Origin of the sequence: Aliivibrio sp. A6, assembly GCF_028765505.1 — a bacterium.
Lineage (GTDB): Bacteria > Pseudomonadota > Gammaproteobacteria > Enterobacterales > Vibrionaceae > Aliivibrio > Aliivibrio finisterrensis_A.
In genome coordinates, this window is sequence record NZ_JARACR010000011.1 from 1 (window position 1) to 57,671 (window position 57,671).

General features: G+C 38.7%; 50 protein-coding genes (1 of these 50 running past the window's edge). 19 read left to right on the forward strand and 31 right to left on the reverse strand.

The window, feature by feature from the left end; genetic code table 11:
• Positions 1–269, forward strand: a 269-nt coding sequence (locus tag PVK70_RS08385) for a GGDEF domain-containing protein (RefSeq protein WP_274441307.1), incomplete at its 5' end; no start/stop codon positions are given.
• 210 nt (positions 270–479) lie between these two features.
• Here PVK70_RS08385 and PVK70_RS08390 read toward each other — a convergent pair.
• Positions 480–1,316 (reverse strand): CvfB family protein, encoded by an 837-nt coding sequence (locus PVK70_RS08390; protein WP_165367224.1) that lies wholly within the window; start codon positions 1,314–1,316, stop codon positions 480–482.
• A gap of 89 nt (positions 1,317–1,405) precedes the next feature.
• Between PVK70_RS08390 and PVK70_RS08395 the strand changes: the two genes are divergently transcribed.
• The gene (locus PVK70_RS08395) at positions 1,406–2,761 is read left to right on the forward strand and encodes a hypothetical protein (protein ID WP_130047816.1); all 1,356 of its coding nucleotides are present in this window, start codon (positions 1,406–1,408) and stop codon (positions 2,759–2,761) included.
• 85 nt (positions 2,762–2,846) lie between these two features.
• Here the strand turns inward: PVK70_RS08395 and PVK70_RS08400 are convergent, their stop codons facing one another.
• Positions 2,847–3,731 carry a putative PEP-binding protein gene (locus PVK70_RS08400; RefSeq protein ID WP_130047817.1) on the reverse strand — a complete coding sequence of 295 codons (885 nt, stop codon included), beginning with the start codon at positions 3,729–3,731 and terminating at the stop codon, positions 2,847–2,849.
• 210 nt (positions 3,732–3,941) lie between these two features.
• On the opposite strand from PVK70_RS08400, the gene PVK70_RS08405 reads away from it, so the two are divergent.
• Together PVK70_RS08405 and PVK70_RS08410 are read left to right on the forward strand one after the other, a co-directional pair.
• Complete coding sequence (locus tag PVK70_RS08405) at positions 3,942–4,994, forward strand: 3-deoxy-7-phosphoheptulonate synthase (RefSeq protein ID WP_130047818.1); 1,053 nt, start codon at positions 3,942–3,944, stop codon at positions 4,992–4,994.
• Positions 4,995–5,010: 16 nt separating this feature from the next.
• Entirely contained in the window at positions 5,011–5,493 is a 483-nt protein-coding gene (locus PVK70_RS08410; RefSeq protein ID WP_130046274.1) for a YajQ family cyclic di-GMP-binding protein, read from the forward strand.
• Positions 5,494–5,616: 123 nt separating this feature from the next.
• Here PVK70_RS08410 and PVK70_RS08415 read toward each other — a convergent pair whose 3' ends face one another.
• The 5 genes from PVK70_RS08415 to pheS form a co-directional block, all read right to left on the reverse strand.
• Positions 5,617–7,398, reverse strand: coding sequence for a M3 family oligoendopeptidase (locus PVK70_RS08415; RefSeq protein ID WP_130047819.1), 1,782 nt, complete (start codon positions 7,396–7,398; stop codon positions 5,617–5,619).
• A 96-nt stretch (positions 7,399–7,494) separates the two neighbouring features.
• Complete coding sequence (locus PVK70_RS08420; protein WP_130047820.1) at positions 7,495–8,496, reverse strand: succinylglutamate desuccinylase; 1,002 nt, start codon at positions 8,494–8,496, stop codon at positions 7,495–7,497.
• A gap of 196 nt (positions 8,497–8,692) precedes the next feature.
• On the reverse strand, positions 8,693–8,989 hold the full coding sequence (gene ihfA / locus PVK70_RS08425; RefSeq protein WP_005419121.1) for an integration host factor subunit alpha: 297 nt from the start codon (positions 8,987–8,989) through the stop codon (positions 8,693–8,695).
• Positions 8,990–9,544: 555 nt separating this feature from the next.
• Positions 9,545–11,932, reverse strand: a complete 2,388-nt coding sequence (gene pheT, locus PVK70_RS08430; protein WP_130047821.1) for a phenylalanine--tRNA ligase subunit beta — start codon at positions 11,930–11,932, stop codon at positions 9,545–9,547.
• Positions 11,933–11,949: 17 nt separating this feature from the next.
• Positions 11,950–12,933: a phenylalanine--tRNA ligase subunit alpha gene (gene pheS, locus PVK70_RS08435; protein WP_045102137.1), complete on the reverse strand. Its 984-nt coding sequence runs from the start codon at positions 12,931–12,933 to the stop codon at positions 11,950–11,952.
• A 318-nt stretch (positions 12,934–13,251) separates the two neighbouring features.
• Here pheS and PVK70_RS08440 point away from each other — a divergent pair, with 318 nt between their 5' ends.
• Complete coding sequence (locus tag PVK70_RS08440) at positions 13,252–15,450, forward strand: TonB-dependent hemoglobin/transferrin/lactoferrin family receptor (RefSeq protein WP_274441310.1); 2,199 nt, start codon at positions 13,252–13,254, stop codon at positions 15,448–15,450.
• Between the two features lie 72 nt (positions 15,451–15,522).
• On the opposite strand, the gene PVK70_RS08445 is transcribed toward PVK70_RS08440, so the two are convergent.
• The 8 genes from PVK70_RS08445 to hutW all read right to left on the reverse strand — a co-directional run bounded on the left by PVK70_RS08445 (position 15,523) and on the right by hutW (position 25,900).
• Positions 15,523–16,233, reverse strand: a complete 711-nt coding sequence (locus PVK70_RS08445; protein ID WP_130047823.1) for a hypothetical protein — start codon at positions 16,231–16,233, stop codon at positions 15,523–15,525.
• A gap of 28 nt (positions 16,234–16,261) precedes the next feature.
• Positions 16,262–16,993 (reverse strand): hypothetical protein, encoded by a 732-nt coding sequence (locus tag PVK70_RS08450; protein WP_130047824.1) that lies wholly within the window; start codon positions 16,991–16,993, stop codon positions 16,262–16,264.
• Positions 16,980–20,240, reverse strand: coding sequence for a T6SS effector BTH_I2691 family protein (locus tag PVK70_RS08455; RefSeq protein WP_130047825.1), 3,261 nt, complete (start codon positions 20,238–20,240; stop codon positions 16,980–16,982). The genes PVK70_RS08450 and PVK70_RS08455 overlap by 14 nt, the downstream gene beginning before the upstream one ends.
• Positions 20,237–21,091 carry a DUF4123 domain-containing protein gene (locus PVK70_RS08460; protein ID WP_130047826.1) on the reverse strand — a complete coding sequence of 285 codons (855 nt, stop codon included), beginning with the start codon at positions 21,089–21,091 and terminating at the stop codon, positions 20,237–20,239. The genes PVK70_RS08455 and PVK70_RS08460 overlap by 4 nt, the downstream gene beginning before the upstream one ends.
• Positions 21,091–23,148: a type VI secretion system tip protein TssI/VgrG gene (gene tssI / locus PVK70_RS08465; protein ID WP_130047827.1), complete on the reverse strand. Its 2,058-nt coding sequence runs from the start codon at positions 23,146–23,148 to the stop codon at positions 21,091–21,093. Before tssI ends, PVK70_RS08460 begins: the two co-directional genes overlap by 1 nt.
• Before the next feature lie 275 nt (positions 23,149–23,423).
• The gene (hutZ, locus tag PVK70_RS08470; RefSeq protein ID WP_011261844.1) at positions 23,424–23,951 is read right to left on the reverse strand and encodes a heme utilization protein HutZ; all 528 of its coding nucleotides are present in this window, start codon (positions 23,949–23,951) and stop codon (positions 23,424–23,426) included.
• A 52-nt stretch (positions 23,952–24,003) separates the two neighbouring features.
• Positions 24,004–24,534 carry a heme utilization cystosolic carrier protein HutX gene (gene hutX, locus PVK70_RS08475; protein WP_207216402.1) on the reverse strand — a complete coding sequence of 177 codons (531 nt, stop codon included), beginning with the start codon at positions 24,532–24,534 and terminating at the stop codon, positions 24,004–24,006.
• Positions 24,524–25,900 carry a heme anaerobic degradation radical SAM methyltransferase ChuW/HutW gene (gene hutW / locus PVK70_RS08480; RefSeq protein WP_130047829.1) on the reverse strand — a complete coding sequence of 459 codons (1,377 nt, stop codon included), beginning with the start codon at positions 25,898–25,900 and terminating at the stop codon, positions 24,524–24,526. The genes hutX and hutW overlap by 11 nt, the downstream gene beginning before the upstream one ends.
• A 156-nt stretch (positions 25,901–26,056) precedes the next feature.
• Between hutW and PVK70_RS08485 the strand changes: the two genes are divergently transcribed.
• The 6 genes from PVK70_RS08485 to PVK70_RS08510 are packed head-to-tail and all read left to right on the forward strand — an operon-like array spanning position 26,057 to position 30,601.
• Positions 26,057–26,809, forward strand: a complete 753-nt coding sequence (locus PVK70_RS08485; protein ID WP_165367226.1) for an energy transducer TonB — start codon at positions 26,057–26,059, stop codon at positions 26,807–26,809.
• Positions 26,810–26,830: 21 nt separating this feature from the next.
• A complete protein-coding gene (locus tag PVK70_RS08490; RefSeq protein ID WP_130047831.1) occupies positions 26,831–27,514 on the forward strand; it encodes a MotA/TolQ/ExbB proton channel family protein in 684 nt (227 codons plus the stop codon).
• Positions 27,511–27,930, forward strand: a complete 420-nt coding sequence (locus PVK70_RS08495) for an ExbD/TolR family protein (protein ID WP_130047832.1) — start codon at positions 27,511–27,513, stop codon at positions 27,928–27,930. Before PVK70_RS08490 ends, PVK70_RS08495 begins: the two co-directional genes overlap by 4 nt.
• Positions 27,927–28,775, forward strand: coding sequence for a heme/hemin ABC transporter substrate-binding protein (locus PVK70_RS08500; protein ID WP_130047833.1), 849 nt, complete (start codon positions 27,927–27,929; stop codon positions 28,773–28,775). Before PVK70_RS08495 ends, PVK70_RS08500 begins: the two co-directional genes overlap by 4 nt.
• 9 nt (positions 28,776–28,784) lie before the next feature.
• A complete protein-coding gene (locus PVK70_RS08505) occupies positions 28,785–29,822 on the forward strand; it encodes a FecCD family ABC transporter permease (protein ID WP_130047834.1) in 1,038 nt (345 codons plus the stop codon).
• Positions 29,822–30,601 (forward strand): heme ABC transporter ATP-binding protein, encoded by a 780-nt coding sequence (locus PVK70_RS08510; RefSeq protein WP_130047835.1) that lies wholly within the window; start codon positions 29,822–29,824, stop codon positions 30,599–30,601. The genes PVK70_RS08505 and PVK70_RS08510 overlap by 1 nt, the downstream gene beginning before the upstream one ends.
• Before the next feature lie 74 nt (positions 30,602–30,675).
• Here the strand turns inward: PVK70_RS08510 and rplT are convergent, their stop codons facing one another.
• The 9 genes from rplT to PVK70_RS08555 form a co-directional block, all read right to left on the reverse strand.
• Positions 30,676–31,029, reverse strand: a complete 354-nt coding sequence (gene rplT / locus PVK70_RS08515) for a 50S ribosomal protein L20 (RefSeq protein ID WP_045102152.1) — start codon at positions 31,027–31,029, stop codon at positions 30,676–30,678.
• Between the two features lie 39 nt (positions 31,030–31,068).
• Complete coding sequence (gene rpmI, locus PVK70_RS08520; RefSeq protein ID WP_005419080.1) at positions 31,069–31,263, reverse strand: 50S ribosomal protein L35; 195 nt, start codon at positions 31,261–31,263, stop codon at positions 31,069–31,071.
• A 107-nt stretch (positions 31,264–31,370) separates the two neighbouring features.
• On the reverse strand, positions 31,371–31,922 hold the full coding sequence (infC, locus tag PVK70_RS08525; protein ID WP_130047836.1) for a translation initiation factor IF-3: 552 nt from the start codon (positions 31,920–31,922) through the stop codon (positions 31,371–31,373).
• A 3-nt stretch (positions 31,923–31,925) separates the two neighbouring features.
• Positions 31,926–33,854 carry a threonine--tRNA ligase gene (gene thrS, locus PVK70_RS08530; RefSeq protein WP_130045361.1) on the reverse strand — a complete coding sequence of 643 codons (1,929 nt, stop codon included), beginning with the start codon at positions 33,852–33,854 and terminating at the stop codon, positions 31,926–31,928.
• Between the two features lie 222 nt (positions 33,855–34,076).
• Complete coding sequence (locus PVK70_RS08535; protein ID WP_130047837.1) at positions 34,077–34,823, reverse strand: sporulation protein; 747 nt, start codon at positions 34,821–34,823, stop codon at positions 34,077–34,079.
• 83 nt (positions 34,824–34,906) lie between these two features.
• On the reverse strand, positions 34,907–35,989 hold the full coding sequence (locus PVK70_RS08540) for a site-2 protease family protein (protein ID WP_130045359.1): 1,083 nt from the start codon (positions 35,987–35,989) through the stop codon (positions 34,907–34,909).
• 17 nt (positions 35,990–36,006) lie between these two features.
• The gene (gene yqfB, locus PVK70_RS08545; protein WP_130045358.1) at positions 36,007–36,324 is read right to left on the reverse strand and encodes a N(4)-acetylcytidine aminohydrolase; all 318 of its coding nucleotides are present in this window, start codon (positions 36,322–36,324) and stop codon (positions 36,007–36,009) included.
• Between the two features lie 71 nt (positions 36,325–36,395).
• Entirely contained in the window at positions 36,396–37,748 is a 1,353-nt protein-coding gene (yegD, locus tag PVK70_RS08550) for a molecular chaperone (RefSeq protein WP_130047838.1), read from the reverse strand.
• A gap of 62 nt (positions 37,749–37,810) precedes the next feature.
• On the reverse strand, positions 37,811–38,359 hold the full coding sequence (locus PVK70_RS08555) for a phosphatase PAP2 family protein (RefSeq protein ID WP_130047839.1): 549 nt from the start codon (positions 38,357–38,359) through the stop codon (positions 37,811–37,813).
• A 210-nt stretch (positions 38,360–38,569) separates the two neighbouring features.
• Here PVK70_RS08555 and PVK70_RS08560 point away from each other — a divergent pair, with 210 nt between their 5' ends.
• Positions 38,570–39,277: a DUF3581 domain-containing protein gene (locus tag PVK70_RS08560; RefSeq protein ID WP_130047840.1), complete on the forward strand. Its 708-nt coding sequence runs from the start codon at positions 38,570–38,572 to the stop codon at positions 39,275–39,277.
• Positions 39,278–39,590: 313 nt separating this feature from the next.
• Here PVK70_RS08560 and gyrA read toward each other — a convergent pair whose 3' ends face one another.
• Positions 39,591–42,230 (reverse strand): DNA topoisomerase (ATP-hydrolyzing) subunit A, encoded by a 2,640-nt coding sequence (gene gyrA / locus PVK70_RS08565; protein WP_130047841.1) that lies wholly within the window; start codon positions 42,228–42,230, stop codon positions 39,591–39,593.
• 322 nt (positions 42,231–42,552) lie between these two features.
• Between gyrA and ubiG the strand changes: the two genes are divergently transcribed.
• The 5 genes from ubiG (at position 42,553) to yfaE (ending at position 49,960) form a co-directional block, all read left to right on the forward strand.
• Entirely contained in the window at positions 42,553–43,257 is a 705-nt protein-coding gene (gene ubiG / locus PVK70_RS08570; protein WP_130047842.1) for a bifunctional 2-polyprenyl-6-hydroxyphenol methylase/3-demethylubiquinol 3-O-methyltransferase UbiG, read from the forward strand.
• Between the two features lie 485 nt (positions 43,258–43,742).
• Positions 43,743–46,019: a class 1a ribonucleoside-diphosphate reductase subunit alpha gene (gene nrdA, locus PVK70_RS08575; RefSeq protein ID WP_130047843.1), complete on the forward strand. Its 2,277-nt coding sequence runs from the start codon at positions 43,743–43,745 to the stop codon at positions 46,017–46,019.
• A gap of 174 nt (positions 46,020–46,193) precedes the next feature.
• Positions 46,194–47,327, forward strand: a complete 1,134-nt coding sequence (gene nrdB / locus PVK70_RS08580; RefSeq protein ID WP_130047844.1) for a class Ia ribonucleoside-diphosphate reductase subunit beta — start codon at positions 46,194–46,196, stop codon at positions 47,325–47,327.
• A 208-nt stretch (positions 47,328–47,535) separates the two neighbouring features.
• Complete coding sequence (locus PVK70_RS08585) at positions 47,536–49,611, forward strand: tetratricopeptide repeat-containing diguanylate cyclase (RefSeq protein ID WP_130047845.1); 2,076 nt, start codon at positions 47,536–47,538, stop codon at positions 49,609–49,611.
• 70 nt (positions 49,612–49,681) lie between these two features.
• The gene (gene yfaE / locus PVK70_RS08590) at positions 49,682–49,960 is read left to right on the forward strand and encodes a class I ribonucleotide reductase maintenance protein YfaE (protein WP_130047846.1); all 279 of its coding nucleotides are present in this window, start codon (positions 49,682–49,684) and stop codon (positions 49,958–49,960) included.
• 41 nt (positions 49,961–50,001) lie between these two features.
• On the opposite strand, the gene PVK70_RS08595 is transcribed toward yfaE, so the two are convergent.
• Positions 50,002–51,237 carry a CinA family nicotinamide mononucleotide deamidase-related protein gene (locus PVK70_RS08595; protein WP_130047847.1) on the reverse strand — a complete coding sequence of 412 codons (1,236 nt, stop codon included), beginning with the start codon at positions 51,235–51,237 and terminating at the stop codon, positions 50,002–50,004.
• 227 nt (positions 51,238–51,464) lie between these two features.
• On the opposite strand from PVK70_RS08595, the gene PVK70_RS08600 reads away from it, so the two are divergent.
• Both PVK70_RS08600 and PVK70_RS08605 read left to right on the forward strand, forming a co-directional pair.
• A complete protein-coding gene (locus PVK70_RS08600) occupies positions 51,465–52,637 on the forward strand; it encodes an aromatic amino acid transport family protein (RefSeq protein WP_130047848.1) in 1,173 nt (390 codons plus the stop codon).
• A gap of 171 nt (positions 52,638–52,808) precedes the next feature.
• Positions 52,809–53,726, forward strand: coding sequence for a DUF3943 domain-containing protein (locus PVK70_RS08605; RefSeq protein ID WP_130047849.1), 918 nt, complete (start codon positions 52,809–52,811; stop codon positions 53,724–53,726).
• A 127-nt stretch (positions 53,727–53,853) separates the two neighbouring features.
• Here PVK70_RS08605 and PVK70_RS08610 read toward each other — a convergent pair whose 3' ends face one another.
• The 5 genes from PVK70_RS08610 to PVK70_RS08630 all read right to left on the reverse strand — a co-directional run.
• A complete protein-coding gene (locus tag PVK70_RS08610; protein WP_130047850.1) occupies positions 53,854–54,240 on the reverse strand; it encodes a hypothetical protein in 387 nt (128 codons plus the stop codon).
• A gap of 203 nt (positions 54,241–54,443) precedes the next feature.
• Complete coding sequence (locus PVK70_RS08615; protein WP_130047851.1) at positions 54,444–55,097, reverse strand: MBL fold metallo-hydrolase; 654 nt, start codon at positions 55,095–55,097, stop codon at positions 54,444–54,446.
• 134 nt (positions 55,098–55,231) lie between these two features.
• Positions 55,232–56,347: a DUF1513 domain-containing protein gene (locus tag PVK70_RS08620; protein WP_165367211.1), complete on the reverse strand. Its 1,116-nt coding sequence runs from the start codon at positions 56,345–56,347 to the stop codon at positions 55,232–55,234.
• Positions 56,337–57,356 (reverse strand): imelysin family protein, encoded by a 1,020-nt coding sequence (locus tag PVK70_RS08625; protein ID WP_130047853.1) that lies wholly within the window; start codon positions 57,354–57,356, stop codon positions 56,337–56,339. The genes PVK70_RS08620 and PVK70_RS08625 overlap by 11 nt, the downstream gene beginning before the upstream one ends.
• A 10-nt stretch (positions 57,357–57,366) precedes the next feature.
• A protein-coding gene (locus PVK70_RS08630) for a di-heme oxidoreductase family protein (protein WP_130047881.1) crosses the window boundary here: on the reverse strand, positions 57,367–57,671 show its end. It continues 1,129 nt past the right edge of the window; only the last 305 of its 1,434 coding nucleotides appear in the window; its start codon lies beyond the right edge, outside the window — the gene reads right to left on this strand; its stop codon occupies positions 57,367–57,369.

Below are 57,671 nucleotides of genomic sequence, written 5' to 3' on the forward strand. Positions count from 1 at the left end.
GTATTTTAGCGGCACGCTATGGCGGTGAAGAATTTGTTTTATTTACGACTGAGAGTGATCCAAAACAAGCGATTCGATTTACAGAACAAGTCCGAAAGAAAATCGATCAGTACAATACGCTGCACGAGAAAGTAACATTAAGTGCGGGAATAACCACAATCAGTAAACCAAATGTGCTATTAGATGATGTAATTGAACAGGCAGATAAAGCATTATATCACTCAAAAAATACGGGCCGAAATAAGGTTACTCATTATCGAGAGTTGTAAGCTGAATGGTTTTCATCGATATAAGAGAAATAAAAAAGGGAATAAATAATAGACAAGCTGAGAAGCTGTACTACGCTAAATAAAGTAAGTTCTCCATTTTATTAGCGCAAGGCTCAGTGATTTGAGCCATTTCCCTAAGCCCGTAACCAGGAATCGTTACGGGCTATTTTTTAGGGCAATATTGGTTCAACTCTCGGTTATTTAACGAGGTTATTTAACGAGGTTGATGCCTTCTTTTGTAATGGTGATTTTGCCTGCTTTATATAGGCCACCAATAGTCTTCTTGAACGTCCCTTTACTGGTTCTAAACTCAGCAAAAATATCTTCTGGAGATGACTTATCACTTAATGGTAAGAAACCGTCTTTTTTCTCTAAGGTCGCTAATACTTTTTCACTTAAATCATCCATACGTGCAACGCCTGGACGTTGTAATGACAATGAGATTTTACCATCTTCACGCATATCACTAATAAACGCTTTTAACTGCTTACCAATAAATAGCTTACCAAACACATCTGAATGGAAGATTAGTCCCCAGTGCTCGCCATTTACAACCGCTTTATAACCAAGATCGGTACGCTCTGCGATAATGATATCTACTTGTTGGCCTTTCTCGTAATTTGCAGGTGTTTTATCTAACCATTTATTAAAACGAGTTGTGCCTACGATGCGGCTAGATGCTTTATCAATATACACATAAACAAGGATTGATTGACCTTCGTTTAAACGACCGCGTTGTTCACTGAACGGAACTAATAAATCTTTCTTCGCAATACCCCAATCAACAAATGCACCAATGCTGTTAGTACCAATGACATTCATTAAACCAAATTGGCCTACTTGAGCTTTTGGTGTTTCAGTTGAGGCGACCACTTCATTTTCTGAATCAAGATAAATAAACACATCAAGCGCTTCGCCAACTTCAGTGCCTTCTGGAACAAAACGACTTGGAAGAAGAATTGAACCATAATCATCACCATCTAAAAAGACGCCAAAGTCTACGATTTTTGTTACTTCTAATTTGTTGATTTGACCAATTTTAATCATTACTTCAATTCCTAAATAAAATACTCTGTGATTATACCTGAACTCTGATATGCTTGCTTTATGAATTACCATTTTTATAGGCATTTCCTGTGATTACAGTTGGTAAGAAAGATGGCTTATCACTAAAAATCTCACATATTGTTGAAGAATCTAAGCAGCACGAACTAGAGATGTTTCTTTTTGTTCCCGGAGAGCTTGGTTTAAACAAGGACATGGTTTCTGAATCTGAGTTTTATTACAACTCAATCCAGAGCTATCGTACGTATTTCAGTGATAAAAACCACCTTCCCCTTGTGCACTCCCGTTTAGCACAGCGTGGACGCTTGTCTACTGAACAATACCGTTTAAGTTTGAGTTTATATGCTTATCAATATGCTTTGGCATTAGAGAAAGCCATACAGCAACTGAGCGATACTACTCGTGACGATATCACACATGATGAAGTTGAAGATGCGATTGAACTAGCGATTGATATCCTCAGAAAGTTACGACGTAACGTACCTTATGATGATGCATTAAAGCGTTACTACGCCAATATTGATAATTACCTTTCTTGGTATACCGAGCAAAAATTTCTTTCTCTCATTGCCCATATGCCACGCAATGAAGAATATAAAGAAATAAAAGAGAAGCTTATCGATTTTTGTGAAAAAGAAGATCTTCATCGTTTAGATAAGAGTTATAACTCTCGTAAAGCGCGTGAGGATATGACTCGTATGTCGAATAAAATGCGCTTACTTCGCCGTTTAATTGAGTTTCCTATCGTATTGAAAGAAAAAAACCTGGCGCTTGGTAAACACATTAAACGTATGGTGAAAGGTGGCGCAACGGCTGTTGTGATGATCTTTGTTTCATTAATGGTGATTCAAGCACGCGGCTTCTTGGGTGAAATTACCGCCTCTTTTATCTTTGCGGTTTCGTTTATTTATGCCATGCGTGAAGTCTTTAAAGATGATTTGCGTGATGTTATGTGGCGCTGGATACGTAAAGGTCAACCTAAATGGCGTAAGCGCTACCTTGATCCTACCACCAACACGTATGTTGGGCGTAAGTTAGAATGGCTAGATTACATGACGTTCTCTGAGTTGGATTCTGATATTCAAAAACTGCGTAAACATCGTGTGGTGCAGCGTGAAGAAGTGGTTCTTTCATACAAAAGCCAGACCAAAATGGCCATTACTAAATTCATGAGTGGTTATGAACAAACCCGTGAAACCATGTTGATTGATCTGCGCCCTATCGCTCGTTTAATGGAAAAAGGCTCTCAGAAGATTTATCAATTGAATGAGGGGCAAGTGAGTAAAGAATCAGTTGAAAAGCGCCACTTAATTAATTTAATCGTGCGTGAAACCATGGATGATTACAGTACTCAACTGCATCGTTGGAAGATTATTGTAAACCGCTCAAAAATTATCGATATTGAAAAAATTGCTATCGATAAGTAATACTAATTAAATCCAAACAATAAAAAACGCTTTTAGGTTTAATCCCCTAAAAGCGTTTTTGTATCTTAACGGTAGTACATTATCGTTACGCGGTAACTACAACCTCGGTTGCTGTCAGTTGCTCTAACAACTCTTGAATACGTAGATTTTGAGCCAATTCATCGATGGTAGTTAACACTGGCTTATTCGCTTTATTTGCCGCTTGAATCGCGTTACCTACAAGATGAAGAACGGCTTCGTTTTGTGGATCAAAGTGATGCTCTAGCGCTTCATTTTGTTTGTCTACGCCTAACGTAAATTGCGTCAATGTATCCACATTAATAATTAAACCATCAAAGTACTGCAGTAATTTATCTGCCATTAAAGCCGCGGCAGGTACATCACATACAAAGTGGACTTGTAAACCATTTAAACCACGTGGCAAACCTTGAATTGCTAAACGATCAATGATGGTTGCTGCATCACTTAAATTACGCACAAATGGCACCACAATTTGCACACTTGCTGTTGTCGCTGCGATGACTTTCTTTATCACTTCACACTCTAAAGCAAATTGCTCTGTACTCGCATCAGAGGCAAAACGAGTAACACCACGAACGCCCATTTTTGGGTTTTCTTCATGTGCTTCTAATTGGCCTCCCAGTAACCCTGCAAATGCAGCACTGTCAGCGTCTGAGAACGCAATTTTCACTTCTTTTGTTGATGCTTTGATATTCGCTAGGATCTCATTAGCTAAAGTATCTACAAAATGTGTTTTGCCATCTGCCGCCCCTTCAATAATAATGGCTAAACTTTGCGCATCAATATCGCTCATTTTTGGTGCTTTAATAACGGCTTTTGGGTGGTAAAACAAATGCTCTTGGATTAACCCTGCAATAGAAACATACAAAGTAGCTTCTGAATCGGTTTGAGACTGATATGAAGGTAAACTTGCCACACGAGTTAGCGTTGGTAAAATTGTATCTGTCATGCTTGCTCCAATGAACTCAATAAGTCGGTTTCATTATTTAATGTTATTTATGTTGAACATACCGATACATGAGCAACAACTCAAGTCTAAAAGATACAATACGTTAACTTTTCTTTACTCTATCTTTCGTTATACAAAAATTTTGGGTTTCATCCCCTTTGATTTTCCGTTATCTTATCCTTGTGTATTAAAGAATTAACGGGCGAAACTATGCCATTTCAAACAGATGAACTTCGTACTCAGCCATTAGGCCCTATGCCAACTCCTGCTGAGCTTACGACTGCTCACCCTATTACAGATGAGGTTGCTGAACATATTGAGCACTCTCGCGCACAGGTTGAAGCAATTTTAACTGGCAAAGATAAACGTCTTTTAGTCGTTGTGGGTCCATGCTCTGTTCATGATACAGATGCGGCTTTAGATTACGCACAACGCTTAGCCAATATACAAGATCAGTATAAAGATGATCTTTTCATCGTTATGCGCACTTATTTTGAAAAACCGCGTACCATTGTGGGTTGGAAAGGCTTAATTACTGATCCTAACTTAGATGGCAGTTATGCACTTGAAGCTGGTCTTCATAAAGCGCGTAAGCTCCTACTTGATATCAACAAACTGGGTTTAGCTACGGCGACTGAGTTTTTAGATATGATCACGGGTCAATATATTGCTGACTTAATCACTTGGGGTGCTGTTGGCGCTCGTACGACTGAGTCTCAAATTCACCGTGAAATGGCTTCTGCCCTATCTTGCCCTGTTGGCTTTAAAAACGGCACAAATGGCAATGTACAAATAGCTATGGATGCGATTCGTGCAGCGAAAGCTTCTCACTTTTTCTACTCTCCAGACAAGCAAGGTCGTATGACGGTTTACCGTACTGCTGGTAACCCTTTTGGTCACGTTATCTTACGTGGCGGTAACGATAAGCCTAACTTTGATATTGATTCGGTAACGGATGCGTGTCAACGCTTAGCGGACGTTGATTTACCACCTCATCTGATTGTAGACTTCAGCCATGCAAACTGTGAGAAAAAACACCGTCGCCAACTTGATGTAGCCAAAGATATTTGTGCTCAAATCGAATCTGGTAGCAACAAAGTGGTTGGCATTATGGCTGAAAGCTTCATTGTTGAAGGCAATCAACCAATGACCGATTTACATAACCTAACCTATGGCCAATCAATTACTGACCCATGCCTAAGCTGGGAAGATACCGTGACTATGTTAGACATGTTATCAAACACAATTAAAACATCTCGTTAATTTAAGGATTAAAACTATGCCTGCTTTTGATATCGTTTCTGAAGTTGATAATGTTGAACTAAAAAATGCGGTAGACAATGCTACTCGTGAATTAGCTACTCGTTTCGATTTTCGTGGCGTTGATGCTAGCTTTGAATTAAAAGGCGAAAACATCAAAATTAAAGCGGAAGATGACTTCCAACTGTCTCAGTTAGTAGATATTTTACGTGGTAACCTTGCAAAACGTGGTGTTGATGCTCGTGCTATGGAGATCAAAGACGCCGTTCACTCTGGTAAAAACTTTTATCAAGATATCGACTTTAAGCAAGGTGTTGATACGCTTATCGCTAAGAAATTAGTAAAAGAAATCAAAGCATCAAAAATTAAAGTTCAAGCTGCAATTCAAGGCGAACAACTGCGTATTACTGGTAAGAATCGTGACGATCTACAAGCTGCAATGGCACTTGTACGTGAAGGTGACTTTGGTCAGCCTTTCCAGTTCACAAACTTCCGTGACTAATCCAGTTTAATTATCTAAAAACATTGCTGTTTGATAGATATAAAAAAAGCGCCTCTGCTGTTTATCAGTGAGACGCTTTTTTATTATTTTCGATTACATTTTTCGTTAGGCTCTAGTTTAAAATTAGCTGACTAATCGTTCAAACTCATCAATTTGTTGGCTTACTCTGTCTAAGCTCTGCTGCCAAAACGTTTCTTCGGTTAAATCCATCTGCAAATGCTTTTGAACCACCTCTTCAGCTCTCATAGAGCCAGTATCACGCAATAAACTGACGTAATCTTGGTAGAAGCTCTCTCCTTTTGCCTCTCTTTGTGCATAAACACCAATACTGAATAAGTAACCAAATAAATATGGGTAATTATAAAAACTAACTTCCGGAATACTAAAGTGAAGCTTACTTGCCCAGAACATGGGATCGGGCTCAGACATTGCATCACAGTACCATTCAGACCATGTTTGGCTCATTAAATCAGAGAGTTGAGTTGGCCCAAGCTCTTTCGTTGCACGTTGCTCATAAAATGCTTTTTCAAACTCATAACGTACTGGGATATTAATGGTTAATGCGAGTGCTGAAGATAACTCTTCCCATAGCATTTCAATTTTATCTTCTTTGGTTTTTGCTTTAGCCAGTAATGCATCACGAACAACGTTTTCTGCAAAGATTGACGCCGTCTCCGCTAACGTCATTGGGTATTTAGTTTTGCATAATGGCATGTCTCGCATTACCCAGTTGTGGAAGGCGTGACCTAACTCATGTGCAAGCGTTAATACATCAGACATGCTATTACCCCAAGTCATAAAGACTAAAGGAGTACGTGTATCTGCAAATTTTGTACAGTAAGCACCAAGACGTTTAGTTTCTTGTGGTGCGGCATCAATCCAGCCATTTTTAACCATCAAATCAACAAAATCTGCCATCTCTTGAGACACACCAGCAAAAGCGTCTTTTATGATGTCAATGGCTTCATCAAAGCTGTAATTAGAGGCCTCTCCTACTAATGGTGGCATTGACGCTTGTTGATCCCATGGCGTTAACTGCTCAGTTCCAAACATTTTTGCCATTAAGCGTCCTGCTTTTTGTCCTACTGCGCGGTTCTTTTTTGCTACCGAGATCATGCTATCCAGCGTTTGTTGCTCAATACGGCTACCATGTAGGCTTGGTTCAAGAAAATGCAGCTTATTCGCAGCGCTACGCTTTTGGTATTCTGTTAAACGCCAACCTGCCAGTGCATTTAAGATGGCCGAAAAGCTTTCTTGGTTTTGTTTCATTGCCAACTGTATTGCACGCCATGCAGGCTCTCTACGTAGTGTATCGCTGCCATAGAGAATACTTGCCGCTTGAGACAACCCAATGGTTTCCTCTATTCCATTTGGAAGTTGCAGTGTCACTTTCATAGAGCCTGTAATATTGTCATACAAACGACCCCAGGCATTTTTACCATCAACACTCATGGCTGATAATAACTGCTCTTCTTTCACGCTTAGTCTTGTCGTAACCAGTTTTCTTTCTTCTTCAAGCAGGAAACGTTGTGCTTCTAATTCATCGTTTAGTGACAATACTTGTTCAAAGCATTCCGTTGGCGCATTTACAATCGCATCTAGATACGGGCTAAAAGCTTGAGACAGATCCGACGCAAGTTTTGTTACTTGGTTAACTAATGCTTTGGCTTGAGAATTTGATGCATCCACAGAAGCGATGCAGTTACCATAGCTCCCCACCGTGGCCAGTTGCACAGAAATGGATTCTTTCTCAATAATCGCCTGCTGCAACCCATCAACGTTGACATTAATATCATCAGCAGCGAAATGAAGAATACGCTCTTCAATTGAAATAATGGTATTTGCTAGCTTTGGATCATCAAGCGATTGAAATGCGATAGAGAGGTCCCAACTTGGTGCTGTCATTATCATGTCCTTTTATTTTGTTTTTTACATCATAACAATTGAATTCATTGGATAAAGGATTTATTGATAGAGACGCATTTTTTAAGTTAATTCGTCTTAATTTTCTATTTTTTGAACCAACAAACACGCCCTGTGTCCGTTTTCTACTTTCGCATTTGGAAACACAACACTTTCGCCACCACGTTGAGCCCGGTATTTAACCCCTTCATCTTCGGCAAGTAATTCATTCTCGTTAAATTGAGTAAAGTTCGCTAAGTCAGATGGAAAGTGAAATTCAAACTGCTCACTGTGTTTCATAATGCTTCGGGTTACTTGGTATTCAATGACACTCGATATAACCTTCTCATTATCTGTATGGCTATCATGGCTAATAAAATGTCGGAGTTCTTTTTCAAAATCAGCCAGTAAGGTTAAGTCATTTTCGCCCATTTTTGCCACTTTACCTAGCTCAACAGTCGCAGCATGAGCACCATGATGCTCTGCACTGTACCAACTAAAGGTTGATGCTGGCGCTTCTGAAAATAAGCAGGCTTCGATTTTACTTTGTGATAAAAAGCGAAGTAATGGATCTGATCTTTTATAATGCCTGTTATATGGATGAATTGCAAAAGTGTAATGCTGCGATGAACGAATTGCACAATGGAGATCTAAATGCCATTTTTCTTGTGCGTCATGTTTGGTAAAAAAGCGGTCCACACTTTCCATCAGTCTATTCGCTAAGGCTACTTCTACAACGCTATCGTCAGGGGTTTGATACCCGCTAAATAAACGATTCAAATTTGTATCAATAAATCGAGTATGTTGGTGTGTTGCTGCAGGATGTCCATAAATAAATAAACAAGGTTGAGTCAATGAGAGCTTACCGCTTTGAATATCTTCAATGATAGTATCAAGCAGTTCTATTGGAGATGTTTCATTACCGTGAACCCCCGATGACAATACAACAGCACGGTTAGAGGTAAAATCTAAACTTGGAACAAACTCTACGACACCTCGGCTATGATAAATAACCAGAGTGCCATCCGTAAGTAACCAACTTTTTTCTTTTACAGAGACAGATAAATCTAAGGTATTTTGAATAAATGAAATATGATCCATTGGTACTTCTCTTCCTTGGTAAAATATTCAACCAAAAAACTGTACCATTTACGTTAATGTTATTTAACAAAATACAAACAATTGTGTGAGTTCAAACACAATGGAATTCTAAGTTAAAAAAATGAAGGCAATAAAAAAGCTGCATAACAAATAATTGTCATACAGCTTTCATTCTCTTCAGCCAAAGATGGCAAGATTATTTTTCTACTGGTAGATTCTCAACGCGAGCTTTCAGTTTCTGGCCCGGTTTAAATGTTACTACGCGGCGTGCAGAAATTGGAATATCTTCCCCAGTTTTTGGGTTACGTCCAGGTCGCTCACTCTTTTCGCGTAAGTCAAAATTACCAAATCCAGATAATTTAACTTGCTCACCACTCTCTAGAGCTTGCTTAATCTCTTCGAAAAATACTTCTACCGTTTCCTTGGCGTCGCGTTTACTTAATCCAACTTTTTCAAATAAGGTCTCAGCCAAATCAGCTTTAGTGAGTGCCATAAAAACTACCCTCAAGTTACGTTAGACAGAGCTACAGTATTTACTGTAACTGGAAACTGAACAGTTAGAACAACAACTTAACATTCGTTCAACTCTTGACAGTGTATGCCAACTGACTGATTTTCGCCAACTTTTTTCTCAAAAATCATGATGCATTTATGAGATGGCGATCAAATTTATAAGCTTAATCTACTTAGATATCTTATATCAGCCTAACCTAAGTCATTGATTTAGTATATACCACTAATAATACATGGTTATTTAGAATATTCGTTCGTATGTAAAATTGTGATGCTGCCCAAATAATTATTAACAAATTTGAAAGTAAGCCATCTGTTTGATTGTGAACAAGTAAGCTTTAGGCCTCTATTACTATCTTCTAATCTATAGATACTAATCGAGTTTTTCTTCAGCATTATATACTAGACTGCTGCTTTCTCTCTTGCTTGGCCTAAAACGTAAATCTTTACCTCCGCGTTATTTTATAATAAAAAAATCCAGTACCAACAAACGTCAGTACTGGATTTTATATTCTTCTGTTAAAAAAGAAGTGTATTAGTCACGCAGTGTTGCTGAGAACTTCTCACCAATTGCAGCAACAATAGCGTCAACAGCTGAAGTGATATCAGCCTCTTCTAGCGTACGCTCAACAGATTGAAGTGTCAGTGCGATTGCAAGACTCTTCTTACCTTCTTCAACGCCTTGACCACGGTAAACATCGAACAGTTTCGCGCTAGTTAATAGCTCGCCGCCTGATGCTAAACATTCAGCAACGATATCACCAGAAGCAATAGCCTCGTCTGCAACGATCGCGATATCACGACGGTTTGCAGGGAACTTAGATACTGATGCAGCTTCTGGGATAACGCGAGTATTGATTGCGTCCCACTCGATTTCAAACATGATTGTACGACCGTTTAAGCCAAACTTACGCTCTAACTCTGGGTGTACTGTACCAATGAAACCAACTTCTTTTCCGCCAACAACGATAGCTGCTGTTTGGCCTGGGTGAAGTGCTGGGTGTTTAGCGGCTTTAAACTCATACGCTAATTCGTTAGCAGTTAGTTCAAGAACAGCCTCTAAATCGCCTTTAAGGTCGAAGAAATCAACCGTGTTTGTTGCGATATCCCAGTGTTCTTCACCACGAGTACCAGCGATGATACCAGCAAGCATCATTTCTTGACGCATGCCGTTTTCTGCTGATTCTTCAGGAATAAAACGCAGACCAGATTCGAATAAACGAACGCGTGGTTGCTGACGTTTTTGGTTATGAACAACAGTGTTGATCAAACCAGTCCATAGGCTTAGACGCATTGCTGACATGTCAGCTGAAATTGGGAATGGCAGAATTAACGGCTCAATCTCAGGCACGATCAGTTTTTGTTGCTCAGGCTCTACAAAGCTATAAGTAATTGCTTCGTGGTAACCACGGTCAACAAGAAGATCACGAACACGCTTAAGCGGTTGGTTTGCTTCTTTGTGATCGTTCATGTTTAGTGCAGCAACAGGTGCTTGGTTTGGAATGTTATTGTAACCGTAGATACGACCTACTTCTTCAATTAGGTCTTGCTCGATTGCAATATCAAAACGCCATGATGGAGATGTTGCTGTCCAGCCTGTGTCTGTCGTTTCAACAGAACAACCTAGACGCGTTAAGATCTCAACCACATCTGTTGATGGGATGTGATGACCTAATAGACCATCTAACTTGCTACGACGTAATTCAACCGTGTTTGCAGTTGGAAGATCAGCGTCAGATTCTGCTGCAGAGATAGGAGCTACTTCGCCACCACAAAGTTCAACAAGAAGCTGTGTTGCACGCTCCATCGCTGTTGCTTGTAATGTAGAGTCAACGCCACGCTCAAAACGTAGAGAAGAATCAGTGTGTAGACCGTATGCACGCGCACGACCACGAATGTGATCAGGTGCGAAGAATGCACACTCAAGCATGATGTCAGTTGTTTCAGAAGTAACACCAGACTCTTTACCACCAAAGATACCAGCGATTGCTAATGCTTTGTTTTGGTCTGCAATCACTAATGTATTGTGGTTTAGCTTCGCTTCGTTTCCATCAAGAAGAGTTAGTTTCTCATCTTGTTCAGCCATACGAACCACAATGCCGCCGTCGATCTTAGACAGATCAAACGCGTGCATTGGTTGCCCTTGCTCAAGCATTACGTAGTTTGTAATATCAACAATCGCATCGATTGAACGGATACCACAACGACGCAGTTTCTCTTGCATCCAGATTGGTGTTTCAGCTTTTGCATTTACGTTCTTGATTACACGACCAAGGTAACGTGGACACGCTTCAGTTGCTTTAACTTCAATAGAAACCGTATCTTCAATGCTTGTTGCTACTGCTTCAATAGTTGGTTCAACTACGTCTGCACGGTTAAGAACACCTACTTCACGAGCTAAACCACGAATGCTAAAACAGTCAGCACGGTTTGCTGTTAAGTCAACATCAATAGCAACATCGTTAAGTTCAAGAAGCTCACGAACGTCCATACCTAATGTAGAGCCTTCAGGTAATTCTAAAATACCGTCAGATTCAACATCAATACCTAGCTCAGAGAAAGAACAAAGCATACCGTGTGATGGAACACCACGTAGTTTTGCTTTCTTAATTTTGAAGTTACCAGGAAGTACTGCGCCAACAGTCGCAACTGCAACCGTTAGACCAAGACGACAGTTAGATGCACCACAAACGATGTCTAAAAGCTCTTCTTCGCCGATATCAATTTTAGTTACACGAAGTTTGTCTGCGTCTGGGTGTTGACCACACTCAACCACTTTACCTACTTTAACGCCGGTGAACTCACCAGCAACAGGTGCAACTTCATCAACTTCCAAACCAGCCATTGTGATTTGGTGAGCTAGCTCTTCGCTGTTAATAGCAGGTTTAACCCACTCGCGTAGCCAAGATTCACTGAATTTCATAAATTTCTAGCCCCGAATTACTTGAATTGTTTAAGGAAACGAAGGTCGTTCTCGAAGAACGCACGAAGGTCATTTACGCCGTAACGAAGCATAGTTAGACGCTCAACACCCATACCAAACGCGAAGCCTGAGTATTTTTCAGGGTCGATGCCAACAGAGCGAAGTACGTTAGGGTGAACCATGCCACAACCTAATACTTCTAACCATTTGCCATCTTTACGCTTCACATCAACTTCAGCTGAAGGTTCTGTGAACGGGAAGAATGAAGGACGGAAACGCACTTCAACTTCTTCTTCAAAGAAATTACAAAGGAAATCGTGAAGAATACCTTTAAGTTGTGCAAAGTTTACGTTCTCATCAACTAACATACCTTCCACTTGGTGGAACATTGGTGTGTGAGTTTGATCGTAATCGTTACGGTAAACACGACCAGGAGCGATGAAACGGAATGGTGGTTTGCCATTTTCCATTGTACGGATCTGAACACCTGATGTGTGCGTACGTAGCATTAGATCAGGGTTAAAGAAGAACGTATCGTGGTCAGTACGCGCTGGGTGATCGTCTGCAATATTTAACGCATCGAAGTTATGGAATGCATCTTCAATTTCAGGACCAGATTCAGTGCTGAAACCTAATTCACCAAAGAATTGCTCAATACGCTCAACGGTACGAGTAACTGGGTGTAAACCACCGTTCTCGATACGACGGCCTGGAAGGCTTACATCGATAGTTTCAGCAGCAAGTTTCGCTTCAAGCTCTGCAGTTTGAAGTGAATCTTTACGTTCAACTAATAACGTTTGAACCGCTTGCTTTGCTTTATTGATCAGTTGACCTGCTTCACGACGCTCTGAAGGATCTAGTTTACCTAGTCCTTGAAGCTGAAGTGTCAAATGCCCTTTTTTACCTAAGTATTGAACACGGACTTCGTCCAGAGCGACTAAAGAGCCTGCTTGTTCAATTTCTGCCGTTGCATTGGCAATGATCTCGTCTAGATGTTGCATCGTTTCCTCATCCACTTATAGGTGGTATCCGTTGCGAGTAAAATACATATCAGCACATAGTAATAAATCACAGCGCTAAATCCAAACTGAATTGGATAAAATAGCTGATCTAATAGAAAAAAGTACTTTTCTTAGCCAAATGCCTATAGAACACCTATCAATTCCCCTCTTTTTATATGGCTATCATTTTTATTTTATTCAATTTTTCACGCCATAGAACAAAAAAGCAAAAGATCAAATGAAAATGATAGTAATTATCATTCGCAGTATGTATTATCTTTCCCGAATTATGAGACCAGACACTTTCAAGGAATTAACATGTCTAATAAAAAAACACTTTTAGCTGCGTCTATTTTCGTTGCTCTCTCTCCCACTCTTCACGCTGAAAGCTCTTCTGATGGGAATTCAACAATATTTGATGAGGTTGTTGTATCGGCAACTCGAACAGAACAAAGCATCAAAGATGTATCAAGCTCTATATCAAAAGTCACTGCTGAAGACATTGATAAGACAATGGCAACCAGTGTTCAAGATGCTTTAAAATATACACCAGGGGTAACGGCAAATGGTGGCGGTCGTTTTGGTTTATCAGGGTTCACTATTCGTGGTATGAGTGACAGCCGTATTAAAATGTTAGTTGATGGCGTTCAACAACCTACCCCATACAATCCAGGATCCAATGAACAACGTAAATACCCAAGTGCTATTGAAATTGACACCTTAAAAGCAATTGAAGTAAACAAAGGCCCATCTTCTACTCTATATGGTTCAGACTCTCTTGGCGGTACCGTTCTAATGGAGACTAAAAATCCTGAAGATATTTTAAGAACCGAGGGAGACGAAAACGCTTTTGAAGTCAAAACAGGCTATAACAGCGTAGATTCAAGCACGAAAACTACGGGGACATGGGCAATGCGTGCTGCTGAACTAGAAACTCTAATTATGCTAACGTATAAAAAAGGCAGTGAATCACAAACCCATTCTAACGGTGCAGATATTGAAGGCCCAGATCGTGGTGCAGCAAACCCAGCAGATGCACAAATTGGCAACTTATTAGCAAAAGCCTTTTACCAATTAAATGATTCACACCGCATCGGCACGACTGTGGAATATTACACATCAAAATATGATGAAGATGAGCTTTCCCAAAATGGTTATTCTATGATGAGTAGAGGGGTGCCTATCATTACTTATTATGATAACTACAACAAGGACACAACAACTCGATTACGCGTTGGTTTAGAGCATGAATGGACAGCTAATAATGCGCTATTCGATACGCTAGAATCAAAATTAAATGTACAACAAACTGAATCATTATCTGAAAACTACGATACTTCAACCGGGGCTTACGGCAGTGGTCGCCGTATGCGTGAACGTATTGCTACTGATGATTCTATCCAGTTTGACGCACAATTTGATAAAATTGCCGAGTTTGGAGAAGGATTCCATCAAATCACTTATGGTGTAAGCTTTAGACAAAACAAGTTCGCAACTGAAAATACCGATTATAAATACGATAAAGGAACCGTTGGACCGGGCCATACCGATATGCCTGATGCAACCATGACGCTGTATGGTATTTTTGCGCAGGACCAAGCTTTCTTACTTGATGAACAATTGGTGCTAACTGCTGGTTTACGTTATGACTCATTTGAAGCAAAACCAGAAACCAATGACGGTTTTAAAACAGAATATCCTGACAGCAAAAATGACGCTTTTACGGCTAAATTAGGGTCGGTTTATCATATAAATAATAACGTTAGCGTACTTGCTCAAGTAAGCCAAGGTTTTAAAGCCCCTACTCTACAAGATATGTACTACTTCTATGACAGTGGCGCAGTAATTGATGCAAACCCTGACCTAAAAGCTGAAAGCAGTATTTCGTATGAAGCAGGTATTCGAGCTCAATCTAATGCCGCACAACTTGAGTTAATTGCTTTCTATAATGATTATTCCGATTTCATCAACCAAAAATACATAGGTAAAGTCGTTGGTGGCCCGAACGATGGAAAAGAACATTACACAAAAGAGAATATCGATTCTGTAGAAATTTATGGGGTTGAATTTAGTTCTACTTACTTATTGGATGAAGCGTTTAATGCACCTCAAGGAACCTACTCGAAACTAAGTATTGCTTATGCTGAAGGCCGAGATAAAAAGACAGGAGCATCAATAGACAGTGTTGCCCCGCTAACTTCAAACTTAGGCTTAGGTTATGACTCCATTGGTTATACTTACGGTGCTTTATTAAACATCAATATGGTGGCAGCAAAAGACAAATGGTCAAACGTTGGTCATGAAAACATCAATGTTGCTGGTTACACCTTGGTTGATTTAACGGCTTACTATAAGCCAATGAAGGATTTAACCCTTCGTGGTGGCTTATTCAATGCGCTTGATAAACAGTACTGGTTATATAACGACATGATTGGTACTGAAGCCGGTGATGATGGTATTGATCGTAAAGCTCAAGCAGGTCGAAATTGGGGTATCGAGTTAGATTACAAATTCTAACAATGAATAAAACTTAACGTTAATTGGCTAGTTCAAAGCGGCATCATCGCCGCTTTTTTTATGTTTGTTGTATTATGATTTTACTATTTCAGAGGGTTCAAATGGACCGTAGTTATCTATTTCCTTAGGGTGGTTTATTTCAACGTATCTACTTTTACGAAATACACTTAATAGATGCTTCTTTATCTCTTCTCGATCGTTAGGAAAATAAAATAACCATTCGTATGAAGCATATAAATCATATGGATGGCTTATAATGGCAAAAGTATCCTCTTTTCGAATATCAAATAAAGTATATTCATCAGAAAAAAGTATGTATGACTTGCTGATTTTTGACTCAAACCCTGTCATTTTAAATGACAACAATGCACAAGCTCCTGCCCCAACAAAAGCCATAGGCCCTATTATAGTTACAGCAAAAAAACTTACCGCCACACCAAACCAAGCAAAGCCTCTCATCACTTTATACGCCATTTCAGGAATTATCTGCTCTGTTGTAAAGTGAATGCCTTTTTTTGTTAAATAAAAACAAATATGCTCATCAGCAAGAAATAAATAACGAATAACAAAAGTCATTATTAAACCAATGAAAAATAAAACTGGAACCGCAGCCATATCCTGTATTAATAGCATGAGTAAACTATAACCAAAAAAAGGGACTCCTATAGATACAATCCATCTAAGTGTATGGCCAAAATTACGCCCAATAGCTTCCCACTGATAAATAACCTTAGCGTTATAAAGATCATTCTTAAGTTTTAATTCATTGTCTTTATCGTGCATTATTTAACTCATCCCTTACGACTTCACATCAATCTTGATCCATTGGGTGTAAGAACTCTTTATATTTATAATGGGAATAAATATCATCTTCTTCCTCTACCTCATAAAAATGACCATTTGGATAAAAATCCCTCAAGGTATTGAAAATATCATTTGCATTTTTTTTATTGCAAAAAATACCATCCAATGACAATAATAATTGAGCATTTGGAACTATCGTTATATAGTTTATTTTTGATGATTTAATTATCACTGACTCATCGAAATACAAAGTTTCAAACATCATAGCTTTCAACCTAAAGTTAACCAGTTTGAATGAGAGTAACGCACTCGCTCCAGCCCCAACAAACGCCATAGGGCCAACAAAAACAACTGCAACTAAACATACTACGACACCCACTCGACCTATCATTCGTATACATTGATAAGCATACTCAGGTACCACATCTGCCTGCTCGGTTAATATTCCGTTTTTAGTGAACTTGTAAATCCGCTTTATATCGGCTGATGCAAAAAAAATAAAAACCAAATTAAGTAAAAGCCCACCTCCTACGTAAATAATAATCTCTCCAACATCAAGTCCATCATGACTAGAATCATACGACATCCAAAAAATAAATAATGAACATAACAATGCCACAAAATACCCCAAATATTGATGCTCTATTGTTTCATACTCATAGAGTACTTCTTCGTTGTATAAATCCATTCTCATGGTTTCTATTTTGTCTGTATTATCTATATCTTTATGAGTTAGCATTATTTAACCTCACAATCTCCATACCTAAGTTTTCTTTTTTTGAATAATCATTAAATGAAGTAACCTTATTTACATTTAACTTTATATCCCCGCTACCACCTTGAAAACCTGAATAAGAAATAACATGAGGTGTTCTATTGGCTAAAACATCTAAATAAATGGTTATATTAGAAATATCTTCTGAATGGTTTCGTTCAATTTTCATTTGATAACAATTATTATCATTATTTACTTTAGTAAAATTGACTTCTACTTCTGATTGGTAGACCTCGTTATTTCCAATGAAATTATAATGTTTTATTGCTTTTTTAGATGAGTTTTTAATTACTTTAATTCCAAACCATTTATTGGATAAGTAATCAGGTAACTCAATCGTTAACGTCCATTGTTTGTCTGAATACGTACTTGCCTGATACGTTCTAACTATTCCAGTGTCTATCTGGGCTACTGGTTTATTTAATATGTTTTGCAAGTTAACTAGTTCAATTTCTGGTGACCACTTAACCGTCTTTACTCCCCATATGGATTGCACTAACCACAACTCCATATCGGTTCGTTTAAACATATTAATGAATACCGTTGCTGCAATATAAGCAATACCAAATACACTTAACCAAATAACCATCCAAGGAGCAAAAATAGCGCCTATTGAACCATTCATAAAACATGAAATTAGTTGAGTTGTAAAAATACCAGCTTGCCCAATTAACGAAATAACTTTCAATTTTTCAGCTAGCACTTCCTCTTTTGATAAGAGAGGGCTATCTAAGCGTTGATAGACATAATAAATTTCAGATACACTGGCGATTAATCCAGTAACAGCCACTAATCGAGTTAGATTTACAAATTTAGTAATGAGTTTTTTATTTATATCAATAGCTTGTTTTCTTTGTAATTTTAATACACGCTTATCTTTCATCACTTCAGCCCATGCAGCGTCTCTTGATACCAAAGCGCAGGCATTTACTGTCCAAGAAGCCGTATAAACAACCTCTGCGGCGACTGATTTATATTCCTCTGTCGTCTTACTCTCTTGGTTTCTTTGAAGTAAATTTGAAAAAACGGTCATTGAGTTCCAAATGTTTAATGCTGCAACAACCCCATTCCAACTTGCTGATCCTTTCCACTTCCTTTCCGAAAAACTAACAAGATCTGCCTTTGTATTCTTATATGCAGCCCAACTCTCTACCACGCTTTTGCTGATTGCCCCTTTTATATTTAAGCTTGACCCATTTTGCGAAACCTTAAGCATTTGAGGCATGTTCTCTGAAATAAATTCAGACGTTTTTTGTACTAACACGGCAGCAAATTGTTCTTTCCGAATAATCGCAGCCATTGTTTTACTGTTAGATAATAAAAACTGATCATGTTTTTTATTAAATGCCGCCAGTTCTTTAGGGTAATTAGGATTTACAGAAACAATAAAACTGCTATCTGCTAGATTTTCCATAATGAGAACTCTGAAGCGAGTCATAAAACTAAGGGCACTGAATTGATTAGTTCGAGGTTGAATTGCGTTGAGCATCTCCATCGAAGGTCGAAATTGCAGTATCGGATTGGCTTTATTACTGGCAATAAATGCAACAAACACGGCTTTAATATCGATATGAACCAGCTTGTACCAATCAGAATCTTGAATTCTTACGTCACCTGTTAATGTATCGAATTCTGATAATCGAGTATGCAATGCGATCATGTCGCTTGGGCTGCTCATATTAAGTGCAGCGCCACCTTCAGAGTAAGTGGTTAACTCATCCACCACTTCTTTTGAGTAAGCAAACGGGGCTAATGCTAATAAATTGTTTGGTTTACTCAGATCTAGCATTTTTTCTAAATAATGCTTAATTTCCGGAACATTAAAAGCCGATTGAACAAGCTCAACGGTTATTGGTGAAAATAGTTCGGATAAATAACGTTGACCAACCTCTGTTTGGTTATCAATTCCGAAATACATAGGATCGACGCCCACCTGTTCAATGGCATCTGTTACCTCTTTATGTTGATAAACTAACTTACTATTTAATGTTTCTACTTCTGATAATTTATCGTATTGTTCAAATAGGTATTCGTTTAATTCATTCCATCGAATTTCATCAAAATTTCGATATTGCCTTTTCCACTGAGAAGTATGTTCCTTTTTGATTTCAAAATTAAACCGCTCTTTTATGGTTTGTTTTTTCGCTTCTAACGCCTTATACCATGAGGTATTTTCTACCCCTTCGCCGACATGATATTCATAAGATGCTGAAGATTGTTGGACATTTTGCTCTTGGTATAAATACTCATTTATCTCTATTTCTAGCTTTAACCGTTCAATTGGATCTGATTTAATATGTTCAGGAAGTTGATCATCACTAAATGTTACCCTTGCTAAAGATCGTGTTAATTCAGCCATTTGAGCTTTGTACTCATCCTCCTCTGTTCCTTGTAGTTCAACAATACGCACGTATGTTTCTGACAACTTCAAAAACAGATCCGTTATATCTGCCAACTGATCATCCAGTGCGATATACAAAGCGCTGTTCTTTTCTAGTAAATCGCATTGATAGTCGGTTTCTAATACTGGTTTCTTATGAGTAGCGAGATGAAACTCATCATCGGAGGGATCATCGTCTTTTAATGGTGAACATGTTTTTCCAAACAAGGTATCGGAGGGCTTTGGCGTACCAATATCAGAAACAGCATGAACAAAATCACGCATGCCACCACCGTGTTCTATTTCTAATGTGTTTGAATAGGTTTTTAAGTCGACAGTTCGCATCCATTCGTTTCGGCATTGAGTATTTGAGCGCATGTGTTCGCATAAGCGCCATGTCCAACGTTGGTGAGAAAATGATATGGTTAATGTGTCATTCTTAGAGTAAGACAAACAGCTTTTAGCCTCTCCTGCTTGCCCTCTCTCTTCTGGTGCTTTATCGGCTTCATTTGAGCCCCAGTCAATCTTAATGAATTGAGAGCCTTTCACCTGATATTCATGAAAGGTTTTATCTTTATTGCTATAAACGTAAAGCCAACCGTCTCTTAATTGTCTTAATGTATATTTTGAATGAGCAACATCAAAAAAGCCGTGACCTTTATGGGTATCAAGTAATGGGTGTTTTTGCTCTTTTTCTTCATTATCCATATCATCAATCGCATAACGAACCGGAATGATATCAATAACGCCAAACTTTACAGGGCAAGCCCCTGCTGGGTTTTTCGCATCTTTTTTACTGCCACACATGGCCGCATTGTTTGCTTCGCTCATTCTTGTAAATCCTTTTGCATAGAGTGACGATATTGATAGGCCAAATCCGCCGCTTGTTTGATTCTTTGTTCTGGGGTTTGCTGCGATGTTTGATAGATCAATTCGGTGATTTTTGGGTATTTATCGGTTGTGATCGCTTCTTTACCTAAATATCCCATCACATTCATAAATAGACAGACGTCAGTCTCATTTTGAAACCCTCTGCTATAAGCGGCATCGAACCAATACTGAATCCATTTTTGTTTATCTGTTACGTTTTCTAAGCAATGTGGGAAGAAATACTCCACATGATTAAGTGCATAGGCATAGGCATTTTCAGTCGCTAACTCTCCTAACGCTTGCCATTGTTCATCCGTTAAACGATAAGGCTTCTCGCTTTTCACCTCAATGCAAGGCGATAGATAATGGAGCCATCCCTTTTTATATGGAAGCCATACTTCTTCAATATGTTGCCAATACCAATCTGTTCCTGTTGAGAATAGAACATTGGCACACCCTGAATGCGCGGATTTCAATATGATAGATGAACCGTAAGGCGACAGAACCTTAATCACACTTCTTAAATGCTCTGCAAGGCTTTCTAGATCTAACGCCGAACTGAATAAGAAACCGTCTAGTTGACCACGTTGGCTTTCAAACCATTGTGCAATAACAGGCGTTGCTTTTACCAAATAAGGAGAGACAGATATCAACTCATTCCAAGGCTCATACAAATAAAGAGGTTCTTGCTCAATCACCGTGTCTAATTGATACAATTGTTTTAATACGTCAACACTCTGACTTGTATCTAGCATCAAATAGAAGGAGGTGAAGTCATCAATATTCAGAGAATCAAAGCACTCTGTTTCCATTACTCTTGCCCCTGCTCTTGCTCGCATTCCTCGCAGACTGGATCCAATGTTCTTAATGCCTCGATCTGACGAGTGGCGTGAATTTTACTCCTTGTGTATTCAAAGGCAGTTGCGCTTTCAGCTACACTACCTGCCACTTCACTCTGCTTCATGATAGGTTGAGTTGCTGTTATACCTGCATATCCACTACCGCTTCCTGCACTGCCGCCTTTGTTTAAATCAATGGCCGCTCCAAGTAGATGAATACCACCAGAATCTAACTTCATTGTACTACTGCCTGTGGTGATGGTCAGCTCACTGCCAGCATCAAGCACTGCTTTATTACCCACCTTAATATGTAACTCGGTGCCTATTTGATCAAGTCGACTGCCTTGGATTTTTTGTTGAACAGAGCCTGATACTTGCTGGTGTGCGTCACCTTTAATTGAGCTTAAATTATCTGATTGCACGGTCAGATGATTATCTTTGGTAATTTGATGAAATTGATCATGATGCACAACAGAGTGATCATCATTAAATATCTCGCTAGTACGGTTGTTTTGAATTTGGCTATCCATGTCTTTCGCTGCATGAATATAGATCTGCTCTGACGCTTTTTTATCCTCAAAGCGCAGCTCATTAAAATTATCTGCACCAATGGAGCTTGATGTTTTAAATGTACTTCGTGTTTTATGCTCTGGCAGTGTATATGGAGGTTTATTATCCCCGTTATACAGTGAACCTGTGATGATGGGTTTATCGGGATCCCCCTGAATGAAACTAACAATCACTTCGTGTCCTATTCTTGGCAATACAAACTGACCGTATTGATTACCAGCCCATCCTTGTGAAGTACGGAGCCAACAACTTGTTTTCTCATCAGCTTGGCCATTTCTGTCCCAATGAAATTGCACTTTTACTCGCCCATATTCATCACAATAGATCTCTTCATTCTCAGGCCCCGTTACCATTGCTGTATCAATATTATGAATGCGGGGTTTCTCTATTTTTGCTAAACGGTAAGGAACTGACCAAGGAATACATTGAAAACGAGATTCAAAATGAGAGGTCCCCTCTGCAAGCTCTTCTAACACTTGCGGTTGTCTACCTTCGTAATTAACCGAAGTAATTAACCAACTGGTATTCCACTCTTCTATCGGATGGTTTGATATGGGTTGAAAATACCCTGGTGTTAATTGCGGACTGTCGCTCGCTCCACGTAATATCGTTTGATTAGTACGTTTACTTTCAAGATAAAGGTTGGCTTGTTCTAAAGCTTGATAATCGTAATGCTCTAACGCCTCTTCACTGGCGATGTTTTCTTTCTGCTCAGAACTTTTTTCTGCTTGAATTATTTGCTTTGGTTGATAAAAAGCATAATCTTTTATTGAATATTTACCGGTTTGAATGTTCTGTTCTTTAGCCAGTGAATAAATCACATCGCTCTCTTGTGCCATGCCATTTTCAGGCATAAATTCAAGTTCAGGAAGATTTGTGTGGGTTTCTTTGCCATCGGAAATAATTAATTTCGATTGCGATTCTGTATGTTCAAAATAAGAAATTAATCCTTCTTCTGACATTAGGCGTTGCACAAATTGCGCATCGGTTTCACCATATTGCACACAATAATCTCGATTTTTATGCTCGTGATAAAGCTCAATCTCATAATGATGATTTAAAATACCAGCGTTAGAATAAACTTCTGAAATGATGTCATGTATTGGTTTGTGTTGAAAAATCTGATAATTATGACGAAGTGATAGCAAAGAAAAAACAGGAACTAATGATAGCCGATACGTGCTAAATCTAAATGATGTACTAATCTGCTCCATAGATTGAATAACACCATGAACAAACCGAGTATTGGTATCACTATTTGCATTATCTCCATAGATACTTAGTCGTGCAGGCAGCTGTAACCACTCTTCTAAAATAAGATCTGGGTCCTCACAAATAAAGGTAATATCAAACTGATAGCTCTCTCCTAATTTTTCTTCACCTGTAAATTCATAAACTTGAAGAGGTAGTTCTATTGTCGTTACATCCAAATCAAACTTAGCTTGATTAGCATCCTGCATGGTCAACTCAGCCTTTAATTAATAGATTAATCAGTTACTTAGTAAAATTCATACTGAATGATATCAAGTTAATATTTAGTTTCTAATTTGATGAATAAATATGCGATCAACGACACTTCCACGCTTGAAAATCAATCAAACTAAAATTCATGCCAAAATTATTAGTCACTAATACCATTTAAAAAAATCAACCAACGTTCAAAATCAATAGACATAAAAAAAGCCCAAAATATTGAGCTTTAGTCTTAAATTCTATTGATGTTATGTAGCTGGAATTAAGCAGTTCTTTTCTTGTGCCCTTCATCTAGATGGACAAAATCGACAAGATCATCACCACTCACTTGAAACGCTTGACCAAATCCTTTCACGAACAATCCTTGAATTGGCTTTAAACGAAACATTTTAAAATCTTCTAACGAACTCAAGCCGTCGATAATGTCGCCAAAGCGTTGTTTCATTTCATCAACCGCAAGTTGCCAATTGGCTTCTTCTCTATCAATTAGAATCGCCGTCGCATCAAACGTCAGTCTTTTACGAGCAAACAGTTGTTTCGATGAATCTTCATCTTCGACAAGCATTAACGACACATCAGGGTTTTGTAGCAGATTTCTTGCATGACGTGCTATCTCTGAGATCAGCACATAGTAACCATCTTCTAATAACACAAAAGGAGCGTAGCTTACGTTTGGCTTCCCTTCGCAATCTACTGTTGCTAATTGAAGGGTTTTACGTGAATCACGAAACTCTTGAATTTCAGGACCAAGACGATTTTGTAATCTTTCCTGCTTAACATTTGAATTCATTTTTCTTTCCTTTTAAATTTGGTGCTGAGTTGTATGCTGAGCTGACTATTTTTTATTTATATTCTTGTTTTAAGACAGTAAACGCTTCAACTTGTTCTGGAATAAGTTGACGCTTTTTATCTCGACCTAAATAGATCTTAAATACAGAATGCCCTTCATGATTAAAGAAGCCAAAGTAATGGCTTTCTGTCCCTCTGAACGCCTTGCTAATCAGTGCGATATCTTGAATTAAATCTAATTTTAAGTGACCGTGTAACTGCCCCTCTCGCCCCATCAGATTATAGTAACCATGTGCAACTTTCCCTTTTGGAAACGGCGCTTTCACTTCAAAGATAGAACCAAATGAATGCACGATGGTCGTTACATCACCAAAACCTACTAGCCCTTCTAAAATCTCTTGGGTTTTCAGGCCAGAAACCATAGTCACCATCTCTTTAGGTAATGATTTAACCACTTCGACTTCACTAATAGACAGTTGCTTAGCAATATCACTTGGTAATAATGATGGGTCATTTTCTAATAATTCGATAACGTGTTTATTCACTGGAATACTCTTATTATGTTGATTAAATTTATGCAGCATGTTCATTAAAAACAGGCTGTTTGTTCGTCATTGATAAAGCAGATATCACACTTTGTGCTAAAGTCACTGCCCAAAATTCACCCGCTAGCGTTAAACTTAAATAATCGGCATTAACCTTAACTAATCCATTGTTTTGCCACTGTTTAAATAATGGCATTAAGTATTGATAGACATCCTCTGACGTCTGCTGCATTAATGCTTTTCTTGATAGAACACCACGATCAAACCCTGCTTTAATCATTGAGAATAATCCTGCTGAAGAAGCGGATTGTGTCATCATTGCAATCGGCATTTGTTGAGCGTTAATTGACTGAATATAGGCGTCTAACGTACGATGTTGCATAATGCCTACACCACCAAGATTACCACCAGCACCACACCCCACTGGCAATACCTCTGCAGTGGTTTTAGCTAAACTGTTGTAGATGCTTCTTTCACGATTACTGCGTGCCCAATGGTTAACGCTCAAGCGATTAAGATGATGTTTGTTCATAAAATCCACACCATATTTATACATATACGCTTTTTCTTCGGTTGATGCGGGTTGTGGCAATTTGCCTTTATCAATCATGCCTTTCATAGGAGTTCCGCCCATTTCGATCAGCTGATAAAGATCAACTCCATGTGCGTTTGTCTCTAAAAAATCGTTGAGATCTTGCTGCCAGATCTCGGAGGTTTGATAAGGAAGGCCATAAAGTAAATCAACCACAATGGGTGCTTGCTCTGAATCACTCAATTCTTGAATACGACGTAATACATACTCTTTATCATCAAGCCTCTTGGCTGAGCGTCTTACTTTTGTATTAAAGCTCTGTACACCAAATGAAAAACGATTAAAGCCACCTTCTAATGACTTATCAAACATCTCTTCGTCAAAACGGTTAATTCGCCCTTCTAGCGTAATTTCACAATCAGGGGTTAATGGAAACTGAGAGCGAATAGCTTTACCCAATTGTTCAATTTGATCTGCAGTAAGATCCGTAGGCGTTCCACCACCAATATATACCGCATGAAATGGCGCAGCTTGAGTCCAAGCGAGCTGTGCTTTCCATTTCAACTCAACTAATAAGGCATCAAAATATTCTTGTACTAATTGCTTACTTGAAGCGTGTTGGAAGAAATTGCAGTAAGTGCATCGCACACGACAAAAAGGAATATGTACATAGAGGCAACGATGTTTACTGATCTGTGTGGTTTCTGATGAAACGGAAGAAAAACGCTCATTAAACAAATCTGCCGAGATAGGCATTGCGCCTCCCCCAGCATGAGCGGATGCTTTTCTTTGAAAGGCATACAGCAATGGCTCTGGTGTACTTTCACCGACAAGTGAAATAGGTAGCTGATTTAAGTCAATTTCTGTTCTCATGATTTCAATTCTTTTTAACTCGTTACTTCAAAGAGTTTTGCTTCTTTTTATATCATAAAGTATTTTCAAATGAGAATGCAATTGATAATTGATCTCATTCTTGTTTTGTTTATAATGTTGTCATCTTAAAAAGTACTGAATTAAATGGAGACATTCGTGCTGAACTTTCGTTATCTAGCGGCAGCTGGTATTTCATTAGCTATTCATACCGCTCTTATCTGGTCTGTTCCTGAAAAAAAAGCCTTTGCTATGCCTACAGGTAGTACTTCCTCACACGTCAATATCCAGTTTGTCGCACCAAGCGTTCCTACCCCTCAATCAGTGCAAACGAAAAAAAATGAGGTAATAAAACCGAAAGAGCAACCAAAGGAGCAAGCCACCGTTGAAAAGACAGTTCAAAAACAAGTGGCGGAAAAGAAACCCGTAAAATCTAAACCAAAGTCTAAACCTAAAAATAAAGTGGTAAAAAAACCAACGATTTCAAAGCCAATTGAGCCCGAACAAAAGATTCTTAAAGAAAAAGTAGAAACCAAACCAACAACGAATACGGCTAAGAAAACAGAAAAACCTGTTGAAAAAGAATCAACAGCGAAACCTGTCGCTTCTAAATCAGGGGCAACAGAAAAGCCACAATTAGTCCAAAAACCGAGTTTCTTAACACGCCCTAATGCACCACGTTATCCTCGCATAGCGCAACGTAAAGGCATTGAAGGTACTGCGCTATATGAAATTTGGCTAAATGAAAACGGAAAACAAATCAAACAAGAGTTAATCACCTCATCAGGAGCACAAGTCCTTGATGAAGCTGCTCTTAATGCAATTCGTGATTGGCAATTTTCACCTCAAATGATCAATGGTCAAGCGATTGCACACCGTGTGCAGATCCCTGTCCGATTTTCACTTAATTAATCAGTTATACCGGATTTAACTATGCTTAACTTTTCACACTTATATTCACAACTTGGCATTATGGCTTTACCCTTAATAGCGTGTTCATTACTCACTCTTGCCTTGTTACTTGAACGAACCATTCAGCTTTTACTTTTTTCTGGCTGCTCTCATAAAAAAATACAGTCAACACTAACTCAATTAAAAAAAGACGATACACAAGGCATTCACTCCTTTATTCAAGAGTTGAAAAAACGTCGTGCCCTTTCAGCAAAAGGCAATGCCATGCTACTCGCTCATCGTGATTTTGAAAAAGGATTACGAGAGGATGTGGCAGGATTATGGCTTCAAGAAAAACGTCATCAATTACGTACTGGATTACGTCTTTTAGCTCTTATTGGCATGATCAGCCCATTACTCGGCTTATTAGGTACGGTTCTTGGCTTAATTGATATGTTTAAAGAGGTAGCCGCAACAACGGGCTCTATTACACCAAATATTCTGGCTGATGGTTTAGGGTTAGCAATGCGTACAACGGCAATTGGTTTGATCATTGCCTTACCTGCTATCGCAAGCTCACAGCTTCTAGGCTTATGGGCTGATCGTATCTTGTCACGTTTAGAGCATTCATTAAATTACACTAATTTGTGGATTGAAGGCGTATTTAGCTCAAATGATTCAATGAGTGAGAACATCCAACATAAAATCATCAAGGTGAATGCATGATTAAGTCACCTTCCTCTGCTGCTGAAGAATCCATTCAGCCTGATCTGACCCCTTTACTCGATATTATTTTCATCGTAATGGTCTTCTTATTACTCACCGCTACCGTGAAACTTCAATCTTTAGAAGTGAGCTTACCGACAACGGATACCGAATCGGTAAGTGACGTAGACAGTCAATCTTTTACCATCAATATATTAGAACAACCGCCATATTGGGGGTTGGATGGCCATTCCTATTCCACTTGGCCTTCCTTTACTAGCGCATTACTGAAAAAAGTAAAAAGTAAGCCTGAGTTTCAAGTGGTTATCGCCTCTGATAAGACGGCTGAAATTCAGCATATGGTGAAATTATTGGCCTTTTTACAAGACAATAATATTAAAGCGACTCAAATTTTAATGGACGAAAATAAATCATGATTAATTCTAAACTTACCTTCTCTTTCTTTGCTATAGCATTGCTTTCATTCTCATCCATTAGTACAGCACAAGAGCGTATTATTAGTGCTGGAAGTGCCGTTACGGAGTTAATTTATGCACTAGGTGCGGAAGACTCTCTTGTTGCCGTTGATGTAACGAGCAAAATGCCGCAGACACAATCCTTACCTAAAATTGGTTATCACCGTCAATTATCAACAGAAGGCTTACTGGCTTTGCAGCCAACACAAATTATTGGCTCCGATGAAATGGGACCACAAACTACATTAGATTTACTTTCTCAATCGAATGTAAAGGTGAATATCGTAAACACGACACCAACGGTTCAAGGCTTATTAAATCGTATTGACGAAATCGCCTCTATTACTCAACATCAATCGCAAGCAGAAGCCATCAAGGATCAAGTAAATAAAAAGGTCGCGTTACTAAACAGTAATATTCCAAGTAAAGCGAAACAGAAAAAAGTCATTTACCTTTTATTGCATGAAGGCAGAGCACCTTATGTGGCAGGCAGTGATACGACAATGGATGAATTGATCCATTTAGCAGGAGCGAATAACCCTGCAAGCTCATCGATATCATCGTTTAAACCTATTTCAATGGAGGCAATGATATCAATGCAACCTGACGTTGTTTTAGTCAGCAACCGTAGTATCAAGAAGTTAAAAGGCATTGATAACATTATCGAATCGATTCCAACCTTAGCCTCCACACCTGCTGGTATTAATAAACAAATTATTGGTATTGATGGCTCAGCACTCGTCGGTGGCCTTGGCTTGGCGACACTTGATGAGGCTGCTCGTTTGAATACCCTTCTTTACCCTTAAGTGATTATTATGTTGTTAAAATACCTCTCTTATTCAAAATTACTGTGGTTAAGTGGCTTTTCTCTGCTCATTATCGCAGTAAGCTCCATTGCGACAGGGCCAATGAACATTACGCTAAGTGATAGTTTTCATAGCCTTATGCCTTGGTCAACCGCTGAAATTCCGACACACATCAATTTGATCATTCATCAAGTTCGCCTACCAAGAACTATCCTTTGTATGCTTGTTGGTGCCATATTGGCTATTTCTGGTGTTGTCATGCAGGGATTATTTCGCAATCCTCTTGCTGAACCAGGGATCATTGGTGTATCTGCGGGGGCCGCTCTTGGCGCAGCAATGGCAATCGTATTATTTTCATCCGTTGCTCAGCAGTTTCCTATTTTTATGAATTTTGCCGCTGTACCTATTTTTGCTTTTCTTGGTGGCGCAATAACCACGCTCATTGTCTATCGATTAGGAACCAGTAAATTTGGCACCTCAATCACCGTTATGCTACTTGCTGGTGTTGCTATCAGCGCGTTATCTGGTGCTGGAATTGGCTATTTGAATTTCATTGCCGATGATCAAATGCTGCGTGATCTTTCGTTATGGTCTATGGGATCATTAGCCGGAGCAAAGTGGAATGACCTACTGCTTGCAAGTATTGGTCTTATCACCTTGCTTATTTTATTTATGAAAAATGCGTCAGGACTTAACGCCCTACTTCTTGGTGAAGCGGAGGCAAAACATTTAGGCATTAATGTTCAATCATTAAAGAAACGTATGATCATTTTAAGTGCTGTAGGTGTTGGTATTACCGTTAGCTTATCTGGAATGATTGGGTTTATTGGATTAATCATCCCTCACCTTGGTCGTATGCTATCTGGACCAAACCATAAAACCTTATTACCACTTTCAGCATTACTTGGTGGTCTTTTATTAACTGCAGCAGATATGTTTGCCCGTGTTGCCGTTAGCCCTGCTGAACTGCCTGTTGGTATCGTGACGGCCATTATTGGCGCGCCTTTCTTTTTGTATTTACTCTTTACCCAACGAGGTAAAATTTAATGAGCCTTTCTTCATTAGCTATCTCAGCCAACAACATTTCTTATCGCATTGGATCTAAAATAATTTTAGATGACATTAACTTAGATCTTCGTTGTGGTGAAGTCACAACACTACTTGGGCCAAATGGTGCCGGAAAAAGTACATTACTGAAATTGTTATGTGATGAAATCAGCTCGTTTAATGACATTCGTTATTTCGGAAAAACAAAAGATCAATGGGATGGTAATGAATTAGCAAAACAACTTGGGGTTCTTCCTCAGCATAGTACCCTATCCTTTGCTTTTAATGTAAATGAAGTGGTTGAACTTGGAGGATTGCCATTAGCGCTATCCAATAAAGCATTACGAGAAATTACATCGAGCATGATGCAAAAAACAGGAATTGAACACTTAGCTGAAAGATCCTATCCCTCTTTATCTGGTGGTGAAAAGCAACGTGTTCATTTAGCGCGAGTGCTAACCCAAGTGAGCCAACATCAACAGAAGATCGTGATGCTAGATGAACCAACGTCAGCGTTAGATCTTTCACACCAACACAATACGTTAAGATTAGCGAAGGACTTAGCAAATGAAGGCGCTGCGGTTATTGTGGTACTGCATGATTTGAATTTAGCGGCACAATATTCAGATAGAGTCATTGTTCTTCAAGATGGACAGCTGCAAGCAGACGGAGCGCCATGGGAGGCAATAACAGCAGAAATGATAGAAGCGGTTTATGGACACAAAACCTTAGTGCAAGCTCACCCCACGTTGAATTTCCCTGTGGTTTTTGCTGCATAAGTTTTTGTGGCAAACAAAAAAAGGAGAGCTAGTGCTCTCCTTATTTAGTCTTAAAGCCTTTGAAACTGTTCTAATTAAAGAGCAGCTTTCGCCTTAGCAACAAGAGCAGCGAATGCTACTTTGTCGAATACAGCGATGTCAGCTAGGATCTTACGATCGATTTCAATAGATGCTTTCTTAAGACCGTTAATGAAACGGCTGTAAGACATCTCGTTTTGACGAGCTGCAGCATTGATACGAGCGATCCAAAGTTGACGGAAAACACGCTTTTTGTTACGACGGTCACGGTAAGCATATTGACCTGCTTTAGTAACTGCCTGGAAAGCTACACGGTAAACACGTGAACGTGCTCCGTAGTAACCTTTAGCTTGTTTTAGAACTTTCTTATGACGTGCACGAGCTTGTACACCACGTTTTACGCGAGGCATTGTGTCTCTCCTAAACTAAAATTAAATAAATACTAAAAATTATGCGTATGGAAGCATACGTGCAACTGCTGCTACTTCACATTTTGGAAGTAGAGAGTTTGGACGAAGCTGACGCTTGTTTTTAGTAGTACGTTTAGTCAGGATGTGACGTTTCGTAGCGTGCTTAAATTTGATACCACCAGCAGTTTTCTTAAAACGCTTAGAAGCACCTTTGTTTGATTTCATCTTAGGCATGATGAATATAACTCCGCATTGTTGCGTGATTAAACATATAGTAATTAGGCGAATAAAACAGGATAACTGCGAGCAGCTACCCCACTTTACTACTTGAATGCACTAAATTACTTCTTCTTAGGGGCCAACACCATAATCATCTGGCGACCTTCAATTCTCGATGGGAAAGATTCAACTAGAGCAAACTCTTCAGTATCCGCTTTCAAACGATTAAGAACGTCAACACCGATGTTTTGGTGAGCCATTTCGCGGCCACGGAAGCGAATTGTTACCTTCACTTTGTTGCCGTCTTCAAGGAAACCAGTCAGGTTGCGTAGTTTTACCTGATAGTCTCCAATATCAGTTCCAGGTCTAAATTTAATTTCTTTAGTCTGAACCTGTTTTTGTTTTTTCTTCTGTTCTTTAGCAGCCTTAGCCTTTTCGAAGAGGAATTTGCCATAGTCCATCACACGACAAACTGGTGGCTCGGCATTCGGGCTGATTTCAACTAGATCGACACCTGCTTCAAGTGCAACGTCTAACGCTTCATTTAGTGAAACGACACCAACTGATTCGCCATCTAGACCTGTAAGGCGCACTTCTTTAACGCCAGTAATTTCACCGTTTAGACGATGAGCATTTTGTTTAGCCGGCTGTTGGGCTCTTTTTCCGCCTTTAATACCTTATTCCTCCACAGTATTGAGCGTTCGGGCACTAACTTCTTGCTGCAGGAATGCAACAAAATCATCAATTTTAAATTTACCCAAATCTTTACCTTTACGAGTACGTACTGCAATTTCGCCAGCTTCCATTTCTTGGTCACCACAAACAAGCATGTACGGAACACGTTTCAAAGTATGTTCCCTGATTTTAAAGCCAATCTTCTCATTTCTCAAGTCCGCTTTGGCTCTAAATCCATTTTTTTGCAGTTTTTTTGCAATTTCTTGTACATAATCAGCTTGTTTGTCTGTAATGCCCATTACAATTGCTTGTTCTGGAGCCAACCATGTTGGGAAAAAGCCTGCGTAATCTTCAATTAAGATACCAATGAATCGCTCAAGAGAACCTAAAATCGCGCGGTGAATCATCACTGGTGTGTGACGTTCGTTATCTTCACCTACGTAAGTTGCCCCTAAACGCTCTGGTAATGCAAAATCGAGTTGTACTGTACCACATTGCCACGCACGGTCCAGACAATCATGCAAAGTAAATTCAATTTTCGGTCCGTAGAATGCACCTTCACCCTCTTGAATCTCATAAGCGATTTCCATCGACTCTAGAGCAAGGATTAAATCGGCTTCTGCTTTGTCCCACATTTCATCAGAACCCACACGTTGTTCAGGACGTGTAGATAACTTAACTACGATGTTTTCAAAACCGAACGTTGTATATGTATCATAAACCATCTCAATACATGATTTCACTTCATCTTGCACTTGTGCTTCTGTACAGAAGATATGTGCATCATCTTGAGTAAAGCCACGAACACGCATGATGCCGTGTAAAGCACCTGATGGCTCATTACGGTGACATGAACCGAACTCAGCCATACGTAATGGCAGATCACGGTATGATTTCAGACCTTGGTTAAAGATTTGAACGTGACCAGGACAGTTCATAGGCTTGATAGCGTATTCACGGTTCTCAGAGCTTGTTGTGAACATCGCCTCAGCGTATTTATCCCAGTGACCAGAACGCTCCCAAAGTACACGGTCCATCATTAATGGGCCTTTAACTTCTTGGTAATCGTATTCTGTTAGTTTTTCACGTACGAATACTTCTAGCTCACGGAAGATAGTCCAACCGTTGTGGTGCCAGAAAACCATACCTGGTGCTTCTTGTTGCATATGGAACAGATCAAGATGTTTACCAATCTTACGGTGGTCACGCTTTGCAGCTTCTTCTAGGCGGATAAGGTGTGCTTTAAGCAGTTTCTTATCTTGGAATGCAGTGCCATAGATACGTTGAAGCATTTTGTTGTCGCTATTACCACGCCAGTATGCACCAGCTACACTCAGAATCTTAAAGTTCTGGCAGAAGCTCATGTTTGGAACGTGAGGACCACGACACATGTCGATGTATTCTTCATGATGGTATAAACCTGGACGATCGTCTTTAGATACGTTTTCGTCAAGGATTTCAATTTTGTACGTTTCGCCACGAGCATCGAATGCATCGCGCGCTTCTTGCCAGCTTACGTTCTTCTTGATTACTTGGTACTTGGTTTTAGCAAGGTCTTTCATACGCTTTTCAATCTTATCAAGATCTTCTTGCGTTAAAGAATGCTCCATATCGATATCGTAGTAGAAACCGTTATCAATAGTTGGACCAATCGCCATTTTAGCTTCAGGGAAAAGCTGCTTAACTGCGTGACCTAAAAGGTGCGCACAAGAGTGACGAATGATTTCTAAACCGTCTTCATCTTTTGCTGTGATGATTTCAAGCTGTGCGTCATTTTCAATTAAATCACACGCATCAACACGAACGCCATCAACACGACCAGCGATACAAGCTTTCGCAAGACCTGGACCGATGTCAGCAGCAACATCCATAGTAGAAACAGCATTATCGAATTGACGTTGAGAACCGTCTGGAAGAGTAATTACAGGCATGTTTTATCCTTTACAGTGGTGTTGCACACGAAGCAACACATGCTAAAAATTAATAAGTCTAAATAATAGATTGTCTAAGATGTAAGGATCAATCAACCACACAAAGGTCGGGAACACTTACAAGTCGGTCATTGTACGACTCTTAATCAGCTAATGCAAAAAAGAATCGAGATCACAAAAATGATGTCGATTCTTTTTTAAGTGATAAGTAATTTTCCTTATCTAAACGCGTAAAATTTTCTGTACTGCGTTATGTATCTCTGCGCTTGAAGCATTTGTATTTAGTGAAAAAGAGACATATTGGTCGCCACGATTAAAACCCATCGACCTATCGACTTCAGCTAAACAATGAAGTACTTGCCCATCGAGAATAAACGACAGCTCTATCTCTTTTTTATTCATGAATCCATTACTTCTAAATTCAATCTCTTGGTAACCACCTGAGTGCGATTTAAAGTGACCACCATTAAGGTAGCCCTGCTCTACATCTGCTTTCACCATACTAAAGCCTGCTTGCTCTATTTGATGAATGATCGTTGCTGCAACGGTCATTGGTTTAACAATCAGTAAATCACGGTCGGTTGGGTCAATCGCAAAATCAATATCTAGAACAGTTTCAACCCAAACATCACAATGGTTATCACGAACATTTAATGCTGTAATTGGTGTCTCATCTGGCAATTTAATCGTAAATTGCATTTCCTTTTTCTCATTGGCTTGAATAGTAAATGGATTCACCGCCTGAGTATGGAATAAGGTTAGAGTTTGATAACTGGTTCCGCTGTCACTTTCAACTTTCACTTCCGTATTAAGTTTTAGATGAATAGCATCAATCTGCTGTTCAATATCCCCACCTTGGATGTGAACCGTACCAATTAGTGTATCACCTTGAAATAATTCTGGGTTTTCTAAAATGGTATCTACTTTTGCAGCACCTATACCTAATGACGCCTTTAGCTTTTTAAACATCCTTTCGTCCTTTTTCTATGTTTATTCTTATTTTACTTCATCTATATATGGCTTATATAGAGCCTTAGTATGGTACTTAAAGATTAAGTTCCTAAAATCTGCATTGGTAATTGTAACAAGGCATCACCACTACTAGCGAAATACCAAATAATTCCTATAAGTGAACTAACTAAACCTACATACCATGCCGCTGATACCAATTGGCCATACTTATCGAGAGGCAGTAAATGACTATGATGACGAGCACGCCATTCAAATACGATTTCAAGACTTCCCATAATAAGTAAGAAACCAAAAAGTGCGAGACCTAATTGGTAACTTAATATAACACCACCTACTGCAGCTAATGCGCATAATGTAATACCTAACTTACTGTTCATTGAGAAACTGATACTTTTAAGTACGTGTCCCCCATCTAACGGCAATATTGGCAATAAATTAAATAGATTTAAAAAGGCGTTAAATACAGCAAGACCAGCAAAGAACATCTCGCCGGTTATCCAATAAACTACCATCAATATTAAGGAGAGAATCAAACCAAAGAATGGCCCCATAATAGAGATAACAACATCTTGCCAACGTGTGTTTATTTTTTCATCACTGAGTGCTAAACCACCAAGGAACGGGATTAAGTAGATACCTTTCGTTTTCATACCAAAGTATTTCATTGCGCGAATATGGCCGTATTCATGAAATACAAGGCAAGCAATAAGTGATAATGCAAACTCAATAGAAAAGAGCCATGAGTACGCGGCAATACTGGCAGAAGCTAAAGCCACTTTAATTAACTTTGCACTTTTTAACGCTTTCATCCCTAACGAAACAAGCCCTATCAAGCTGAATTTTCTTTCAGCTTTAATTGGCGTATGCGGTACTTGCTGCTCGATATCTTTAGTATTACGAGAGCCTTCTGCAATCAACTGGCCATCAACCATTGCACGATACTCAATAAGAAAAGGCTGCCATGTCACTGTAGCTTCCAAGCGGCAAGTTAATATACTTTCGCCTTGATTGAGCTGAAATTCATGCACGTAATGATCTTGATGATCAGCAGACGCCGCTTGTTGTGCAACTAAAGTATTGCTCCAAAATACTTGCTGCCAACCCGCCATAGAACCTTCTAAGCGCAATGGTTGGCCTAAAAAATCGATAGATAATAATTCCATTACTTACCTTTACTTTCTTATACTAAATGGTATGAAATAACGTACAGTTGACCTTTATTTGGATAGATCTCTTCAATAATATTTTTAAGTTCTTCTAGCGTCATGTTTTCTTGCTCAGCATGGTACTGGTTAAGATCATCAAAGCTAATTGGATCAACAGCATCAATCGCTAAACGACAAAAACGACGGTTGTCTTCATAAGTGCTCACTTCAACTTCTGTTCCTACAACGTAATCTTTTTCAGATTCGTCACGGATAGTAATGACTTTTTTGCTCGATAAAATATCTGATTCAAAACGCTCAAAGAATGTCATTGTTGTTGGTGCTACTTTCATTGTGTTTTCCTAATGTAATTCGAGCTGCGACAATGCAGCTCGAAAATTAATTATTGATATAATACTGTTCATTAACCAAAGCAGTAATTTGCCCAATGAGCTAAACCGGCAGTTACTGATCCAAAGTAATTACCACCTACAATTTCGATGTTTGGTAACTGTTGTTGTAAGGCTGCACGTAAAATTGGAGAGCGCGCTGAACCACCTGTAACATAAATAATATCAGGCGTTTTACCCGCTTGTTGAATCGCTTCTTTTACTAACTTATTGATGTTGTCTTGTGGTTTTGCAATCGCTTCCGCTAAATCAGACTGATTAAGAGATAATGATAAACCTTCATCTAAGTAACTTAGATCAATCGCATGCTCTAGATGCTCTGATAACGCGATTTTCGTTTGCTCTGCATCACGCAATAATTTGTAGCTTAGTTTCTCATCATACAGCTTGATTAAGCGAGCCAATTTTTCCGGCTCTTGAGTATCGTTCATCATCTGTAAAAGGTGCTTGCGATTACCAAATCCAAAGAAATCCAGTTGAGCAACAATATTATTAATTGCAATTGGGTTCCAGAACTGTGTCATTGGTAACTCAAGGCCTTTATGAGTGCGGCTTTGAGAACCTAATAGTGGCATTAATTGACGATGCGCTAAATGAATGTCTAAATCGTTACCGCCGATACGTGAACCACTATGAGATAAAATTCCTTTAGTACGATCATGATAATCACGCCATGATGGTCCCATTTGAATCATTGAGCAGTCTGTTGTACCACCACCGATATCAACAATCAGTACCGTTTTATCTTCGGTCAGTGTTTGTTCATAATCTAGACCGGCAGCAACAGGTTCAAATTGGAACTCAATATTTTTAAAACCGACACGGATAGCTGCACGAGTTAAGATCGAGATCGCCTGTGTATTGGCATCATCACTTGCTGCACCTTGGAAGTTAACAGGACGGCCAATCACGGTCGATGTGATATCTTGTTGTAATTCTTGCTCTGCATTATTTTTGATGTTTTTCATCATTGCAGTAACAAGATCTTCAAATAAGCTTACTTGAACATCACGTAAACCAGAAACACCAAGGAAAGACTTTGGTGATTTTACGTAATACACCTCTTCAGGATCATCAATATAAGTATTTAGAGCGGCTTGGCCAAATGTCATCGACTCAGCATCGACATCAATATCTTCTTCGCGGTTAAAAGAAATTGCAGTATGAAGTAAGCGCTCATTAATATCTGTGCTTGGTTGAACGCCCCAAATACGGAAAAGATATTCAGAAACCGCTTCTCGTGTAGGCGCACATAATGCAGAAGGAATAAACGTACTATCCCCTTCTAACTTTAATAGTTTCGCTTGATTATCTAGAATGGTCGCCACTGAGCAGTTAGCGGTTCCGTAGTCAAATCCAATAAACATTGTTGTACACCTAGCTTCGATAAAAGGGAGCTGATTTTACTCGCTTGTTGCCGCTTTGCCAATCAAAATGAGAAAGATGCTGCTATTCCAACCTGATCTTGATTAATTACAGGCACAATCATTACTTGATTTGAGTCTATATACTTGTCAGTCACTAAATATTGGATCGTTGTTGCCAATACTGCTCCAGCAATAACATCTCGCCAATAGTGATGTTCATTCTCTACTCGTGAATATCCAACTAACCCTGCGCCAATATAAGCAGGAAGACCATACTCCCAACCATAACGAAACTGTAGATAGGATGCGCCTTGGAATGCTGATGATGAATGCCCTGATGGAAAACTAAGATTATCTTCGCCATTCGGACGCTCTTCTTTCACGGTATATTTTAATGCTTGTGTTGCAACTAGCGTGTATGCTGCTCCTTTAGCGAACATCCAAAACCCATCATAGTCTTCTTTATATAAAGCTATCGACCCCGCAATCACTGGGATTCCAACCGTACCAATGTCTGCGGCCATATCTCCTGATTTTTTCTCTTCTGCATAAGTAAAAGAACTCATAAAAATAAATAAACCTGCTATTCCTATTTTTACTAACGATTTCATTGGTAGCCTTTATTTAAGCAATCACTGCATGTAGGTATTATTTCTGAGATTATAACGACTAAAACGTGAAGTAATTGTCAATTTATCGCCATTTTGAAACGTTTAAATCGCTGTTTTTACGTTTATTATGACTGGATAGACCATTTAACGATGAGAGATTGGTTATACTGAGCCTGTTATTTCATTATCTAGGTTTTTACCAAATATATTATGCAGTTAAATCAATATTTTTCACAAACAGATAATTCATTTGAATTCACCCGTCAACAAGCAAGTGACTTTGCAAAAAAAGTAGCTGGTGATTTCAACCCTATACATGACGTAGATTCAAAACGTTTCTGTGTTCCTGGTGATTTATTGTTTGCTGTTTTGCTTTCTAAAACAGGCATTAGTAACAAAATGCACTTTGACTTTGCTGGCATGGTATCTGGCGGGACAGCTCTCCACATTAATCATGCTGAAGAAGGTGTTTATTCTTTATCTGATGATAATGACAAGCAGTACCTGCATGTAAAGCGTAGCGGTGAAAAAAACCTTAATCCTGAATTTATTGAACACGTCGTTAAACAATATGTGCAGTTTTCAGGTATGAACTTTCCTCACATCTTGGTGCCATTGATGGAAGAAAAGCAGTTAATGATCAACTGCCAACGTCCTTTGGTTATTTATGAAAGCATGGATCTTGAATTCACTCGTTTAGATATTTCCACACCTAAGGTTGAATTCACTGGCGCGACGATGGACATTGAAGGAAAACGTGGCCTTGTTAAATTAAACTTTAAATTCACTGAAAACGGTGAAGAAGTGGGCCATGGCACTAAGCGTATGATCGCTACAGGCTTAAAAGCTTATGAACAAGATGCAATTGATGATCTTGTTGAACGATTCAGTGCTTTAAAAGAAAATTACACTGTATAAATAACACAATAAAATACGCTATTTAATAAGCACTGAGTTATTGTTAACTTGGTGCTTTGTTATACCAATCTACATAAGTATTTGATCATCCTTGCTTGTTAAAATTGATTATATCTACGTTATAAATTTTGTAATTAGAACCACTAGTTACTGTAATTTATGCCTTGCTCTAATCGATTTTTCCTACGCAATTATCTGAGCAACTACTTATCCAGAATGGTATTATACCCCCATTCTAGTCTAGCCAAATAATAGATATAAAAAAGCCCGCTTATTTCTAAGCAGGCTTTTAATTTTCAGATTAAGTAATTACTTATTCTTCTGTGCTTTCAGTGTCTGAATCATCAGTTTGAGGCGCTTCAGTTGCTTCAGTATTTTCTGTTGCTTCTGTTACTTCGCCCTCTTCACCTTCAAGGACTTCAATCTCTTCTGGCTCATCAATGCGTTGTAGACCAACTACATTCTCATCTTCAGCAGTACGGATCAGAGTAACACCTTGGGTATTACGACCCACTTGGCTTACTTCTGATACGCGAGTACGAACTAGCGTACCTGCATCAGTGATCATCATGAACTCATCACCATCTTCAGTTTGAACGGCACCAACAACACTGCCGTTACGCTCAGAAACCTTGATAGATACAACACCTTGTGTTGCACGGCTCTTCGTTGGGTATTCAGAAAGTTTAGTACGTTTACCGTAACCATTTTCTGTCACTGTTAAAATGTCACCTTCATTTGAAGGAACAATTAACGAAACAACCTGATCTTCACCAGTCAGTTTCATACCACGAACACCCGAAGCAGTACGACCCATTCCACGAACATGTTCTTCGTTGAAACGAACCACTTTACCTGCTTTAGAGAACAGCATGATTTCATTTGAACCATCAGTGATATCAACACCGATCAATGAATCATCTTCACGTAGATTAACTGCAATCAGACCGTTTGCACGAACTTTAGCGAATTGATCTAGCGATGTTTTCTTAACGGTACCATCACCTGTTGCCATGAAGATAAACTTATCTTCAGAGTATTCAGATACTGGTAGAATCGCTGTAATACGCTCACCTTCTTCTAGAGGAAGAATGTTAACGATAGGCTTACCACGAGCAGTACGGCTAGCTTGAGGAAGTTGGAATACTTTCAAGCTGTATGCTTTACCACGTGTAGAGAAGCAAAGGATATTATCATGAGTATTAGCAACAAGTAGACGCTCGATATAATCGGTGTCTTTCATCTTCGTTGCACTCTTACCTTTACCACCACGACGCTGAGCTTCGTAGTCACCTAAAATTTGGTACTTAACATAACCTTCACGAGAAAGCGTTACTACTACGTCTTCTTGTGTGATTAAGTCTTCCATGTCGATATCGTGAATTGCGGCACCAATTTCAGTACGACGCTCATCACCATAAGTATCACGAACGGCTACTAATTCGTCACGGATAACTTCCATTAGACGTTCTGTGCTTGCAAGGATATGCATTAGCTCTGCGATTTCGTCTAATAAAGTTTTGTATTCATCTAGAATTTTTTCATGTTCTAAACCAGTTAAACGGTGTAGACGTAATTCTAGGATAGCTTGAGCTTGTTGCTCCGTTAAGAAGTATTTACCTTCACGGATACCAAACTCTGGCTCTAACCAATCTGGACGAGCTGCATCTGTACCTGCACGCTCTAGCATGTCAGCTACGTTGCCAAGATTCCAACCACGATCGATAAGGCCTTGTTTTGCATCAGCAGGTGTCGGAGCATTTTTGATTAGCTCAATGATTTCATCAATGTTTGCTAATGCTAGTGCTAAACCTTCAAGGATATGAGCACGATCACGCGCTTTGCGTAATTCAAAAATAGTACGACGAGTTACCACTTCACGACGGTGATCAACAAAACACTTCAACATTTCTTTCAGGTTGAACAGTTTTGGTTGGCCGTTATCTAGTGCAACCATGTTTACGCCGAATGTCGTTTGAAGCTGAGTTAATGAGTACAGGTTATTAAGAACCACCTCACCTACTGCATCACGCTTACATTCGATAACAATACGCATACCATCTTTATCAGATTCGTCACGCAGTGCTGAAATGCCTTCTACTTTCTTATCTTTAACAAGCTCTGCAATTTTTTCAATTACACGGGCCTTGTTTACTTGATAAGGGATCTCAGTAACAACAATAGTTTCTTTACCATTCTTGTCAGCTTCGATGTTTGCTTTAGAACGCATGTAAACTTTACCACGGCCTGTTTTATATGCATCAACGATGCCTTTACGACCGCTGATTAATGCAGCTGTCGGAAAGTCAGGACCTGGAATGTAGTTTATCAGCTCATCGATAGTGATATCTTCATTCTCGATGAATGCTAAACAACCATTAACCACTTCAGTTAAGTTATGAGGTGGAATGTTTGTTGCCATACCAACAGCGATACCTGATGCACCATTAACTAATAAGTTAGGGACACGAGTAGGTAATACCGCAGGGATTTGTTCTGTACCATCATAGTTAGGAACGTAGTCTACGGTTTCTTTGTCTAAATCTGCCAACAGTTCGTGAGCAATTTTCGACATACGAACTTCGGTATAACGCATCGCCGCCGCTGAATCCCCATCGATAGAACCAAAGTTACCTTGGCCATCAACAAGCATATAGCGTAGTGAGAACGGCTGCGCCATACGTACTATCGTGTCGTATACAGCACTATCACCGTGTGGGTGATACTTACCAATTACGTCGCCGACTACACGGGCAGATTTTTTATATGGTTTATTCCAATCATTACCTAATACATCCATCGCGAATAAAACACGACGGTGTACAGGTTTTAGACCATCACGCACATCTGGAAGAGCACGACCAACGATTACTGACATCGCATAGTCTAGGTATGAACCTCGAAGCTCATCTTCAATATTTACGGGCGTGATCCCTTTAGCAAGATCGCTCATAGAGCCAATATCCCTCAATTAGTTCTGTCGTATCAATATCAATTACTTTATCAATCATACTATCTATAAAGATAAAGTAATTGATACTGATAAACGTGCAAGATTGCAAAATATAGCACATAACACTTCAATTTCGCATCGTTTTAATTCGCAAAACAACTCTTAAGCTTAAGAATCCTACGAAATCAGGAGCAAGTCACATATCAGATCATCATATTCTTGAAAAACATAACAAATACGACTAAAAAATCACCACTTTTATCGCTCTCTTTCTGTTTTTTTTCTGTATATAATAGAGGAAGATTAAAAAGGAATATGAACTATGACTCAACCGTTAAATGTCGATCCGGCAGAAATCAAAAAGTTTGAAGATATGGCGTCTCGTTGGTGGGATCTTGAAGGTGAATTTAAACCGTTACATCAAATCAACCCATTACGCCTTAATTATGTACTAGATAATGCCAACGGTTTGTTTGGTAAAAAAGTATTAGACGTTGGCTGTGGTGGTGGTATTTTAGCTGAAAGCATGGCAAACCAAGGTGCTGATGTTGTTGGTTTGGACATGGGAAAAGAACCTTTAACGGTTGCTCGTTTACATGCTTTAGAAACAGGGACAACATTAGAATACATTCAATCAACGGCTGAGCAACACGCTGAAGAAAACCCAGAGACATACGATGTAGTGACCTGCATGGAAATGCTTGAACATGTCCCTGATCCACTTTCAGTTATTCGTTCATGTGCAAAAATGGTTAAACCTGGCGGGCACGTATTTTTCTCTACGTTAAATCGTAATATCAAATCGTATTTGTTTGCCATTGTTGGTGCAGAGCAATTGCTAAAGCTCGTGCCAAAAGGGACACATGACCATAATAAATTCATTCGCCCTTCTGAATTATTAAAGATGCTCGATCAAACCGCGTTACAAGAACAAGGCATCACTGGCTTACATTACAACCCGTTAACAGATGTTTATTCATTAGGCAAAAATGTTGATGTTAACTATATCGTTCATACCTCCCTATAAGCCTTTATCATAATTTTCACTCTTTATCTGTGTTCTTAATGCAAATAAAGAGTGAATTAATTTCAAAATATCTCAATTCTTAACTTGTTTACTAAAGCCGCATTAATGCTAAATTTAGAACAACAAATCAGCAATTTTTTTTGATTCTTAGAGATCCACCTAAACCACAAAAATCAAGAAAAATATTTTTTTAACTGTCTACTTCTCCACCATTATGAAATACGTTATTTCTGATGTCTTGCTATACCTAATCTAACTCGGTTAGTAGCTACTTACTGTTTTTTTTAATTCATAGGTTATCCACAGGTCTCTCTTAATTTCAGACTTGATCACTGCTCATTTTATCATTATCTTGTAGTCAATTATTTATTAAGCCCTACATCTTGTGTTTATTGATTAATTCACACTATGAGCTCGATCACAAATTAATAACGAAAATTACAAATACTACATATTTCGTTCTTCATTCTAAGGAAAAGTCACAAATGACCCAACAGCTTACCGTTACTAAGCGAAATGGCACCACAGAAAAGATCAATTTAGATAAGATCCATAAAGTGATCACGTGGGCAGCAGAAGATCTAGATAACGTTTCAGTATCTCAAGTAGAAATGAAATCTCATATTCAGTTTTATGACGGTATGAAGACGTCTGATATTCATGAAACTATCATCAAAGCTGCTGCTGATCTTATCTCTGAAGAAACGCCTGATTATCAATACTTAGCAGCGCGTTTGTCTGTTTTCCACCTTCGTAAAAAAGCGTATGGTCAATTTGAGCCGCCGACATTATTTAAGCACGTAAATAACTTAATCGAACTGGGTAAATACGATAAGCACATTATCGAAGATTACACAGAAGCAGAATTTAATATGATGGATCAAATGATCGATCATAACCGTGATATGGATTTCTCATACGCTGCAGTTAAACAGCTTGAAGGTAAGTACTTTGTTCAAAACCGTGTAACGGGCGCGATTTACGAAAGTGCACAATTCCTTTATATCTTAGTTGCGGCGTGTTTATTTGCTAAATACCCTAAAGAAACGCGCCTTGAATACATTCAACGTTTCTATGATGCAACATCACGATTCAAGATTTCACTACCTACACCAATCATGTCTGGTGTACGTACCCCTACTCGCCAGTTTAGCTCTTGTGTACTAATTGAATGTGATGACAGCTTAGACTCTATCAATGCAACTGCAGGTTCAATTGTACGTTACGTATCTCAACGTGCTGGTATCGGTATCAATGCCGGGCGTATTCGTGCTCTTGGTTCTGAGATCCGTGATGGTGAAGCTTTCCATACCGGTTGTATCCCATTCTACAAATACTTCCAAACAGCAGTAAAATGTTGTTCTCAAGGTGGTGTTCGTGGTGGTGCAGCAACACTGTTCTACCCTATCTGGCACCGTGAAGTAGAATCGCTATTAGTTCTTAAAAATAACCGTGGTGTAGAAGAGAACCGTGTTCGTCATATGGATTACGGCGTACAAATTAATAAACTAATGTACACACGCCTTATTAAAGGTGGTCACATTAGCTTATTCTCACCATCTGATGTTCCTGGTCTATACGACGCATTCTTTGCTGACCAAGCAGAATTTGAACGTCTATATGAGATCTACGAGCAAGATACTTCGATTAAACGTGAAACGGTTAAAGCTATCGAATTATTTTCTCTGCTTATGCAAGAGCGTGCTTCAACAGGTCGTATCTATATTCAAAACGTCGATCACTGTAATACGCACAGCCCATTTGATCCAAGTGTTGCACCTGTACGTCAATCGAACTTATGTTTAGAAATCGCGCTTCCTACTAAGCCATTAACACATGTTAATGATGAGGAAGGTGAAATTGCATTATGTACGCTTTCTGCATTTAACTTAGGTGCAATTGAAAAACTTGAAGAGCTTGAAGAATTAGCTGAACTTGCAGTACGCGCTCTTGATGCACTGCTTGATTACCAAGACTACCCTCTTCCTGCAGCATACAAGTCAACAATGAATCGTCGTACGTTAGGAGTTGGTGTAATTAACTATGCTTACTACCTTGCAAAAAATGGCGTTAAGTACTCTGATGGTAGTGCAAATGGCTTAACACATAAAACGTTTGAAGCGATTCAATTCTATCTTCTAAAAGCGTCTGTTGGTTTAGCAAAAGAGCAAGGTGCTTGTCCTGCATTCAATGAAACAACGTATGCGCAAGGTATCTTACCAATCGATTCTTATAAAAAAGACATCGATAATGTATGTTCTGAGCAACTGCATTTAGATTGGGAAACACTACGAGAAGAAATCAAAACTCACGGTCTACGTAACTCAACATTGTCTGCATTAATGCCTTCTGAGACTTCTTCTCAAATCTCTAATGCAACGAATGGTATTGAACCACCGCGTGGGTTTGTTTCAGTAAAAGCATCTAAAGACGGTATCTTGAAGCAAGTTGTTCCTGATTACGTAAATCTAAAAGATAACTATGAGTTACTTTGGAATATCGGTTCAAATGACGGTTATTTACAACTTGTAGGTATCATGCAGAAGTTTGTTGATCAGGCTATCTCAGCAAATACAAACTATGATCCAAACATTCAGCCAAATGGCAAAGTGCCAATGAAGCTGCTGTTAAAAGATCTATTAACGGCTTATAAACTGGGTCTTAAGACTCTTTATTATCATAACACCCGTGATGGTGCTAGCGACTCACAAGGTGATCTTGGACAAGATGACGATTGTGCAGGCGGTGGTTGTAAGATCTAAGTTTCCATTTTAAAATCAAGCCCGCTTTCATTAGCGGGCTTATTTATCTTTTAGCTCCATATTTGTAATTATTAATCCAATATGTACCTAAGTTCGTATAGGTATCTATCGGCATAATTTTTAAATTAAGAAGCCCTTCTCTATTTCTTTGGCTTTAATCACATTGAGGTTTCCATGGCGTACAGTACTTTTCGACAAGAAAAAAATGATCAATTGAAAGAACCTATGTTCTTAGGTAACTCGGTAAATGTTGCTCGTTATGACCAACAAAAATTTCAGATCTTTGAAAAACTTATCGAAAAGCAGCTTTCTTTCTTCTGGCGTCCGGAAGAAGTTGATGTTTCTGGTGATCGCATTGATTACAATAATCTGCCAGAGCATGAACAGCATATCTTCATCAGTAATCTAAAATACCAAACTTTATTAGATTCAATCCAAGGTCGAAGCCCAAATGTGGCACTGCTTCCTTTGGTTTCTATTCCTGAACTAGAAACTTGGATTGAGACATGGTCATTCTCTGAAACGATTCATTCACGTTCATACACGCATATTATTCGTAATATTGTAAATAACCCATCAATTATCTTTGATGACATCGTTGAAAACGAAGAAATCCTAAAGCGTGCAAAAGACATTGCGCATTACTACGATAACTTGATCCAAGCAACTAACGACTATCACCGTTTCGGTGAAGGTACTCATGTTTTAAATGGTGAAGAAATCACTATTTCTAAACGTGAGCTGAAAAAGAAATTATACCTTTGCTTGATGTCTGTAAATGCATTAGAAGCCATTCGATTCTACGTAAGCTTTGCTTGTTCATTCGCTTTTGCTGAACGTGAATTAATGGAAGGTAATGCTAAAATTATTAAACTGATCGCTCGTGATGAATCTTTACACCTAACCAGTACTCAGCACATGCTGAACCTACTTCGTACAGGTCAAGACGATCCTGAATTTGTTGAAATTGCATCAGAATGTGAGCAAGAATGTTTTGATCTATTTAAAGCGGCAGCTGAGCAAGAAAAAGAGTGGGCAAGCTACCTATTCAAAGACGGCTCAATGATTGGTCTAAACAAAGATATTCTTTGCCAATACGTTGAGTATATTACCAACTTACGCATGAAAGCGGTTGGACTTAACAGTGCTTACGAAGGCGCGACACAAAATCCAATTCCATGGATTAATTCTTGGTTGAGTTCAGATAACGTCCAAGTTGCTCCTCAAGAAACAGAGATCAGCTCTTATCTTGTAGGACAAATTGATAATGATGTGGATGCCGATGATTTAGGCGACTTTGAATTATAATTTTATTTCACCTCTTTCTTTAAAAAGCCGAATTTTATTTCGGCTTTTTTTTGACAAAATTTTGACGTACACCACACTTTTACTTATATGAAAGAGTCAAAAACGAGACCTCGCTTCATATAAGATCACTTACATGCCATAATCTATTGTAATTAAATAAAAAATATAAATATAAATATAAATATAAATATAAATATAAATATAAATTATGGCTAATGAACTGTGGACAAGTTATCTATTGGAGCAAGTAAGGCAACTGCCTATTGCTTCATCAAAACAGCAGGTGCAATTTCGCCTCAATACTATTACGTCTGAATCTTTAAGACAGAATCAAAGTATCCCCCCACAATTTGAATTTATTTTTCAAGGGTTCTTATATTCTCGCTCTGGAAGACTAATAGAATCCATTAATCTATTTTTCGATGCTATTACTTTTGCTCAACAAAATAAGCAAGAATTTCTTATTTGTTTTTGTCATTATAATATCGGTACCGTTTATGGCATGCTTGGTAACTATTTTTATGCTCATAAGTTTTTAACAAAAGCAGAAAAATCAAATCCGATCGGTGATTGCTATATAATTGGTCTTATAAAAAACAATATTGGTGATATCTTTCTCCAGCTTGGTAATTTCAATGAAGCCCTTGCACATTTTGAAGAAGCAACTTTACTTCTGCAGCAGCACGCTCATAAATTATCAGCCGCAGTGCCTCTATTTAACATAGCCGAAATTAAGGCAAAACAATGTCACTTTGATGAAGCATTAAATATTATCAATACCCTATTTGATGATATAAAAGAAGAACCGCGATTTTTAGGATTTTATTACAAAATAAAAGCGGAAATTGCGAATGGTCATCATAATATTGATGAAGCAGAGGCCTTTCATCTGCTATCTATTGAAAATATGTGTCGCAGTCAGAACGACTATTATCAAGCTGAAATGCTCCTTGACTATTGCCAATATTTAACAAGTCATCATAAATACGAAATGTTAGATACCTATATTGAACGCGGTTTATCCATTGCAAAAAGCATTGAAAGCGATAAATTAATTGATGGGTTTAATGACATTATCTTACTTAGAATTAAAGATATCCCAGCCATTGAAATTCGTGAACAATATTACCAAACATTAACATCTTCACTGCTTAATTCACGAAGAGAGCTACTTAAAAGAGAAAGTGATTACCTACAACAATTGTATCGCTTAAATACAGCTAAATTACAATTAAGTACAATGAAGTCATTGTCAGATAACTTGGCATTAGTGAATAAAATTGGGCAATACATTAATAACAGTACTGATATTCAAAGTATTCTCCCTACTATTCAACAAGATCTTTCTACTTTATTTCAAACAGACACCCTAGCACTAGGCTTCTACGATAAAGAAGCTGATTCTATCTCGATCCATTACCTTGATGAGAATCACACACCAAAAACGCCTTATGTAACCAACTGCAAAAATGAGGCGACTTACATGAGTTACTGTATAAAGAGTAATTCAGCTTTTTATTTTAATCATATGAATAGCGAGCAAAAAGTTACCATGCTTGGCGATAAGTGTGACAGGAAAGTTCACTTTAAATCAGTCATGTTCTCACCAATAAAAATCAATGGTGAGATACAAGCCGGATTTACGGTTCAAGCAAAAGAGAGCTATCAATACCAAGCATTTCATTTTGAGCTGTTTACACAGCTGATCAACTATATCTCTATAGCGCTTGAAAACCAATATAACAGACAACAACTTCTTTATCTTTCGCAAACCGATCACCTTACACAAGTATGGAATCGTAAATCACTTGATGCACATTTCCTGCAATTAAAAAAACAGCCCTCTAATGTCTACACCTCTATAATGATTGATATTGATCACTATAAAGAATATAACGACACCTATGGGCATATTGCTGGTGACAAAATACTAATTAAAATCAGTAAATTAATCAAAGAACACTTTCATGGTTTAAATACTGAAGTCTATCGTTATGGTGGCGATGAGTTTTTCATTTTAATCGCAGGTATTAATAAAGAAAAAACTCAGGGAAAATTATATTCGTTGTTAAAAGCGATCAAGTATTTATTTATCCCTCATGAAAAATCAACATGCTCTCATTATGTTTCTGCATCCATTGGCATTAGCTACATAGAAGAAGGCTTACATACATTAACACTTTCCCAGGTTGTCGATCGTGCAGACAAGGCTCTCTATAAAGCTAAAGAGATGGGCCGAGATTGCTATTATGATTTTTCTCAGACAGAAGCGCTGATTCAATAAAATGACACACTCATTGCTGTGAAACCTATGGTATTATTTTGTTCAATTCAATGATCAGAGCTTCCATTACATGTCAAAAATCCACATCAATAAAGTGACTACACTACATAATCAAGAAAATAAAACCTTACTAGAGGTAATGGAAGGCAACGGAATGATTGTAGAGTCACAATGTAGAAATGGTGATTGTGGTACATGTCGATGCACATTGATATCAGGAGAGGTCAGTTATCAGAGTTTCCCTCTTGCCTTTTTATCGACCAACGAAATCTTGCCCTGTGTATGCAAAGCAAAATCAGATATTGTGCTTGAAGGCGTAACCTTTCAACTTGCTGAAAAAAAGGCATAAAAAAACGACCCATAGGATCGCTCTTTAGTATTTAATAAATATTACTGCAACGCGCTTTGTGGAACATAAATCTCTGATTCTCTATTCAATGATTCATATTGACCAAACATTGGTTTCTTTTCCAAACAGCGACGCAACATATCAAGCATCAGTGTGGATAAAATTGCTCGCATGTCATTATAAGCATAATTACGTTTTAGACTCACTAGTTGGCCCCACTCTCCATAAGGAGTAGATAGCGCAACAGCAACTTTACCTTGAATAATTGGCCCTGATGCTAAACCAATAGCGGTTTGAGTTCTTTCACGCGTTGCTGCTGCAAGTGCCAAAGCCGCGGCTAAAGGATCTTGATCTGCCATTTGTTGATCGACTTGTGAAGAGAGAATCCAGCCTTGCTTCATATTAAGACGGATTTGGTCATCTTCTTGTAACCAGTTAGTTAACCACCCTCCTGTCGCTTGTTCTGCCACAGTAAGATTTAATGAAAACTCACTTAATAACGCCCCTACATTTGGCAACATAGATTCATCAACACTAACGACATTATCGCCAAGTAAATGATACATTCGCTCTAACACAGGGAAACGACCATCATGGTTTGCAGGTCCAAACAGTTTTACTTCAATAAAAGGCAGTGATGAACGATAGCCAATTTCAAAACCATAAGGTAAACGCAATTGTTGCAGTTTATCTTGAATACCCGATTCAGATAAACCAAACGTAAATAATCGACTGCATTCAGATGCTTCAACCATTGGATGCCACTGCTTCATACGAGGCAATATTTGATGTTCAACCATCACTTTAAATTCAGAAGGGACACCAGGCGTAAACAATACGATTGACTTATTTACTTCAATAAAAAAGCCACAAGCTGTACCCACCGGGTTATCAATAATCTGAGCCCCCTCAGGTAGCATCGCCTGCTTAATATTGCTGTTTGGCATTTCGCGGCCTTGCTCTAAATAACGAGCTTGCATTCGTTCTAACCAATAATGAGACATGACCAATGGCGTATTAATCACCTTTGCTGCTGCTTCGCTAGAAATATCATCAGATGTTGGCCCTAACCCACCATTAACTATAACAATAGATGCGGTTTGAGTTTGGTGTTGTATTTCAGCAACTAACGCATCAATGCTATCACCGACAGTTGAGCGGTTAGATAACTTAAAACCATGTTGATAAAATAGTTGAGACATCCACGCAGCATTGGTATCAACAATGTCACCATGAAGGACTTCTTCGCCTGTGCTAATCATTGCTACTTGCAACATGCACTCTTCCTCTTTGATATTTCTATAATTCCTACTAATTTATCACATTAATCGTTTTAAAAAACTAATCTTGTTTTAATTCAGGTAAATATCCACTCAAAAAACCAATGTAAACATTAATTTACATCAACTGTAATTCAATCAATACAAAATGATTGAGTTAATAGTAAAATGGGCGTACATTCTCATCATTGAAAAAGATTTGATTTAGTATAGAAGTGGTATAAATGAAGACAAAAGTATTAGGAAGCTCTCTCATTATTGCAGGAACAACGATTGGCGCAGGTATGTTAGCCTTACCTCTTGTCTCTGCAAGTCTTGGTTTCTTTACAGCAAGTATATTAATGGTTGGTATTTGGGCAATCATGAGTTACACAAGCTTGTTAATGCTCGAAGTTCATCAGCATGGACACCAAAGCGCAACACTACACAGCCTTGCACTTCAATTTTTAGGAAAAAATGGGCAGCGAATAGCTACTTTTTCAATGTTATTTCTCTTTTACGCATTATGCGCTGCATATATCGCAGGTGGCAGTGAACAATTTCATGAAAAAATTAATCTAGTGAGTCCTTTTCAACTACCAAAAACATTCTCAACAATTCTGTTTACCGTAATTGTCGCAGTAATTATTGCGCTTGGAACAAAAACGGTTGATTTCATTAACCGTGGATTATTTGCATTAAAACTCATCATGCTGGTGTCGATTCTTTTTTTCTTAACACCAAACATTACCGGCGAGTACTTAATGTCACTTCCTGTACATCAAGGAGTCTTTATTACTGCTTTGCCTGTTATTTTTACCTCATTTGGTTTTCATGGCAGTATTCCCGCAATCGTTAATTACCTTGACCTTGATATCAAAAAGATCAAAATCAGCTTATTAATTGGCTCTTCTCTTCCTTTGATCATTTACTTGTTTTGGCAAGGCATTACTTTAGGTCAATTATCTCAGTCTGAGTTTGAACAAATTAATGGCCTAAATCAGTTCATTACTACGATTCAACAATCAATCGATCATCAATTTATTCAAATTGCCTTATCATTATTCGCAGATTTAGCACTATTAACCTCGTTTATTGGTGTGAGTTTAGGCCTTTTTGAGTTTTTACGTGACTCTTCAAAAAAATGGCAAAAATCATCTATCGTTACTGCTGTTTTAACCTACACTCCACCACTGATGTTCGCTTTATTTTACCCACAAGGTTTTATCACCGCTCTAGGGTATGCAGCTATCGCACTTGTAATTCTTGCTCTATTTTTACCTGTTGCTTTAGTCTTTTCTGCTCGAAAAATACATAATAATGCAGAATACACAGTCGCAGGTGGCAACATTGCACTTATACTTGTCGTACTGTTTGGCTTAACCATTATTGGTAGTCAGGTATTAAGTTCATTCTAACGTCAAATACACTGAACTAAAAAAGCTAACTGTAACCATCTGAAGTAAAGGCCTATTTCTCTTTTTAAAGGAGTCTTAATTGGGCCTTTACTGCTTTTATGTTTTGCATTTTCTGCTTAATAGTAGATAATTGTGATCTAGCTCAGTATTTGATTTAATTAAGGACTTTCCGTGAAAAAACAAGCAATAGCCAGTTTGCTTTTAGGATGTGCAGCTTCATCACCAGTATTTGCATTAGATACTAATAGCGCCTATGACATGGAATATCAAAATGATTGCTCTACTAACATTTATTCTAGCTATTGTTCAACGGCCTCTTTTGATTTATCTCCAATGCGATTAGATGGTGATATTACTCCGTCTAAAGTCGCTGAAAATGATACGTATGCAGACAGCACTCAATTACCACACTATTTACGAGTGTCGGACGAGCGTGATTGGGACTACCTAATGGAGCAGTCGTACACCATCCTTGGCTTGAGTGTTGCAACCGTTGGTTTAATGACATTTCTTCCTGAAAGCATTACTAAATGGGATTCAGAAGATTCAAGCATTAAAGGTCTGGGTTCTAAATGGAAAGATAACGTGAGTGCTGGTCCTGTTTGGGATAAAGATGAGCATTTCTTAAATTACATCATGCACCCATATTTTGGTGGTGTTTACTATACTGCCGCACGTCACGCTGGCTTTAATGAGTTCGAATCTTTCTTATACTCAACAACCATGTCTACTTTCTTCTGGGAGTATGGGGTAGAAGCATTTGCTGAAGTACCTTCTATTCAAGATTTATTCGTAACCCCATTCTTTGGTGCTGTTGTTGGTGAGCTGATGTTACAGCAAGAGCTACGCATTACAGAAAATGGCGGTGAAGTCATGGGCTCAGATACTTTAGGTAGCGTGAGCCTGTTCTTCTTAAACCCTGTGGGACATATCCATTATTGGGTAACGGATGCATGGGGTGGCGATACTGAAGTTAACTTGGCATATAATGCATGGTTCAGTAATGGTGATGCCGCACAATTTGCTTATGATGCGGGTATGCCTTATACAGATCAGTTTGTGGGCCTTGAAGTTAAATTAAAATTCTAAACACTTTTCTTAGTTTAACGATTAAGGGCACTCTTTGTAGTGCCCTTTTTTATATCAAAATATCACAGGCACAAAAAAACCGAGACAGTCTCGGCTTCTTTGTGTCTTAAAGTGAGTTACTAAAGCATTATGCTGCTTTGTAAATTACTTTATTACCAGCAAGCTGCTCACGCACAACTAGGTTTTCTTCAACTAGCTTTTTCAAGCCACCTGTTGCCCACGCTGCTGCTTTTGTTTCTTCTTGACCAGCTTTAACACCGATCTCTTTTGAATTGATACCTTCAGGATTCTGGCAAACAATATCAAATACAGTCTGTTGCTTTGGCGTAAGAGCGATATCTGTCGCTACTGTTGCCGCTTTAGGTGCTGCTGCAACTACTGCTTCCACTTTCTTCTCAACTGGTTTAGCTACTTTTGCAGGTTTAGCTGCTTTTTTCACTTCAGTTTTTGGTGCAGTTGCTTTAATTCGTTTATGCAGCTTAGACTGTACTTTACGTTTGTGAGCAATTTTCATGAAACTTAAACTCCGTTGCGCTAACTCTATTTTTAAGCCGTTAAGACTCAAAAATGATAGCGGAAAAAAGATGTCAATTCCTAAAGTGAAACTCAAATAGTCGTATTGGAATTGGCGAAGCGCGTTTTATACCAAAAAACGCGCAATATTTATAGAGAGGATGACACTGTATGGCGAAAAGTACGGCAATTTTGCCAATTTTCTTACCAGAATGGCATTTCATCCGCAACAAACGGGTTTGTTCTGCGCTCATGACCAAAAGTTGACTCTGGTCCATGGCCCGGTACAAATTTCATCTCATTACCTAAAGGCCATAGTTTTGTTTTGATCGATGCAATCAGCGTATCAAAATCACCTTTAGGGAAATCAGAACGACCAATGGCACCTTTAAATAATACATCACCAACAAATGCCATCTTAGCTTCTTGGTTAAACAAAACAACATGTCCCGGTGTATGACCAGGAGTGTGTAAAACATCTAACTTTTGATTACCGAATTCAATCACATCGCCTTCATTTAGCCATTGATTAGGCTCGAATGCTTCAGTATGAGGGAAACCAAATCGTTCACTTTGATTAGGAAGTCCTTGTAACCAAAAGTTATCTTCTTTATGTGGGCCAATAATCGACGCATTAGTAATCGCAGCTAAGTCTTCGGTGCCACCAACATGATCGAGATGACCATGAGTTAATACCATGTGTACAACATCAATATTTAACGCATCAATTGCTTGTTTTAGCAATTGAACATCACCACCGGGATCGACAACAACCCCTTTCATGGTTTCATCACACCATACAATTGAACAGTTTTGCTCATAAGGAGTCACTGGAATAATTTGATATTGTAAACTCATAGCTTTCTCTTCCTAAAATAGTTAACCCAAGAATAGCACGGCTCTTATTTTAGGGGAATTATGATGTTTCTTTTAATGGTAATCGTTATACCATTCTGGATAAATAGTTGATCAAATACTTATGTAGATTGGTATTAAATCACCGTTGGTGGAATTTGACTCCAATGGTTATCCCACATTACATTGGTTTGATGACTAACCATCTCACCATTTTCAGAACGAGTAATCACTTTGCCAGTACCAGAGCTAATGTGCCACTGTGGTAAAAGGTTATCTCGACTATTGACTACCACGCCTGACGCATCAGCTAACGAGGCTATCTCGATCAATTGTTTGTTTTTTAAATTCCAAACACCATAACAATTCCCTCTGGGTGACGTAGCAACCACGTGATCGCCAAGTACAGCAATACTCGCTATATAATGATTAAATCGCAACCACTCCTCTGGTTCCGCATTTAATTGTTGTAAAGCCTCTCCACGTCGATGTACTGCAATCAATGGCACGCCATCTTCTGGTTCACCTCGATATTGCTGCCCACACAACACTCGACCATCATCCATCAAGGATAAGTGACGAATACTTAATTTATGATCCGCTAATCCAACGCGTTCAAGAACCTCACCAGAACTTGTCGATAAATACACAAGTGCTGGTTTCATTGATTCTAAATTAAGAGGAACACGGCCTTTAGTATGAACACCACCAACCCCAATAGCTAAGGTCATATTATCAACACGAATTACCTCATGTGGACCAATACCAAACCCTGAGAACTCTTTTACTTTTATTAATTGAGTTCCCTGCAATTGATAAACCCCGATAACTCCCTGACTGGTTTCTTTCTCTCCTTCAGTGGTGTAAAGCGTTAACCCATCAGAAGAAAACACACCATGACCATAGAAGTAACGATTTGGCATTGATGGCGTAATTGGATAGCTTACGCCCGTCTTTATATTAAATAATTGCATGTAATTGCCAGGACGACGAGCAAATGCAACGGCCAGTTCACCGTTCGGCGTAATTGCAACGCCATGCCCTCTTGCTGGTAAAGGTACAGAATGAATAGGGTTTCCCTCATTATCTGCCACCACTGCGCCAAAATGTCCATTTGCTGTTCGAGAGCAAGAGATCAAAACCGCATTTTTATCTGAATTCGGTGCGGATGAACACGCCGTTAGCCATGGTGACAATGTGATCGCCCCTAGGCTGCTTTTTAATAGCTTTCGTCTTTGGTTATTAATCGCCATCGGTTGCATTAAATCCTATAGCAATGTTCAATTCGATAGCCACTTCTTCGTGAATTAGGTATTTCAAATACTCTAATTTGTTATATAGAGCTAATGTGTTTTGATAACCAGATTTTGTCTGTAACTCAGCAAATAGTGATGATGATTCAGGCCATGTTTCTAACGTTGAATTAAAATGGTCTTCAATTCTATCAGCCAAATCAGCATGCCCTTGCTTACGTAAATAATCATCAAGTCCAACACCATTTGCTAAATATATGTTTTGCATCGCTTCTACATTGTATTTAAGCCAAGTAAGAGAGGTTTCTGAACGCCATGATTCCGAGAAATAAGGACGTGGTTGCCCTATTTTTGCAAGCGGACGGCTGAGTTTTTTCATACTGTAATCAAGCTGATTGGCAAGTAACGCAATGTATTCATTTAACCACATGGTTTCATCTAATTGAGACCACGGGTTAACTTGCCATGCTTGATCTACCTTTAGAGTATTAAGCGCTAAGTTTGCAGTAATGGCCTGACCTAAATGACATGACTCTGATGCTGGCAATGTCGAGGCTTTATCAAACAATAACCACTCTATGGCACCTAACCCCTGGGTTGTTACACTCTGCTGCTGAATTAATTCAGTATTCCAAATTTGATCTTTTTTCAACAGTTGAGACATTTTTCGCCCAGTGGTGTTTTTCTTATCTGGCCAAAACTGAATGTTCCAATTAACACTAAGTGCAGCCTCTGGCCCTCTTTGTTGACCTTGCAGTGCCATCCACGCTTGCATGGTTTGTTGCCACTGCATAACCACCGTTTCTTTTTCAGTTTGATTCGTACAATATCCTTCAAAACTCTCAGCCAATCGTTGACTAGATTCAACTAAACGCTGGGCTGACTGCTGCTCAATATAATAAACATGGTCAATCATATTTGTAGAATTAGGGACTTGATTAGCCTCATTTGTACTTTGGCAGGCTGTCAGTAACACCGTACTGCTTAACAATAAATAGATAGTTTTCATTACTTACGCCTTATAACGAATCTAAAAATGCTAATAACGCATTACGATCTTGTGTCGATAATTGAATGACTTTATCTTTAGATTGCTGAGCCTCACCGCCATGCCATAAAATTGCTTCTAGTACATTTCGAGCTCGACCATCATGCAAGAACTCTGTATGTCCATTGACTTCTTTTGTATAACCCAACCCCCACAGTGGTGGTGTTCGCCACTCTTGGCCATTAGCCAAAAACTCTGGTCGATTATCAGCAAGTCCTTCTCCCATATCATGAAGCAACATGTCTGTATAAGGATGAATTAACTGATTAGATAGCG

Bases quoted from the DNA above. Each gene is read 5' to 3' on its own strand.
- PVK70_RS08495 (WP_130047832.1), top strand. From the start codon at position 27,511: ATGATTAAGTCACCTTCCTCTGCTGCTGAAGAATCCATTCAGCCTGAT.
- PVK70_RS08615 (WP_130047851.1), bottom strand. From the start codon at position 55,097: ATGAGTTTACAATATCAAATTATTCCAGTGACTCCTTATGAGCAAAAC.
- hutX (WP_207216402.1), bottom strand. From the start codon at position 24,534: ATGCTGCATAAATTTAATCAACATAATAAGAGTATTCCAGTGAATAAA.
- PVK70_RS08510 (WP_130047835.1), top strand. From the start codon at position 29,822: ATGAGCCTTTCTTCATTAGCTATCTCAGCCAACAACATTTCTTATCGC.
- PVK70_RS08500 (WP_130047833.1), top strand. From the start codon at position 27,927: ATGATTAATTCTAAACTTACCTTCTCTTTCTTTGCTATAGCATTGCTT.
- PVK70_RS08505 (WP_130047834.1), top strand. From the start codon at position 28,785: ATGTTGTTAAAATACCTCTCTTATTCAAAATTACTGTGGTTAAGTGGC.
- PVK70_RS08440 (WP_274441310.1), top strand. From the start codon at position 13,252: ATGTCTAATAAAAAAACACTTTTAGCTGCGTCTATTTTCGTTGCTCTC.
- PVK70_RS08600 (WP_130047848.1), top strand. From the start codon at position 51,465: ATGAAGACAAAAGTATTAGGAAGCTCTCTCATTATTGCAGGAACAACG.
- rplT (WP_045102152.1), bottom strand. From the start codon at position 31,029: ATGCCTCGCGTAAAACGTGGTGTACAAGCTCGTGCACGTCATAAGAAA.
- hutZ (WP_011261844.1), bottom strand. From the start codon at position 23,951: ATGAATTCAAATGTTAAGCAGGAAAGATTACAAAATCGTCTTGGTCCT.
- PVK70_RS08560 (WP_130047840.1), top strand. From the start codon at position 38,570: ATGCAGTTAAATCAATATTTTTCACAAACAGATAATTCATTTGAATTC.
- gyrA (WP_130047841.1), bottom strand. From the start codon at position 42,230: ATGAGCGATCTTGCTAAAGGGATCACGCCCGTAAATATTGAAGATGAG.
- PVK70_RS08410 (WP_130046274.1), top strand. From the start codon at position 5,011: ATGCCTGCTTTTGATATCGTTTCTGAAGTTGATAATGTTGAACTAAAA.
- PVK70_RS08390 (WP_165367224.1), bottom strand. From the start codon at position 1,316: ATGATTAAAATTGGTCAAATCAACAAATTAGAAGTAACAAAAATCGTA.
- pheS (WP_045102137.1), bottom strand. From the start codon at position 12,933: ATGCAACATCTAGACGAGATCATTGCCAATGCAACGGCAGAAATTGAA.
- PVK70_RS08610 (WP_130047850.1), bottom strand. From the start codon at position 54,240: ATGAAAATTGCTCACAAACGTAAAGTACAGTCTAAGCTGCATAAACGA.
- hutW (WP_130047829.1), bottom strand. From the start codon at position 25,900: ATGAGAACAGAAATTGACTTAAATCAGCTACCTATTTCACTTGTCGGT.
- PVK70_RS08540 (WP_130045359.1), bottom strand. From the start codon at position 35,989: ATGGAATTATTATCTATCGATTTTTTAGGCCAACCATTGCGCTTAGAA.
- PVK70_RS08555 (WP_130047839.1), bottom strand. From the start codon at position 38,359: ATGAAATCGTTAGTAAAAATAGGAATAGCAGGTTTATTTATTTTTATG.
- PVK70_RS08415 (WP_130047819.1), bottom strand. From the start codon at position 7,398: ATGACAGCACCAAGTTGGGACCTCTCTATCGCATTTCAATCGCTTGAT.
- PVK70_RS08445 (WP_130047823.1), bottom strand. From the start codon at position 16,233: ATGCACGATAAAGACAATGAATTAAAACTTAAGAATGATCTTTATAAC.
- yqfB (WP_130045358.1), bottom strand. From the start codon at position 36,324: ATGAAAGTAGCACCAACAACAATGACATTCTTTGAGCGTTTTGAATCA.
- PVK70_RS08400 (WP_130047817.1), bottom strand. From the start codon at position 3,731: ATGACAGATACAATTTTACCAACGCTAACTCGTGTGGCAAGTTTACCT.
- PVK70_RS08405 (WP_130047818.1), top strand. From the start codon at position 3,942: ATGCCATTTCAAACAGATGAACTTCGTACTCAGCCATTAGGCCCTATG.
- ubiG (WP_130047842.1), top strand. From the start codon at position 42,553: ATGACTCAACCGTTAAATGTCGATCCGGCAGAAATCAAAAAGTTTGAA.
- thrS (WP_130045361.1), bottom strand. From the start codon at position 33,854: ATGCCTGTAATTACTCTTCCAGACGGTTCTCAACGTCAATTCGATAAT.
- PVK70_RS08460 (WP_130047826.1), bottom strand. From the start codon at position 21,091: ATGGAAACAGAGTGCTTTGATTCTCTGAATATTGATGACTTCACCTCC.
- PVK70_RS08455 (WP_130047825.1), bottom strand. From the start codon at position 20,240: ATGAGCGAAGCAAACAATGCGGCCATGTGTGGCAGTAAAAAAGATGCG.
- pheT (WP_130047821.1), bottom strand. From the start codon at position 11,932: ATGAAATTCAGTGAATCTTGGCTACGCGAGTGGGTTAAACCTGCTATT.
- nrdA (WP_130047843.1), top strand. From the start codon at position 43,743: ATGACCCAACAGCTTACCGTTACTAAGCGAAATGGCACCACAGAAAAG.
- PVK70_RS08625 (WP_130047853.1), bottom strand. From the start codon at position 57,356: ATGAAAACTATCTATTTATTGTTAAGCAGTACGGTGTTACTGACAGCC.
- PVK70_RS08450 (WP_130047824.1), bottom strand. From the start codon at position 16,993: ATGCTAACTCATAAAGATATAGATAATACAGACAAAATAGAAACCATG.
- yegD (WP_130047838.1), bottom strand. From the start codon at position 37,748: ATGTTTATTGGATTTGACTACGGAACCGCTAACTGCTCAGTGGCGACC.
- PVK70_RS08620 (WP_165367211.1), bottom strand. From the start codon at position 56,347: ATGGCGATTAATAACCAAAGACGAAAGCTATTAAAAAGCAGCCTAGGG.
- PVK70_RS08535 (WP_130047837.1), bottom strand. From the start codon at position 34,823: ATGTTTAAAAAGCTAAAGGCGTCATTAGGTATAGGTGCTGCAAAAGTA.
- tssI (WP_130047827.1), bottom strand. From the start codon at position 23,148: ATGCAGGATGCTAATCAAGCTAAGTTTGATTTGGATGTAACGACAATA.
- PVK70_RS08490 (WP_130047831.1), top strand. From the start codon at position 26,831: ATGCTTAACTTTTCACACTTATATTCACAACTTGGCATTATGGCTTTA.
- nrdB (WP_130047844.1), top strand. From the start codon at position 46,194: ATGGCGTACAGTACTTTTCGACAAGAAAAAAATGATCAATTGAAAGAA.
- PVK70_RS08585 (WP_130047845.1), top strand. From the start codon at position 47,536: ATGGCTAATGAACTGTGGACAAGTTATCTATTGGAGCAAGTAAGGCAA.
- ihfA (WP_005419121.1), bottom strand. From the start codon at position 8,989: ATGGCACTCACTAAAGCTGATTTGGCTGAGACCTTATTTGAAAAAGTT.
- yfaE (WP_130047846.1), top strand. From the start codon at position 49,682: ATGTCAAAAATCCACATCAATAAAGTGACTACACTACATAATCAAGAA.
- PVK70_RS08420 (WP_130047820.1), bottom strand. From the start codon at position 8,496: ATGGATCATATTTCATTTATTCAAAATACCTTAGATTTATCTGTCTCT.
- rpmI (WP_005419080.1), bottom strand. From the start codon at position 31,263: ATGCCTAAGATGAAATCAAACAAAGGTGCTTCTAAGCGTTTTAAGAAA.
- PVK70_RS08595 (WP_130047847.1), bottom strand. From the start codon at position 51,237: ATGTTGCAAGTAGCAATGATTAGCACAGGCGAAGAAGTCCTTCATGGT.